Annotated in this window: 48 protein-coding genes, 1 pseudogene and 1 riboswitch (2 of these 50 only partly in view); of the genes and pseudogenes, 21 read left to right on the top strand and 28 right to left on the bottom strand. The window is 70.7% G+C overall.

The features are described from left to right. The 6 genes from K311_RS0108370 to K311_RS0108395 all read right to left on the bottom strand — a co-directional run. A protein-coding gene (locus K311_RS0108370; protein ID WP_154659496.1) for an EAL domain-containing protein crosses the window boundary here: on the bottom strand, window positions 1-621 show its 5' portion. The gene continues 531 nt to the left of window position 1, outside the view; only the first 621 of its 1,152 coding nucleotides appear in the window; it begins with the start codon at window positions 619-621; the stop codon falls past the left edge of the window. Between the two features lie 91 nt (window positions 622-712). Continuing rightward, entirely contained in the window at window positions 713-2,890 is a 2,178-nt protein-coding gene (locus K311_RS0108375; protein ID WP_081683361.1) for a type IV pilus secretin PilQ, read from the bottom strand. 15 nt (window positions 2,891-2,905) lie between these two features. Then, window positions 2,906-3,397: a pilus assembly protein PilP gene (locus K311_RS0108380; RefSeq protein ID WP_026816934.1), complete on the bottom strand. Its 492-nt coding sequence runs from the start codon at window positions 3,395-3,397 to the stop codon at window positions 2,906-2,908. A 26-nt stretch (window positions 3,398-3,423) separates the two neighbouring features. Beyond that, a complete protein-coding gene (locus K311_RS0108385) occupies window positions 3,424-4,047 on the bottom strand; it encodes a type IV pilus inner membrane component PilO (protein WP_051239772.1) in 624 nt (207 codons plus the stop codon). A gap of 14 nt (window positions 4,048-4,061) precedes the next feature. Then, window positions 4,062-4,670 carry a PilN domain-containing protein gene (locus K311_RS16110; RefSeq protein ID WP_051239774.1) on the bottom strand — a complete coding sequence of 203 codons (609 nt, stop codon included), beginning with the start codon at window positions 4,668-4,670 and terminating at the stop codon, window positions 4,062-4,064. Next, window positions 4,670-5,728, bottom strand: coding sequence for a pilus assembly protein PilM (locus K311_RS0108395; protein WP_026816936.1), 1,059 nt, complete (start codon window positions 5,726-5,728; stop codon window positions 4,670-4,672). Before K311_RS0108395 ends, K311_RS16110 begins: the two co-directional genes overlap by 1 nt. Window positions 5,729-5,969: 241 nt before the next feature. Between K311_RS0108395 and K311_RS0108400 the strand changes: the two genes are divergently transcribed. Beyond that, the gene (locus tag K311_RS0108400) at window positions 5,970-8,471 is read left to right on the top strand and encodes a penicillin-binding protein 1A (protein ID WP_026816937.1); all 2,502 of its coding nucleotides are present in this window, start codon (window positions 5,970-5,972) and stop codon (window positions 8,469-8,471) included. A gap of 12 nt (window positions 8,472-8,483) precedes the next feature. After that, on the top strand, window positions 8,484-9,095 hold the full coding sequence (locus K311_RS0108405; RefSeq protein ID WP_026816938.1) for a hypothetical protein: 612 nt from the start codon (window positions 8,484-8,486) through the stop codon (window positions 9,093-9,095). A gap of 85 nt (window positions 9,096-9,180) precedes the next feature. Here K311_RS0108405 and K311_RS0108410 read toward each other — a convergent pair whose 3' ends face one another. The 9 genes from K311_RS0108410 to K311_RS0108450 all read right to left on the bottom strand — a co-directional run bounded on the left by K311_RS0108410 (window position 9,181) and on the right by K311_RS0108450 (window position 18,844). Then, complete coding sequence (locus K311_RS0108410; RefSeq protein ID WP_026816939.1) at window positions 9,181-10,470, bottom strand: citrate synthase; 1,290 nt, start codon at window positions 10,468-10,470, stop codon at window positions 9,181-9,183. 254 nt (window positions 10,471-10,724) lie between these two features. After that, window positions 10,725-10,967, bottom strand: a complete 243-nt coding sequence (locus tag K311_RS0108415) for a type B 50S ribosomal protein L31 (protein ID WP_026816940.1) — start codon at window positions 10,965-10,967, stop codon at window positions 10,725-10,727. Between the two features lie 132 nt (window positions 10,968-11,099). Continuing rightward, window positions 11,100-12,032 carry a nucleoside hydrolase gene (locus tag K311_RS0108420; RefSeq protein ID WP_026816941.1) on the bottom strand — a complete coding sequence of 311 codons (933 nt, stop codon included), beginning with the start codon at window positions 12,030-12,032 and terminating at the stop codon, window positions 11,100-11,102. 36 nt (window positions 12,033-12,068) lie between these two features. Then, window positions 12,069-14,174, bottom strand: coding sequence for an ATP-dependent DNA helicase RecG (gene recG, locus K311_RS0108425; protein WP_026816942.1), 2,106 nt, complete (start codon window positions 14,172-14,174; stop codon window positions 12,069-12,071). 41 nt (window positions 14,175-14,215) lie between these two features. After that, window positions 14,216-14,599, bottom strand: a complete 384-nt coding sequence (locus K311_RS0108430) for a RidA family protein (protein WP_026816943.1) — start codon at window positions 14,597-14,599, stop codon at window positions 14,216-14,218. Window positions 14,600-14,638: 39 nt separating this feature from the next. Next, window positions 14,639-16,816: a RelA/SpoT family protein gene (locus tag K311_RS0108435; RefSeq protein ID WP_026816944.1), complete on the bottom strand. Its 2,178-nt coding sequence runs from the start codon at window positions 16,814-16,816 to the stop codon at window positions 14,639-14,641. A 130-nt stretch (window positions 16,817-16,946) separates the two neighbouring features. Next, on the bottom strand, window positions 16,947-17,249 hold the full coding sequence (rpoZ, locus tag K311_RS0108440; RefSeq protein WP_026816945.1) for a DNA-directed RNA polymerase subunit omega: 303 nt from the start codon (window positions 17,247-17,249) through the stop codon (window positions 16,947-16,949). A gap of 102 nt (window positions 17,250-17,351) precedes the next feature. Further along, a complete protein-coding gene (gmk, locus tag K311_RS0108445) occupies window positions 17,352-17,963 on the bottom strand; it encodes a guanylate kinase (RefSeq protein WP_026816946.1) in 612 nt (203 codons plus the stop codon). A gap of 17 nt (window positions 17,964-17,980) precedes the next feature. After that, entirely contained in the window at window positions 17,981-18,844 is an 864-nt protein-coding gene (locus K311_RS0108450) for a YicC/YloC family endoribonuclease (protein ID WP_026816947.1), read from the bottom strand. Between the two features lie 78 nt (window positions 18,845-18,922). Here K311_RS0108450 and rph point away from each other — a divergent pair, with 78 nt between their 5' ends. The 7 genes from rph to K311_RS16115 all read left to right on the top strand — a co-directional run bounded on the left by rph (window position 18,923) and on the right by K311_RS16115 (window position 27,639). Continuing rightward, complete coding sequence (rph, locus tag K311_RS0108455) at window positions 18,923-19,654, top strand: ribonuclease PH (protein ID WP_026816948.1); 732 nt, start codon at window positions 18,923-18,925, stop codon at window positions 19,652-19,654. Window positions 19,655-19,793: 139 nt separating this feature from the next. Beyond that, window positions 19,794-20,399: an RdgB/HAM1 family non-canonical purine NTP pyrophosphatase gene (rdgB, locus tag K311_RS0108460; RefSeq protein ID WP_026816949.1), complete on the top strand. Its 606-nt coding sequence runs from the start codon at window positions 19,794-19,796 to the stop codon at window positions 20,397-20,399. Next, window positions 20,392-21,582: a radical SAM family heme chaperone HemW gene (gene hemW, locus K311_RS0108465; RefSeq protein ID WP_051239776.1), complete on the top strand. Its 1,191-nt coding sequence runs from the start codon at window positions 20,392-20,394 to the stop codon at window positions 21,580-21,582. Before rdgB ends, hemW begins: the two co-directional genes overlap by 8 nt. Window positions 21,583-21,585: 3 nt before the next feature. After that, a riboswitch (cobalamin riboswitch) is annotated at window positions 21,586-21,763 on the top strand. 124 nt (window positions 21,764-21,887) lie between these two features. Then, window positions 21,888-23,729 carry a TonB-dependent receptor domain-containing protein gene (locus K311_RS0108470; RefSeq protein WP_026816951.1) on the top strand — a complete coding sequence of 614 codons (1,842 nt, stop codon included), beginning with the start codon at window positions 21,888-21,890 and terminating at the stop codon, window positions 23,727-23,729. Window positions 23,730-23,913: 184 nt separating this feature from the next. After that, entirely contained in the window at window positions 23,914-26,226 is a 2,313-nt protein-coding gene (locus tag K311_RS0108475; RefSeq protein ID WP_161627306.1) for a DUF1631 domain-containing protein, read from the top strand. Then, window positions 26,223-26,579: a PilZ domain-containing protein gene (locus K311_RS0108480; RefSeq protein ID WP_026816953.1), complete on the top strand. Its 357-nt coding sequence runs from the start codon at window positions 26,223-26,225 to the stop codon at window positions 26,577-26,579. Before K311_RS0108475 ends, K311_RS0108480 begins: the two co-directional genes overlap by 4 nt. Continuing rightward, on the top strand, window positions 26,554-27,639 hold the full coding sequence (locus tag K311_RS16115; protein ID WP_051239780.1) for an FAD:protein FMN transferase: 1,086 nt from the start codon (window positions 26,554-26,556) through the stop codon (window positions 27,637-27,639). The genes K311_RS0108480 and K311_RS16115 overlap by 26 nt, the downstream gene beginning before the upstream one ends. Before the next feature lie 838 nt (window positions 27,640-28,477). Here K311_RS16115 and K311_RS16120 read toward each other — a convergent pair. Then, window positions 28,478-31,126, bottom strand: coding sequence for a bifunctional diguanylate cyclase/phosphodiesterase (locus K311_RS16120; RefSeq protein ID WP_081683363.1), 2,649 nt, complete (start codon window positions 31,124-31,126; stop codon window positions 28,478-28,480). 55 nt (window positions 31,127-31,181) lie between these two features. Between K311_RS16120 and pepQ the strand changes: the two genes are divergently transcribed. After that, window positions 31,182-32,492, top strand: a complete 1,311-nt coding sequence (gene pepQ / locus K311_RS0108495) for a Xaa-Pro dipeptidase (RefSeq protein WP_026816954.1) — start codon at window positions 31,182-31,184, stop codon at window positions 32,490-32,492. A gap of 84 nt (window positions 32,493-32,576) precedes the next feature. Here pepQ and K311_RS16125 read toward each other — a convergent pair whose 3' ends face one another. Continuing rightward, on the bottom strand, window positions 32,577-33,506 hold the full coding sequence (locus K311_RS16125; RefSeq protein WP_043797422.1) for a YwqG family protein: 930 nt from the start codon (window positions 33,504-33,506) through the stop codon (window positions 32,577-32,579). Between the two features lie 145 nt (window positions 33,507-33,651). On the opposite strand from K311_RS16125, the gene K311_RS0108505 reads away from it, so the two are divergent. Next, window positions 33,652-36,504, top strand: coding sequence for a valine--tRNA ligase (locus K311_RS0108505; RefSeq protein WP_026816955.1), 2,853 nt, complete (start codon window positions 33,652-33,654; stop codon window positions 36,502-36,504). A gap of 147 nt (window positions 36,505-36,651) precedes the next feature. On the opposite strand, the gene rimI is transcribed toward K311_RS0108505, so the two are convergent. The 3 genes and pseudogenes from rimI to pssA all read right to left on the bottom strand — a co-directional run bounded on the left by rimI (window position 36,652) and on the right by pssA (window position 38,137). Further along, entirely contained in the window at window positions 36,652-37,077 is a 426-nt protein-coding gene (rimI, locus tag K311_RS0108510) for a ribosomal protein S18-alanine N-acetyltransferase (RefSeq protein WP_081683386.1), read from the bottom strand. A 41-nt stretch (window positions 37,078-37,118) separates the two neighbouring features. Then, window positions 37,119-37,262: pseudogene (locus K311_RS18975) on the bottom strand (alanine acetyltransferase); the annotation flags it as partial. Between the two features lie 113 nt (window positions 37,263-37,375). Further along, window positions 37,376-38,137 carry a CDP-diacylglycerol--serine O-phosphatidyltransferase gene (gene pssA, locus K311_RS0108520; RefSeq protein ID WP_043797423.1) on the bottom strand — a complete coding sequence of 254 codons (762 nt, stop codon included), beginning with the start codon at window positions 38,135-38,137 and terminating at the stop codon, window positions 37,376-37,378. 105 nt (window positions 38,138-38,242) lie between these two features. On the opposite strand from pssA, the gene K311_RS17680 reads away from it, so the two are divergent. The 4 genes from K311_RS17680 to K311_RS0108540 all read left to right on the top strand — a co-directional run bounded on the left by K311_RS17680 (window position 38,243) and on the right by K311_RS0108540 (window position 41,119). Further along, complete coding sequence (locus K311_RS17680; protein ID WP_051239781.1) at window positions 38,243-38,632, top strand: DUF4124 domain-containing protein; 390 nt, start codon at window positions 38,243-38,245, stop codon at window positions 38,630-38,632. Between the two features lie 65 nt (window positions 38,633-38,697). After that, window positions 38,698-40,395, top strand: a complete 1,698-nt coding sequence (locus tag K311_RS0108530; protein ID WP_026816959.1) for a proline--tRNA ligase — start codon at window positions 38,698-38,700, stop codon at window positions 40,393-40,395. A 69-nt stretch (window positions 40,396-40,464) separates the two neighbouring features. Next, entirely contained in the window at window positions 40,465-40,854 is a 390-nt protein-coding gene (locus K311_RS0108535) for an H-NS histone family protein (RefSeq protein ID WP_026816960.1), read from the top strand. A gap of 13 nt (window positions 40,855-40,867) precedes the next feature. Then, the gene (locus K311_RS0108540) at window positions 40,868-41,119 is read left to right on the top strand and encodes a hypothetical protein (protein ID WP_026816961.1); all 252 of its coding nucleotides are present in this window, start codon (window positions 40,868-40,870) and stop codon (window positions 41,117-41,119) included. Window positions 41,120-41,227: 108 nt separating this feature from the next. Here the strand turns inward: K311_RS0108540 and K311_RS0108545 are convergent, their stop codons facing one another. After that, on the bottom strand, window positions 41,228-42,487 hold the full coding sequence (locus K311_RS0108545; RefSeq protein ID WP_043797424.1) for a threonine/serine exporter family protein: 1,260 nt from the start codon (window positions 42,485-42,487) through the stop codon (window positions 41,228-41,230). A gap of 83 nt (window positions 42,488-42,570) precedes the next feature. On the opposite strand from K311_RS0108545, the gene K311_RS0108550 reads away from it, so the two are divergent. Genes K311_RS0108550 through K311_RS0108565 form a run of 4 tightly spaced genes read left to right on the top strand, consistent with a single transcriptional unit; the run spans window position 42,571 to window position 46,066 of the window. Continuing rightward, window positions 42,571-43,680: an MlaE family ABC transporter permease gene (locus tag K311_RS0108550; protein ID WP_026816963.1), complete on the top strand. Its 1,110-nt coding sequence runs from the start codon at window positions 42,571-42,573 to the stop codon at window positions 43,678-43,680. Further along, window positions 43,674-44,498 carry an ABC transporter ATP-binding protein gene (locus tag K311_RS0108555; protein WP_425476582.1) on the top strand — a complete coding sequence of 275 codons (825 nt, stop codon included), beginning with the start codon at window positions 43,674-43,676 and terminating at the stop codon, window positions 44,496-44,498. Before K311_RS0108550 ends, K311_RS0108555 begins: the two co-directional genes overlap by 7 nt. A 3-nt stretch (window positions 44,499-44,501) precedes the next feature. Further along, window positions 44,502-45,425: an MlaD family protein gene (locus K311_RS0108560; protein WP_026816965.1), complete on the top strand. Its 924-nt coding sequence runs from the start codon at window positions 44,502-44,504 to the stop codon at window positions 45,423-45,425. Then, window positions 45,422-46,066, top strand: coding sequence for an ABC-type transport auxiliary lipoprotein family protein (locus tag K311_RS0108565; protein WP_026816966.1), 645 nt, complete (start codon window positions 45,422-45,424; stop codon window positions 46,064-46,066). Before K311_RS0108560 ends, K311_RS0108565 begins: the two co-directional genes overlap by 4 nt. Window positions 46,067-46,315: 249 nt before the next feature. Here the strand turns inward: K311_RS0108565 and K311_RS0108570 are convergent, their stop codons facing one another. Beyond that, window positions 46,316-46,918, bottom strand: a complete 603-nt coding sequence (locus tag K311_RS0108570; RefSeq protein WP_026816967.1) for an alpha-ketoglutarate-dependent dioxygenase AlkB family protein — start codon at window positions 46,916-46,918, stop codon at window positions 46,316-46,318. A gap of 19 nt (window positions 46,919-46,937) precedes the next feature. Then, the gene (locus K311_RS0108575) at window positions 46,938-48,284 is read right to left on the bottom strand and encodes an amidase (protein WP_026816968.1); all 1,347 of its coding nucleotides are present in this window, start codon (window positions 48,282-48,284) and stop codon (window positions 46,938-46,940) included. Between the two features lie 91 nt (window positions 48,285-48,375). Here K311_RS0108575 and K311_RS0108580 point away from each other — a divergent pair, with 91 nt between their 5' ends. Then, window positions 48,376-50,016 carry an electron transfer flavoprotein-ubiquinone oxidoreductase gene (locus K311_RS0108580; RefSeq protein WP_425476579.1) on the top strand — a complete coding sequence of 547 codons (1,641 nt, stop codon included), beginning with the start codon at window positions 48,376-48,378 and terminating at the stop codon, window positions 50,014-50,016. A gap of 289 nt (window positions 50,017-50,305) precedes the next feature. Here the strand turns inward: K311_RS0108580 and K311_RS0108585 are convergent, their stop codons facing one another. The 5 genes from K311_RS0108585 to K311_RS0108605 all read right to left on the bottom strand — a co-directional run bounded on the left by K311_RS0108585 (window position 50,306) and on the right by K311_RS0108605 (window position 56,899). Then, a complete protein-coding gene (locus tag K311_RS0108585; RefSeq protein ID WP_211223640.1) occupies window positions 50,306-51,151 on the bottom strand; it encodes an ATP-grasp domain-containing protein in 846 nt (281 codons plus the stop codon). A 327-nt stretch (window positions 51,152-51,478) separates the two neighbouring features. Then, window positions 51,479-52,105: an esterase/lipase family protein gene (locus tag K311_RS18765; RefSeq protein ID WP_026816971.1), complete on the bottom strand. Its 627-nt coding sequence runs from the start codon at window positions 52,103-52,105 to the stop codon at window positions 51,479-51,481. A 122-nt stretch (window positions 52,106-52,227) separates the two neighbouring features. Beyond that, window positions 52,228-54,153: a sulfate adenylyltransferase subunit CysN gene (gene cysN / locus K311_RS16135; protein ID WP_043797427.1), complete on the bottom strand. Its 1,926-nt coding sequence runs from the start codon at window positions 54,151-54,153 to the stop codon at window positions 52,228-52,230. Beyond that, the gene (gene cysD, locus K311_RS0108600) at window positions 54,153-55,064 is read right to left on the bottom strand and encodes a sulfate adenylyltransferase subunit CysD (RefSeq protein WP_154659513.1); all 912 of its coding nucleotides are present in this window, start codon (window positions 55,062-55,064) and stop codon (window positions 54,153-54,155) included. The genes cysN and cysD overlap by 1 nt, the downstream gene beginning before the upstream one ends. Before the next feature lie 56 nt (window positions 55,065-55,120). Further along, window positions 55,121-56,899, bottom strand: coding sequence for an SLC13 family permease (locus K311_RS0108605; RefSeq protein WP_026816973.1), 1,779 nt, complete (start codon window positions 56,897-56,899; stop codon window positions 55,121-55,123). Between the two features lie 217 nt (window positions 56,900-57,116). Here K311_RS0108605 and K311_RS0108610 point away from each other — a divergent pair, with 217 nt between their 5' ends. Then, window positions 57,117-57,452: the start of an electron transfer flavoprotein subunit beta/FixA family protein gene (locus K311_RS0108610; RefSeq protein WP_026816974.1), read on the top strand. 411 nt of this gene lie beyond the right edge of the window; 336 of the gene's 747 nt are visible here — the first part of the coding sequence; it begins with the start codon at window positions 57,117-57,119; its stop codon lies beyond the right edge, outside the window.

The following is a 57,452-nucleotide window of genomic DNA, read 5'->3' on the forward strand; positions in this document are numbered from 1 at the left end:
GGCGACGTCGATCACGTACTCGCCGATCGGCACGATCAGCGAGGTCTCCTCGGCGAGCGCGACGAACTCGGCCGGTGAGACCGGGCCACGCTCCGGATGCTGCCAGCGCACCAGCGCCTCGTAGCCGGCGATGCGGTCGGCGGGGATGTCGAGGATCGGCTGGTAGCTCAGCTCGAGCGCATGGCCCGCGAGCGCCTCGCGCAGCTGGGTTTCCAGCCGGATCTTGTCGATGCCGAGCTGTTCGGACGGGGTGCTCGTGTCCGGCAGGCTCTGGCCCTGCAGCGCGGCGAGCGCGCCGCGATAGCGCTTGAGCTGGCCTTCGAGCAGGGCGCGAATGATCGGGTCGGCGGCGACGAGGCGCTCGCCGATCTGCCGGCGATCGACCCGGTAGAGCACGCAGTCGGTGATCGCCGTCGCGGTGGCGGTCCGGTACGAATCGTCGATCACCGCCATTTCGCCGACGAGGTCGCCCTCGCCGAGGATGCTGAGCACCACTTCGGTGTCGCCCTGGCGGACACGGACTTCGACCTCGCCGGACTCGATCAGGAATGCGCTATCGGGAATCTCGCCCTGGCGGAAGAGGATTTGCCCGGCTTCGATCCTGGTCCGCAATCCCGACATCGCTTCCTCCTGTTCCTCGCTGCTGCGGCCCGCCACAACGGAACAGGGCCGCTTGCGCGGCCCTGTCCCTGGTTCACTTCAACGTTGCCGCTCAGTTCGGACGATGCGCGACCGTCAGGATGCGCGGGGTCACGAAGATCAGCAGCTCGGCCTTGTTGACCGAACGGCCGCGGCTGCGGAACAGGTTGCCCAGCACCGGCACGTCGCCGAGGAACGGAACCTTGCGGATGTCCTCGCGGTTCTCGAACTCGTAGACGCCGCCGACCACGACCGTCTGGCCGTTGTCGATCAGCACGGCGGTGCTCACCTCGCGGCGGGCGATCTGCGGCACGAAGCCACCGGCCGGGTTGGCGATCAGGTCGCTGACCTCGTCCTTCTTCACCATCAGGTTCAGGTAGACGCGGCCGTCCTGGGTGATCGTCGGGGTGACCTTGAGCTCCAGCAGGACTTCCTTGAACTCGACCGTGGCCTGGGCGACACCGCCCGGGGTGGTCGCCGGCTGGATCGTCAGGTAGCCGACCTCGTCACCCTGGCGGATGACCGCTTCGCGCTGGTTGGCGGTGATGACGCGCGGGTTCGACACGACTTCACCGCGGCCTTCCTCTTCCAGGGCCTGCAGCTCGAGATCCATGCGCACGTCGCTACGCAGGATGCTCAGGTTGAACAGGCCGGCCGGCGAGGTGATCGGCAGCGCCACGTCGAAGCCGGAATCGGTCGTCGTGCCCGGGTCGCCCTGGTCGATGCCGTTGCGGTCGGAGACGCCGAAGCGGACGCCGAGCTCGCGGGCGAAGGTTTCCGTCGCGACCACGATGCGGGCCTCGATCAGGACCTGGTCGACCGGGCGGTCGAGGGTCGCCAGCAGCGCGCGGATCTCGTCGATCTTGCGCTGGGTGTCGATCAGCAGAAGCGTGTTGGTGCGGCTGTCGAAGCTGACGTTGCCGCGCGCCGACAGGAAGCCACGCAGGGCCACCGCGCCGCTGCCACCGGCCGCGGCCGAACCACCGCTGCCGCTGTTCTTGCTGTTTTCGGTCAGCAGCTTGGCGATGTCCTCGGCGTTGCCGTAGTTGATCGGAATGTACTCGGTGATCAGCGGCTCACGCTCCTCGAGCGCCATGCGGGCATCGGCGCGGGCCTTCTCGTAATCCGCGATCTCGGCCTGCGGCGCGACCCACACGACGTTGCCGTCACGGCGCTTGTCGAGCTGCTTGGCGCGCAGGACGATCTCGAGGGCCTGGTCCCAGGGCACGTTCACCAGACGCAGGGTGACGTTGCCGGAGACGGTGTCGGAAGCGACGACGTTGAGGTTCGACTCCTCGGCGATCAGCTGCAGGACCGTGCGCACCGGCACGTCCTGGAAGTTGAACGTCACCGGACGGCCCGTGTAGGTCTCCGGACGGTCGAGGTTGTCGATCGCACCAGCGGCGCGGGCATCACCGGCGGCGGCGATGACCGTGCCACGCTTCGGCGCGATCTCGACCACGTACTCGTTGCCGGTCTGGTAGGCCATCGACTCGTAGGCACCGCTGGTGTTGACCACCAGGCGGGTAGCGCCGGCATTGGCGCGCGGGTCGAGGCTGACCACGGGGGTGGCGAAGTCCGTCACGTCGAGCTGGCGGCGCAGGTTTTCCGGAATCGCCGCGTTGGCGACGTCGATGACGACCTGGTCGCCTTCGTTGCGCATGTCGGCGGCGGCGCCGTCGCCCGAGAAGCGCATGATGATGCGGCCCGCACCGTTTTCACCGCGGCGGAAGTCGATGTTGGCGACTTCCAGCGTGGCCGGAACGCGCTTTGTCGGATCGGAGGAATCGGCCAGCACATTGCTGCCGGCGGTCGGCGCCGCGGAAACCGCGCCGGCATCCACCGTCAGGATCAGCCGGTTGCCGTCGCTGCGCGCGGTGTAGCCGGCGGGCCGGAAGAGGTCGACGACGACACGCGTGCGGCCCGCGGCTTCGACCGCGGAGACCGCCGAGGTGGCGCCGCTGCCGATCACGACCCGACGCTGCTGCAGCGCGCTGGTGGTGTCCGGGATGTCCACCGCGATGCGCGGCGGAGTATCGGTGGTGAAGGCCTGGACCTCGCCCACGGGCTCGGCGAACTGCAAGGTGATGTCCACCTTGCCGCCCGGTGCGGACTCGTAGCGGACATCCTGGAGGACGTTGGCTGCCATGGCCGACAGCGACATCGCCATGCCGGCGGCGAACGTCCCTGCAGCCAGCCACCAGGTCCGCTTGCCGCCCTTCCCCTGGCCGATCGTCTTGTTAGCGGTCATCGTGCATTCCCCCAATCAATTGTCTTCAAGGGCGATCTTGGCTTGACGCTCAAGCCAGCCACCCGCCCCATCAGGTACGAGTTCCACCATTTCGATGCGGTCTTCGTAGACGCCGGTGACTCGACCGTCGCTGAGCCCCATGTAATTGCCCGGCCGGACCCGGTAGGTCACCCTGTCGGGGCCCATGACGAGACCGATCACATCCTGACCGGCACCGATGGTGCCGACCATGTCGAGACTGTCGAGCGGGAATGCCTCGAGCACTTCCTTGCGCCGGTCCGGGTCGGGCCGCAGTCCGCTGCCCTGTTCATCGGGGAGCGGCTGGGCGAACGGATCGCGCAGGGTCTGTGCGTTGTACTCGAACGTCTCGAAATTCCTCATCACCGGCAGCGGGTCCAGCGGCGGCGCGGGCTGCGCCTTCACTTCGGCGACCCACTCGCGCAGGTCACGGCTGTCACGCTTGCAGCCGGTGAGCGCCAGGGTGGCCGCGACCACCGCCACGGCCATCAGTGCCTTCTTCGGCGTGTTCGGGATCACTGCGCACCTCCGGTCGTCGCAGGGGCCGCGCCGGCCTGTTCATCCTCGTCGAGATAGCGGTAGGTCTTGACCGTACCCGCCAGGACGAGGGTGTTGTCGCCATTGCCACGCGGCGTCAGCGAGATGTCGTGCATCGTCATGATGACGACGCGGGGCAGCGAGGCCACACCGCTGACGAACGCGCCGAACTGGTGGTAGGTGCCCACCATGCGCAGCGAGATCGGCTTCTCGGCGTAGTACTGCAGACGGTTTTCCGGGCCGGGCTGGAACAGCTCGTTGTTGATGCCGCTGGCGAGAGCCGTCTGCGAGACGTCGACGATCAGGTCGGGCATCTCGTTCTTGCTCGGCAGCTGGCGCAGCATCTGCTGCAGCATCACTTCCATCTGCGCGAGCTGCTGCTTCAGGGGCTCGAGGTTCGCGGCGCGGCCCTGCTTCTCCTGGAAGTCGGCCCGCAGCGCCCGTTCCTCGGCTTCCTTCTGCTCGATGATCACGCGCTGGTCGGTCACCAGGAAATACCAGGTGGCGGCGATGATCACCGCCATCAGCGCGACGCAGGCGGCCATCTTGTACTGGATCGGCCAGTTGCCGGCGTTGTTGAAGTCGAGGTTGACGTCCTTCATGGACTTCTTGCTGCTCACTGGACACCTCCCGCGGCGGCAGGCGCGGCGGCAGCCGCTTCGACCGAATCGGCTTCGGGCGCGCTCGGATCACGCAGCTTGACGCTGAGCGTGAACACGTTCGGCAGACCGCGGTCGCTGCCCTTCGCCTCGATGATCGTCAGATCCGGATTCGTCATCCAGCCCGAGGCCTCGAGATTGCGCATGTAGGAGCTGACGCGGGCGTTGGACTGGGCGCTGCCCTCGAGGGTCAGCGTGTCGCCGTTCTGCTTGATCGAGCTCAGGCGCACGCCCTCGGGGATCGTGCGGACCAGTTCGTCGAACAGGTGCACCATCTGCGAGCGGCTGGCCTGCAGCTTCTCGATCACTTCCTTGCGGGCGATCAGGTCGGCGCGCTTCTTGTCCAGCAGCGCGATCTCGTCGATCTGCTTCTGGACCGCGGCGATCTCCTGCACCAGGTACTGGTTGCGCTCTTCCTGGCCGGTGATCTGGCCGTCGTGGTAGAGCCAGATCATCGCGCTGATCACGAGGCCGGCGAAGCCGGAAACGGCGAGCATGCTGACGAATTCCTGCTGGCGCTGCTTGCGCCGCTCGGCACGCCAGGGGAGTAGGTTGATTCTGGCCATCAGTCGAAGCTCCTCAGGGCCAGGCCGCAGGCGATCATCAGCGCCGGGGCGTCCTGCGCCAGGGCATGCGCCTGGACGCGGGGGCCGAGCGCCATGTTGGCGAGCGGGTTTGCGATGACGGTCGGGACACCGAGCTGCTCCTCGACCAGATTGCCGATGCCGGCGATCGAGGCGCAGCCGCCGGCCAGGACGACCTGGTCGACGCGGTTGTAGTCGCTGCCGGCGTAGAAGAACTGCAGCAGGCGCGACACCTGCTGGACCAGCGCTTCCTTGAACGGCTCGAGCACCTCGACCTCGTAGCTTTCCGGCAGGCCACCCTGACGCTTGGCCAGGCCGGCCTCGTCGTAGCTCAGGCCGTAGCGGCGCATCACCTCGTCGGTGAGCTGCTTGCCGCCGAAGACCTGCTCGCGGGTGTAGATGCTGCGCTGCCCGCGAAGGACGTTGAGGGTGGTCATGGTCGCGCCGATGTCGACCAGCGCGACGATCGCGTCCTTGGGCACCGACAGCTGGTCGGCGACCAGCTTGAAGGCGTTCTCCATCGCGAACGCCTCGACGTCGATCACCTTCGCGGTGAGGCTGCCGAGTTCCAGCGCCGACTGGCGCAGCTCGACGTTCTCGGTCCGCGACGCGGCCAGCAGCACCTGGTTCATCTCCGGGTTGTTCGGCACGGGGCCGAGCACCTCGAAGTCGATGCTGACTTCCTCGATCGGGAACGGGATGTAGTTCGAGGCCTCGAGCTGGACCTGGTCCTCCAGGGCGTCCTCGTCCAGGTCGCCCTGGATCGGGATCACCTTGGTGATCACCGACGACCCGGAGACCGCGGCCGCGGCGTGCCTGGCCTTGGTGCCCGATTTGGCCACCGCCCGCTTGATGGCCTCGCCCACCGCCTCGACCTCGACGATGTTCTTCTCGACCACGGCATTGGGCGGCAACGGCTCCACCGCGTAATGCTCGACGCGGTAGCGGCCGCCGGTTTCGGTGAGTTGCAGCAGCTTGACGGCGGTGGAACTGATGTCCACGCCGACCAGCGGTGTCTTGGCATTTCCGAAAAGACCCACGGTTTCTCCCCTTCCGACGGGCGCTTACACACGAATGGTGCGCCGTTACATTAAATAACGAAATTTTCCCGAATGGCAATGCCCCCCTGCCCCGGATGCTCGTGGACCCCTGCCCGCCGGCCCGGCGGGTTGCCTGTTAGACGAATTCGTTTCCCCGATCCGGCCGTCCCCGCGGCCAGAAGTCACGCCCCGTTCTATACTCCCTGCTCCATATCGATGTAAACCACGGGAGAGGCCCTGGATGGCCCGTTTGCTGCGCCTGCTCCGCCGGGCTCTGTACCTGTTCCTGGGCCTGGCGGTGCTGGGCATCCTGGCCATCGGGGTCCTCTACTGGCTGATCGCACCCCAGCTGCCGGACGTCCGCGAACTGCGCAACGTGCAGTTGCAGGTACCCCTGAGCATCTACACCCGCGACGGCAAGCTGATGGCGCTGATCGGCGAGACCCGGCGCTTCCCGGTCGAGATCGAGCAAGTGCCGGAGCACGTCAAGAACGCCTTCATCGCGATCGAGGACGCCAACTTCTACGAGCATCCCGGCATCGACTGGCGCGGCATCAGCCGCGCCGTGTGGCTGCTGGCGACCACCGACGACCAGCGCGTGCCCGGCGGCAGCACGATCACCCAGCAGGTCGCGCGCCAGTTCTTCCTGAGCCCGGAGTACTCGTACACGCGCAAGGTCCGCGAGATCTTCCTGGCGCTGAAGATGGAGAACGAGCTGACGAAGGACGAGATCCTCGAGCTCTACCTGAACAAGAGTTTCTTCGGCAACCGCGCCTACGGCATCGCCGCCGCCGCCGACTACTACTACGGCAAGACCCTCGACCAGCTGAGCCTCGACGAAGCCGCGACGCTGGCCTCGATTCCGAAGTTCCCGTCGACCGGCAACCCGATCATCAACCCTGGGCGCGCGCAGGTCCGCCGCGACTACACGATCGAGCGCATGCTCGAGCTCGGCATGATCTCCGAGGCCGAGGCGCGCGCCGCGACCGCGGCGCCGATGCATGCCAGCCCGCACGAGCCGCGCATCGAGGCGGAAGCGCCCTATGTCGCCGAGATGGTCCGCGCCGAGATGGAGCGCCGCTACGGCGCCGAAGCCACGACCAGCGGCCTGCGCGTCTACACCACCGTGGACAGCACCCACCAGGCCGCCGCCGCCGCCGCGGTGATGCAGGGCCTGCTCGATTACGACCGCCGGCACGGCTGGCGCGGCGCCGAGGCGCACCTGGAGCTGGCGGCGGATGCCGACGACGCCGCCCTGCGCGAGCAGCTGAGGGCCTACCCGGCCCTCGGCGGCCTGCCGGCCGGCGTCGTGTCCGGCTTCGAAGGCGAGGCCGCGCGCGTGGTGCTGGCGGCGGGGGAACCGGTACTGCTCGACGCCAAGGCGACGCGCTGGACCGGCAAGAACCCGCGCCAGCTGCTGACCCGCGGCGACGTCGTGCGGGTCGCGACGCTGCCGCCGGCAGCGCCGAAGCCGGGTGCCGCGCCGCCGGAAACGCCGCCGCCGCCGGAGTACGTGGTCGCACAGATTCCCGCCGCGCAGGCGACCCTGGTGTCGCTGCAGCCCGAGGACGGGGCGATCCGCGCCCTCGTCGGCGGCTTCAGCTTCGGCCTCAACAAGTTCAACCGCGCGACCCAGGCGCAGCGCCAGCCGGGCTCGAGCTTCAAGCCGTTCCTGTACGCGGCCGCGTTCGAGCGCGGTTTCTCGCCGGCCAGCATCGTGCTCGATGCGCCGGTGGTGTTCCGCGACCGCGCCGGCAACGTCTGGCGGCCGCAGAACGACGCCGGCAATTTCGCCGGGCCGATGCGCCTGCGCGAGGCGCTGGTGCAGTCGCGCAACCTGGTGTCGGTGCGCCTGCTCGACGCGATCGGCGTCGATTTCGCGGTGCGCTACATCACCAACTTCGGCTTCACCCAGGAGAGCCTGCCGCCGAACCTGTCGATGTCGCTGGGCACCGCGTCGCTGACGCCGCTGTCGATCGCCCGCGGTTATTCGGTGTTCGCCAACGGCGGCTACCTGGTCGAGCCGTGGTTCGTCGAGCGCGTGGTGGACCGCAACGGCGTCGAGCTGTCGCGGACGAATCCGGCCCGCGCCTGCGCCGCCTGCCCGGGCCGCCTCGCCGGCGAGCGGCGGGAGACCACGGTGGTCGACGGCTTCGACTTCGGCCCGGCGAGCACGCCGGCACCACCGGTCGCCGCCGGCAGCGAGGACAGCGAAGCCGCTCCCGCGCCGGTGGTCGACGGCCCGGTGAACCTCGCCCCGCGCGCGATCGACGAGCGCACCGCCTTCCTGATGCGCTCGCTGATGCGCGACGTCGTCCGCCGCGGCACCGCGACCGCCGCGCGCGTGCTCGAGCGCGAAGACCTCGGCGGCAAGACCGGTTCGACGAACGAACACCGCGATGCCTGGTTCTCAGGCTTCGGCGGCGACCTGGTGACGACCGTCTGGGTCGGCAAGGACGACTTCAAGACGCTCGGCAGCCGTGAGTACGGCGGCCGCGCCGCGCTGCCGATCTGGATCAGCTACATGCGCGAGGCGCTCGCCGGCGTCCCGGAAGCCGACCAGACGCCGCCGACCGGCGTGATCACCGCGACCATCAGCCCGGCCACCGGTCGGCTGGTTCCGGAAGGCACGCCCGGCGGCATGACCGAGTTCTTCAAGACCGAAGACTACGAGCGCGTCACGAGCAGTGGCTTCGAATTGGACCCGGCGTTGAGCGAAGAGGAAGCGTTCGACATCTTCTGACCGGGAGGGCGCATGGCCCGACGCGACGAGCCTGCGATCCGGCGCCAGCGCGCCAGGATCGCCGACGAGGTGGCCCGGCTGCTGGCCGAGGGCGCCGAGAGCGACCCGGCGCGGGCGCGCCGCAAGGTCGCCGAACGCCTCGGTGTCCGCGACGAGGCCGCCCTGCCCGGCGGCGACGAGATCCGCGCTGCGGTGCTCGCCTACCGGCAGCTGTTCGCTCCCGCCGATGGTGGCCGCCTGCGCGCGCAGCGCGAGGCCGCGCTGGCGGCGATGCAGCACTTCGCCCACCTGGATCCGCGTCTGGCCGGCCCCGTCCTCGACGGCAGCGCCGATGCGCGCACACCGGTCACCCTGCACCTGCACGCCGACGACCCGGACGCGGTGACGCATGCGCTGCTCGAGCGTGACGTGCCGGCGCGGCAGTCGCAGGCAGCGGTGCGCCTGGACCGCCGTCAGCGCATCGACGTGCCCGCCTGGCGGTTCAGTGCCGGCGGCGTCGATTTCGAGCTGCTGCAACTGCCGCTGTCGGCGGCGCGGCAGGCGCCCTGGGATCCGCTCGAAGACCGCCCGCTGGAACGCGCCGGCATCGCCGCCCTGCGGCGGCTGCTCGACGCGGCGGGTTGAGCGCCGCCAGGACGCGCATTCCACGACCCGGAAACGACGACGCCCCGCCGGAGCGGGGCGTCTGCAAAGCGCGGCGTGCCGTGACTCAGCGCTTGTCGGCCGGCACGTAGTCGCGCCGGTCGGCGCCGGTGTAGATCTGCCGCGGACGGCCGATCTTGGCTTCCGGATCGTTCTGCTGCTCCAGCCAGTGCGAGACCCAGCCGGCGGTGCGCGCGATCGCGAACATCACCGTGAACATCTCGGTCGGGATGCCGAGCGCCTTGTAGATGATGCCGCTGTAGAAGTCGACGTTCGGGTAGAGCTTGCGCTGGATGAAGTAGTCGTCCTTCAGCGCCGCCTCCTCGAGCCGCATCGCGACCTCGAGCATCGGATCGTCGACACCGAGTTCGGCCAGCACCTTGTGGCACATCTCGCGGATGATCGTCGCGCGCGGATCGAAGTTCTTGTAGACGCGGTGGCCGAAGCCCATCAGGCGGAAGCCCGAGTTCTTGTCCTTGGCGCGGTCGACGGCCTTGGCGACGTCTTCCGGGCGGCCGATTTCGGCGAGCATCTTCAGCACCGCCTCGTTGGCACCGCCGTGGGCCGGGCCCCAGAGCGCGGCGACGCCGGCGGCGACGCAGGCATACGGATTGGCGCCGGTGGAACCGACCAGACGCACCGTCGAGGTCGAGGCGTTCTGCTCATGGTCGGCGTGCAGGATGAACAGCAGGTCCAGCGCCCTGGCCGCGACCGGCTTGAGCTCGAGCGGGCCGCTCGGCACCTCGAACATCATGTGCAGGAAGCGCTCGACGTACTCGAGGTTGTTGCGCGGATAGCGCACCGGCCAGCCGATCGAGTAGCGGTAGCAGGCGGCGGCGATCGTCGGCACCTTGGCGATCAGGCGAATCGCGGCCAGGCGGCGCTGCTCCGGATCCTCGAGGTCGAGACCGTCGTGGTAGAAGGCCGCGAGCGAGCCGATCATGCCGCAGAGCATCGCCATCGGATGCGCGTCGTGGCGGAAGCCGCCGAGGAAGGCCTTGAAGGCCTCGTGCATCATCGTGTGGTGGGTGACTTCGTGCTCGAACTTCGCGAACTCGTCCTTGGTCGGCAGCTCGCCGTTCATCAGCAGGTAGCTGACCTCGAGGAAGCTCGACTGCTTGGCGAGCTGCTCGATCGGGTAGCCGCGGTACAGCAGCACGCCCTCGTCGCCGTCGATGTAGGTCACCGCGCTGCGGCAGCTGGCGGTGGCGACGAAGCCCGGGTCGTAGGTGAAGAGCCCGGTTTCCTTCGGCAGCTTGCCGATGTCGATGCACGGGGCGCCGAGCGTGCCGGTGTGCACGGGAAGCTCGACATTCTTGCCGCCAGCGGCGAGCGCGACGCTCTTGAGGTCGGTCACGGGAAGACTCCTGTCTCGAAGGCGAAGCCGCGCCGCGGAAACTCCCGGCGAAGGCGTTCGCGATGGTTCTTCGGCAACCACGCGGAAGCGCCGGCCACCATTCGGCGAAGTATCGCACAGCCCCGCGGCGCCGACACCGACCGGAACCCGGTTTCGCGAAACCGGTTACGGAACGCCGCGTCGCGGCCCGGAACGACGAAGGCCGCCCGGAGGCGGCCTTCGCGGCGAACCGGCCCCTCGCGGGGCGGCGCGGATTACTTGGCGTAGCGCTTGCGGAAGCGGTCGACGCGGCCGCCGGTGTCGAGCACCTTCTGCTTGCCGGTGTAGAACGGGTGTGAGGCGGACGTGATGTCGACCTTGATCAGCGGGTATTCGTTGCCGTCCTCCCACTTGACCGTCTCCTTGCTGGAGAGGGTCGAACGGGTCAGGAACGCGAAGTCGGAGGACAGGTCCTGGAAGACGACTTCTTTGTAATTCGGATGGATGTCGGCCTTCATGGCTTGGAACTCCGCCGGGTGCTGGAATGAAAGAAGCGGGATTATAGGGGGCCGGCGGACCCCGCCGCAAGCTGCGACCCCGTCTGCCGCGCCGGCCGCGCGGCCTTCACGGCCTGCGCGGGAGGCCGCGGTTCAGGCGCCGAGGGCCTCGCGCACCTGCGCCGCGAACAGCGCCGGGTCGTAGTCCAGCACGATCCGGGCGTTCTCCGGCCGGCCGCTCCGGCGCTGCCAGTCGACCACGGTGGCGCCGCGTGACAGCCGGCCCTCGAGTTCGACCGCCAAGTGGCGGGTTTCGGCCCGGCGAACGCCTTCGGGCTGCAGCGCCACCGCCATCGCCAGCGCATCGGCGCTGTGGAAACCGTGCGGGTCCCGGGCCATCGACCATTGCCGCGTGTGCCGGGAAATCCCCTCGTAGAAACGGGCGCGGGCATCGTCGGCCTGCAGCCAGGCCTCGAGGCTCCCGCGTGGCAGGGGATGCCGCACGACGGCCTCCCAGTCCGCCAGCTCGAACTGCGGGAAGGCGCGGAAGACGACCTCGGCGGCCTCGGGATCGAAGCCGATGTTGAATTCGGCCGGGATCGAGGTATTGCCCTGCCCGGTCACCGCCCCGCCCATCACCACCAGGCGGGCGATCCGCTGCGGCAGTTCCGGGTCCAGGCGCAGGGCCAGCGCGACATTGGTCAGCGGTCCGAGGGTCACCAGCACCAGCCGGCCCGCGTGCTCGCGGGCGTGGCGGACGATCGCCAGCGCCGCGTGCTCGTCGGCGGCGGCGCGCGCGGCCGGCGCGTAGCCGGTATCGCCGAAGCCGTCGCGGCCATGCACGTAGGCAGCGTCGGCGGCCGGGTGCACCAGCGGCACCGGGCAGCCGGGATGGACGGGCACGTCGACGCCGGCGACCTCGCAGAGCTTCAGCGCGTTCGCGACCGTGTGGTCGAGGCCGACGTTGCCGGCGGCGATGGTCAGGCCGAGCAGGCGGTGCCGGCGGTCTGCGAAGGCCATCAGCAGGGCCAGGGCGTCGTCGACGCCGGGGTCGGTGTCGATCAGCAGCGGGATGGGGTCGTTCATCGCCGGATTATCGCGGGTTCGCCCGGCGGCGTCGCCTCAGGCCCCGGCGAAGCGGGCGGCGGCGCCGACCCAGCGCGCGACGAGGCGGTCGGCGACCTGCGGATCCTGCGCCAGCAGCGCGTCGGCGATCTCCTGCACGTGCGGCAGCAGCGCGGCGTCGCGGCCGAGGTCGGCGATGCGAAAGGCCGCGAGTCCGGTCTGGCGGGTGCCGAGCAGTTCGCCGGGCCCGCGCAGTTCGAGGTCCTTCTCGGCGATCAGGAAACCGTCGGTGCTCGCCCGCATCACCTCCAGGCGTTCGCGCGCCATCGCCGACAGCGGCCCCTTGTACATCAGCACGCAGCTCGAGGCGGCGGCGCCGCGACCGACGCGGCCGCGCAGCTGGTGCAGCTGCGCCAGGCCGAGGCGCTCGGCGTTCTCGATGATCATCAGGCTGGCATTGGGCACGTCGACACCGACCTCGATGACCGTCGTCGCCACCAGCAGCTGCAGCTCGCCGGCCTTGAAGCGGGCCATCACCGCCTGTTTCTCCGCCGGCTTCATGCGCCCGTGCAGCAGGCCCAGGCGCAGGCCCGGCAGGGCCGTGCCCAGCAGTTCGAAGGTCGACTGCGCGGCCTGCGCCTCGACCTCCTCGCTGTCCTCGATCAGGGTGCAGACCCAGTAGGCCTGGCGGCCCTCGGCACAGGCCGCCTGGATGCGCGCGACGACCTCGCCGCGCCGGTCGGCGTTGACCGCGACCGTCGTCACCGGGGTACGTCCCGGCGGCATCTCGTCGATCACCGACACGTCGAGGTCGGCGTAGGCCGACATCGCCAGCGTGCGCGGGATCGGCGTCGCGGTCATCACCAGCTGGTGCGGCACGCGGTCGCCGGCCAGGCCCTTGTCGCGCAGCGCCAGCCGCTGGTGCACGCCGAAACGGTGCTGCTCGTCGACGATCGCCAGCGCCAGCCCGGCGAACGCGACCTGCTGCTGCATCAGCGCGTGCGTGCCGACGACGATCTGGGCGCGGCCATCGGCGATCCGCGCCAGCGTGGCCGTGCGGGCGCGGCCGGTGACCTTGCCTGCCAGCCACGCGACCTCGACGCCGAGCGCGTCGAACCAGGCGCGGAAGTTCGCCAGATGCTGCTCGGCCAGCAACTCGGTCGGCGCCATCAGCGCGACCTGGTGACCGGCGGCGACGACATCGGCGGCGGCGAGCGCCGCCACCACCGTCTTGCCGCTGCCGACGTCGCCCTGCACCAGCCGCAGCATCGGCTCGGGCCGGGCGATGTCGCCGGCGATCTCCTGCAGCACGCGCTGCTGCGCGCCGGTCAGCGCGAACTTCAGCCGACCGCGCAGGTCCTTGGCCAGGCGGCTGCCGGGACGCACCGCGGCGGCCCCATGCCGACGCAGCGCGACCCGCTGCCGGCGCAGGCTCAGGGTGTGCGCCAGCAGCTCCTCCAGCGCCAGCCGGCGCAGCGCCGGATGGCTGCCGTCGGCGAAACCGGCGAGCTCGTCGCCCGGCGGCGGCCGGTGCGCGAGCAGCAGCGCCTCGCGCAGGCCCGGCAGGCCGAGCCGGGCGCAGGCGTCGGCGGGCAGCAGTTCGAGCGTGGCGGCGTCCGGCAGCCGCTGCAGTGCCGCGTCGACGAGGCGCGCGAAGCTCGCCGGGCCGATGCCATCCACCGTCGGATACACCGGGTCGAGGCGGTCACCCGGCACCACCACCGCGTCCTCGGCGAGCAGGCGATAGCTCGGGTGCACCATCTCCAGCCCATGCAGACCCGGACGCGCCTCGCCGAAACACAGGATCCGCCGGCCGGGCGCGAACTGCGCCAGCTGCGCGCGATTGAAGTGGAAGAAGCGCAGGGCCAGGCCGCCGCGCGAGTCGTCCGCGACCACGATGCGCAGCGTGGGTCGGCCGCGGAATCCGCGCTCGACCGCGACCACCCGCCCCAGCACCTGCGCCGTCATGCCGGGCCGCAGCGCCGCGACCGGCGTCAGTCGGGTGCGGTCCTCGTAACGCAGCGGCAGCTGGAACCAGAAGTCCTGGACATGCAGCAGGCCGCGCGCCGCCAGCTTCTCCGCGACCGCCGGTCCCACGCCCGGGAGGGTCGACGCCGGCTGCAGCTGCGGATCGACCGCGGGCGATTCCTTGCGCTTGCGCATCCGCGAAGGATGCCGGCAACGCGCCGGCACCGGAAGCCGGTTCAGCCGAGCTGCATCACCGCGTCGACCTCGACGCGCGCGCCGCGCGGCAGGCCGGCGACCTGGATCGTCGAACGCGCCGGATACGGGGCGTCGAAGTATTCGGCCATCACCGCGTTCACCTGCGCGAAGTCGCCCAGGTCCATCACGTAGATGCCGACGCGCACGACGTCGGCGAGCGAGCCACCGGCGGCCGCGCAGACCGCGGTGAGGTTGTCGAACACGCGGCGGGTCTGGGTCGCGATGTCGCCGTCGACCAGTTCGCCGGTCGCCGGGTCGAGCGGGATCTGGCCGGACAGCCACACGGTGCCGCCGGCGCGAACCGCCTGCGAATACGGGCCGATCGCGGCCGGCGCGCGGTCGCTGCTGACGGGTTCACGGGCCATGGCGGATCTCTCGGAAAGGGAGCGGCGATTGTAGGCCGGCTACATCCGCTGCACACCGTGCACGACGCCGAGCCGGCGGATCCGCCGGATCACGTCGGCCAGATGCTTGCGGTTGCGCACCTCGATCGAGAACTCCATCACCGAGATCGCGACGTCGCGTTCGCGGTACTCCACCGAGTCGATGTTCGAGTTGCTCTCGGCGACCGCGGCGGCGACCTGGGCGAGCACGCCCGGCTTGTTCTCGACCTCGATGCGCAGGCCGACGCGGTAGTCGCCCCGGACGTCGCGGTCCCAGGCCATCGGTACGCAGCGCTCCGGGAACTTGCGGTATTCGCCGACGTTCGGGCAGTCGAGCCGGTGCACCACCACGCCCTTGCCGGCGCTGAGGAAACCCATGATCTCGTCGCCGGGGATCGGGTGGCAGCACTGCGCGAAGCTCAGCACGCCGCGCTCGCCGCCGGAGATCGTGATCCGTTCGGTGGACGGCGCCGCGGACGATGCCGGCCCCTCCTCCTGCCCGTGCACCATCAGCCGTGCGACCTGCGCCGGCATGCGGTTGCCGAGCGCGATGTCGGCCAGCAGGTCCTCGAGACGGCGATAGCGCATGTCGGCGAGCAGTGCCTCCATGCGTTCCGCCGGGATGCGGTCGAAGGAGCTGTCCTGGTTCTCGAGCGCGCGGTCGAGCATGCGGTGGCCGAGATCGACGGCGTCCTCGTGCTCGAGCCGCTTCAGGTAGTGGCGGATCGCGGTGCGCGCCTTGCTCGACACGACGAACTCCAGCCACTGCGGGCCCGGCGCCGCCGACGGCGCGGTGATCACCTCGACGCTCTGCCCGCTCGCCAGCTTCGCGCGCAGCGGCACCAGCTTGCGATCGACGCGGGCGGCGACCGCGTGGTTGCCGACGTCGGTGTGCACCGCGTACGCGAAGTCGAGGGCGGTGGCGTTGCGCGGCAGCGCCAGGATGTCGCCCTTCGGGGTGAACAGGTAGACCTCGTCGGGGAACAGGTCGACCTTCACGTTCTCGAGGAATTCCAGCGACGAACCGGCGGCCTGCTGGCTGTCCATCAGGTTGCGCACCCAGTCCTGCGCGCGCGCCTGCGCGGCGCTGCCGCCGCTGCCGGCGGACTTGTAGACCCAGTGCGCGGCGATGCCGCGTTCGGCGACCAGGTCCATGTCCTCGGTGCGGATCTGCACCTCGACCGGCGCGCCGTAGGGACCGAACAGCACGGTGTGCAGGCTCTGGTAACCGTTCGCCTTCGGGATCGCTATGAAGTCGCGGAAACGCGCGTCCAGCGGCTTGTACAGCGAATGCACGGCGCCGAGCGCGTGGTAGCACTGCATCACCGTCGGCACGACGATGCGGAAGCCGAAGACGTCGAGCACCTGCTCGAGCGATTTGTTCTCCTGGCGCATCTTCGTATAGATGCTCCACGGCGACTTCACCCGGCTCACCAGCGTGTGGCGCAGGCCTTCCTGCGCGAGCCGCTGCGCCAGCTGCGCCTCGATCGTCGCCAGCGCCTCGCGGCGCATCACCGGCTGCGCGGCGATGCGCCGGCGGATCACCTCATGCCGGAACGGATACAGGGCGCGGAAGCCGAGATCCTGCAGTTCGGCCTTGATCTTGTTCATGCCCAGGCGCTGGGCGATCGGCGCGTAGATCTCCAGCGTCTCGCGGGCGATGCGCCGGCGCGACTCGGTCGCCATCGCGTCGAGGGTGCGCATGTTGTGCAGGCGGTCCGCGAGCTTGATCAGGATGACGCGCAGGTCGCGCGCCATCGCCAGCATCATCTTGCGGAAGCTCTCGGCGGCGGCCTCCTGGCGGTCGCGGAACTGCAGCTTGTCGAGCTTGGTGACGCCGTCGACCAGCTCGGCGACGGTCGGGCTGAACTCGCGCTCGATCTCGGTGCGCGGCAGCGCGGTGTCCTCGAGCGCGTCGTGCAGGATCGCCGCGCACAGCGTCTCGGCGTCCAGGCGCAGCTCGGCGAGGATCGTCGCGACGGCGACCGGATGGGTGATGTAGGGCTCGCCGCTCTTGCGGGTCTGGCCGTCGTGGGCGCGGGCGCCGACCTCGTAGGCGCGGCGGACCCGGCGCACCTGGTCGGACGGCAGGTAGTCGCGCAGGCGCTTTTCGAGGGCGTCGACGGCGTCCGGACAGGGGTCCGGGCAGGCGTCCGCCGTGGCCGCGGCACGGGTCTGCGGGGGGGAAAAATGCGACATGCCGGCAGGTTACGCGGCGCGCCGGGGAGCGGCAACGGCGCCGCCGAGCGCCATTCACGTGACGAAAAAAAACGCGCCGGCGAACCGGCGCGTCTTCATCCCGGCCTCGGGCTGATCGGCCCGGGGCGACTCAGAGGTCGTCGCCGCCCTTGCCCAGGTCGTCGTCGACGACTTCGGCGGCGGCCCACTCCAGCGCCTCGCGCTCGGCGCGCTCGCGCTCGGCCTTCTCGACCTCGTCGATCAGCTTCTGGTCGATCCGGCGACCGGCGATCTCGCGCAGGGCCAGCACGGTCGGCTTGTCCTGCTGCTCGCTGTTGTCGATGGTCGGCTCGACGCCCTTCGCCAGCTGGCGGGCGCGCTTGGAGGCCATCAGGACCAGTTCGAAGCGGTTGTCGACGACCGCCAGGCAGTCTTCCACGGTGATGCGGGCCATTGAGGGTCTCGGGGGGTTGCGAGGACCGGCGATTGTACGGAATCCCCGCCCGCGGGGCAAATCCCAGGGGGTGGGGCGAGTTCGTCCCCCTAGGCTCAGGCTTCAGGCGAGTAGGTCGCGGATCAGGGCCGCGTGGCGCCTGGCCTGCGCTTCCCGGCGCAGGCGGTGGGCGACGAAGATCGAACGCAGTTCGGCGGCGGCGGCGTCGAAGTGCTCGTTGACGATCACGTAGTCGAACTCGTCGTAGTGCGACATCTCCTCGCGCGCGGCGGCGAGCCGGCGGGCGATCGTCTCCTCGCTGTCCTGGCCGCGGTTGCGCATGCGCTGCTGCAGCGCCTCCTTCGACGGCGGCAGGATGAACACGCTGACGCTGTCGGGCACCTTCTCGCGCACCTGGCGGGCGCCCTGCCAGTCGATCTCCAGCAGCACGTCCTTGCCGGCCAGCAGCTGCGGCATCACCGACTGCTTCGCGGTGCCCTTGTAGTCGCCGTGCACCAGCGCGTGCTCGAAGAAGTCGCCGGCGGCGATCATCGCCTCGAACTCCGCCTTCGTGACGAAGTGGTAGTGCTGGGCGTGCCGCTCGCCCGGGCGCGGCGCCCGCGAGGTGAACGAGATCGACAGCGCGATGCCCGGCTCCTTGGCCAGGGTGGTGTTGACGAGGCTGGACTTGCCGGCGCCGGACGGCGCGGCGACGACGAACAGGGTGCCGGGCAGCGGCGCGTCGGGGGTGTTCATTCGAGGTTCTGCACCTGCTCGCGCAGCTGTTCGATCAGCACCTTCAGTTCGACCGCGGCCTGCGTGGTGCGCGCGTCGACGGACTTGGAGCCGAGGGTGTTGGCCTCGCGGTTGAATTCCTGCATCAGGAAATCGAGCCGGCGGCCGACCGCCTCCGGCAGGCCGAGCACACGTCTGGCCTCGGCGACGTGGCTGTCGAGGCGGTCGAGTTCCTCGTCGACGTCCATCTTCTGCAGGTTCAGCACGATCTCCTGCTCCAGCCGGCCCGGATCGAGCGGCTGTTTCAGGTCGGCCAGGCGGGCGTCGAGGCGGGCGCGCAACGCGGCGCGGATGTCCGGCAGCCAGGCGCGCACCTGGGTGGTGATGCGTTCGATGCCGTCGAGGCGCTCGCGCATCACCGCGGCGAGCTTGCCGCCCTCGCGCTCGCGCGCGGCGACGAACTCGCCCAGCGTGCGGTCGAGCAGGGCCATCGCCTCGGCCTGCAGGCCGGCGTGGTCGAGCGGATCCTCGTGCACGACGCCGGGCCAGGCCAGCAGCTCGGTGAAGCTGGTGCGCAGGCCAGGGAAGCGCTGCTGGGTGTCCTGTGCCAGCGCCGCGAGTTGCCCGAGCAGGCCGTTGTCGACCTTCAGTTCGCCGCGCGGGCCGGCGGCCGCGCGAAAGCGCAGGGTCAGGTCGATCTTGCCGCGCGACACCTTCGACGCGACGCGCCCGCGCATCGCCGGCTCGATCGCACGCAGTTCCTCGGGGGCGCGCACGCTGAGTTCGTGGAAGCGATGGTTGACCGCGCGCAGTTCGCAGGCGAGCGTGCCGCCGGTGGCGGGCGCCTCGCAGGCGGCGAAGGCGGTCATGCTGCGGATCATCGTCCGTTCCGGGTGGCAGGGAGGGCGAATGGTAGTCTAGCCGGCCTGCGCCCGCCCGCTCCGCCCCGGAATTCCGTGATGACCGTCTCCCTTCGCCCCAGTGGCCGCACCCCGGCGCAGCTGCGCGACATCCGCATCGAACGCGGCTACACCCGCCACGCCGAAGGCTCGGTGCTGATCTCCTTCGGCGACACCCGCGTGCTGTGCACCGCCAGCGTCGACAACAAGGTGCCGGGCTTCCTGCGCGGCAAGGGCGAAGGCTGGATCACCGCCGAGTACGGCATGCTCCCGCGCGCCACCAACACCCGCAACGACCGCGAGGCGTCCCGCGGCAAGCAGGGCGGCCGCACGCTCGAGATCCAGCGCCTGATCGGCCGCGCGCTGCGCGCCTGCGTCGACCGCCGCGCGCTCGGCGAACGCACGATCACCCTCGACTGCGACGTGCTGCAGGCCGACGGCGGCACCCGCTGCGCGGCGATCACCGGCGCCTACGTGGCGCTGTGCGATGCCACGGCGTGGCTGAAGAAGCGCGGCGACATCGGCCGCGATCCGGTGGTCGGCGCGGTCGCCGCGGTCTCGGTCGGGCTGTGGCAGGGCGTGCCGGTGCTCGACCTCGATTACCGCGAGGACAGCGCCTGCGACACCGACATGAACGTGGTGATGAACGACGGCGGCGGTTTCATCGAGATCCAGGGCACCGCCGAGGGCCACGCCTTCCGCCGCGACGAACTCGACCGGCTGCTCGAACTCGCTGGCCAGGGCTGCAACGAACTCATCGCCCTGCAGCGCGCCGCGCTCGCGCAGCCTTGAACGAACGAACAACGGCTTCGCCCGGATCGAAGCCGATCAGGTTCGAACCGGGGCCCAGGTTCCGTCCCAGTGCCATGGTGTCCGGCGAAAACCGCAACGAACTGCGAAACCAATCCGAGAGAATCCGGGCGAATCCGTTGTGAACAAGTCCCCCCGCCGTGTGGTCCTGGCGACATCCAACGCCGGCAAGCTGGCCGAGCTGCGGCCGCTGCTGGCCGATGCCGGTTTCGCGCTGGTGGCACAGTCGGAACTGGGCATCGACGACGCCATCGAGGATGGCCGCAGTTTCGTCGAGAACGCGCTGATCAAGGCGCGACACGCTGCCGCCGCCAGCGGCCTGCCGGCGATCGCCGACGATTCCGGGCTGGTGGTGCCGGCGCTCGGCGGCGCGCCGGGGCTTTACAGCGCCCGCTACGCCGGCGCCCACGGCGACGCGGCGGCGAACATCCGCAGGCTGCTCGGCGAACTCGCCGGCCGACCCGGGGGCGACCGCCGCGCCTACTTCCACTGCGCGCTGGTGCTGCTGCGCCACGCCGACGATCCGCAGCCGCTGATCGCCGAAGGCAGCTGGCACGGCCGCGTGCTCGACGCCCCGCGCGGCGACGGTGGCTTCGGCTACGACCCGGTCTTCCTGGACGAAGAACACGGCCTCACCGCCGCCGAACTCCCCGCGACGACCAAGAACGCGATCAGCCACCGCGGCCGCGCGATCGCCGCCCTGCGCGCCCGACTCGGCGATGTCTGAGCCGGACAGCCGCGGGGACGCGACGACGCCGGCGCTGATCCCGCCGCCGCTGTCGCTGTACATCCACATCCCGTGGTGCGTGCGCAAATGCCCGTACTGCGACTTCAACTCGCACGGCCAGCGCGGCGAGCTGCCGATCGGTGAATACGTCGCCGCGCTGGTGCGCGACCTCGAGCAGGACCTGCCGCTGGTCTGGGGCCGGCCGGTGCACAGCGTGTTCTTCGGCGGCGGCACGCCGAGCCTGTTCCCGCCGGCGGCGATCGGCGACATCCTCGCCGCCTGCGCCGCGCGCCTGAAGTTCCACCCGGGCGCCGAGATCACGCTGGAATGCAATCCCGGCACCGCCGAGCACGGCCGTTTCGAGGGCTACCGCGCCGCCGGCGTCAACCGCGTCAGCTTCGGCATCCAGAGCTTCGACGACGGCTGCCTGCAGCGGCTCGGGCGCATCCACGACAGCCGCGAGGCGGAAGCGGCGGTGAAGCTGGCCCAGGACGCCGGCCTCGACAACCTCAACCTCGACCTGATGTACGCCCTGCCCGGCCAGGACCTGGCGATGGCGCTGCACGACATCGAGCGCGCGATCGCCCTGCAGCCGGCGCACGTGTCGCACTACCAGCTGACGCTCGAGCCGAACACGCAGTTCGCCGCGCGGCCGCCGGAAGGGCTGCCGGAGGAGGACGCCGCCTGGGACATCCAGGAAGCCTGCATCGCCCGCCTCGCCGACGCCGGTTACGCCCAGTACGAGGTCTCGGCCTATGCCCGCACCGGCCGGCAGTGCGCGCACAACCTCAACTACTGGCGCTTCGGCGATTACCTGGGCATCGGCGCCGGCGCCCACGGCAAGATCAGCGACGGCGCCAGCGGCACGATCCGCCGGCGCTGGAAGCCGAAGAACCCGCGCGACTACCTCGCCCACGCCGGCACCGCGGCCGGCATCGGCGGCGACGATCCGATCGCGCCGGCGAACCGGCCGTTCGACTACATGCTCAACGCCCTGCGCCTGGTCGAGGGCTTCGCGCTGCGCGATTTCGAGGCCCGCACCGGCCTGACGCGCCGCGCCATCGCCGGCGAACTGGCGACCGCGCGCGAACGCGGCTGGCTCGAGGGCGACGGCGAGTACCTGCGCCCGACCGAGCTGGGCCGCCGATTCACCAACGACGTCATCGCCCTCTTCCTGCGCTGAGCGCTAGAATGCGCGGCCCCTGGTGACGGGAAGCCGGTCGAACTCCGGCGCTGCCCCCGCAACGGTAGGTCAGGACATCCTTCCAGCAAGCCACTGTGCCGCCGGCATGGGAAGGCGGAAGGACCGGCACGGCGACGTGCCACTGGCGAGCCCGGAGACCGGCCAGGAGCGGCCGCCGCCTGTCGGCGGCCACCACGGCACGTCGCGGAGGGCGACGGGGCGGCGTCGGCCCCCGTCGGGCTTCCGTTTCCCCGTTTTCTCCGCCGCGTGTCTTCCCGCGGGTGTGCGATTCCAGGAGAAGACCGATGTTCCGCCATGTTCCCCCCCACCGCCGGCGCGCCGCCGCGCGGCCGTCCCTCGCCGTCCTGCCCGCCGCGCTGCTGCTGGCGACCGCGGCCCAGGCCACCTCGCCGACGAAGCTCGACACCGTGCAGGTCACGGCCAGCCGCGTCGAGCGTCCGCTCGACGAGTCGCTGGCTTCGGTCACCGTGCTCGAGCGCACCGACATCGAGGCCAGCCAGGCCCCGGACCTGATCGACCTGCTCGGCCGCCAGGCCGGCATCGACGTCGCCCGCACCGGCGGGCACGGCAGCGGCAGCGCCCTGTTCATGCGCGGCGGCAACTCGACCCACACCCTGGTGCTGGTCGACGGCATCCGGGTGAACTCGACCGGCCAGGGCGTGTTCGACTTCGCCCACCTGCCGCTGGAGCAGATCGAGCGCATCGAGATCGTGCGTGGGCCGCGCGCCTCGGTCTGGGGGTCGGATGCGCTGGCCGGCGTCATCCAGATCTTCACCCGCGACCCGTCCGCGGCCTCGGCCCGCGCCTGGGCCGGCAGTTACGGCCGGGTCGGCGCCAGCGCCGGTGCCGGCTTCGCCGGCGAGCGCGGCGGCTTCGGCGTCACCGCTGGCTACGACCATGCCGACGGCTTCTCGGCCACCAACCCGCTCGCCTGGGGCCACGACCCCGACGACGACGGTTACCGCAACGCCAACCTGAGCCTGCGCGGCCGCACCACCGTCGGCGGCCACACGCTGGCGGCGACCGCGATCGCCACCCGCGGCACCGTGCAGATCGACCAGGGCGTGACCCGCGCCCGCAATTCCTCGGGCGGGGTCACCCTCGCCGGCCGGCTCGGCGGCGACTGGCGGCATGAGCTGGTGCTCGGCCACGCCCGCGAGGACCTCGACACCCTGGCCGCCTTCAGCCACGCATTCCGCAGCCGGCGCACCAGCGTCGACTGGCTGCACGACGTCGCCACCGGCACCGGCACCTCGCTGCGCTTCGGCCTGAACTGGCAGCGCGAGGACGGTGTTTCGAGCAATGCCTTCGACGGCGTGATCTTCGACGGCGACCGCGACAGCACCGGCGTCTTCGTCGCCTGGGGCGGGCGGGTCGGCGCGCATGTATTCGACCTCGGCGCCCGCCGCGACCACAGCAGCCAGTACGGCGACGCCGACACCGGCCACGCCGGCTGGGGCTGGGACCTCAGCGACACCCTGCAGTGGCGGCTGAGCTGGGGCGAGGGCTTCCGGGCGCCGAACTTCAACGAGCTCTACTACCCCGACACCGGCTACGGCTACGGCGGCGACCCGGACCTGCGCCCGGAGCGCTCGCGCACCTGGGAAGCCGGGCTCGACTGGCGGCCGGCGCCGGCGCACCGGCTCGGCCTGTCGGCCTACCGCTCGCGGGTGCATGACCTGATCGCCTTCGCCGCTCCCGGCACCAACAACGCGATCAACATCGATCGCGCCGAACTCGACGGCGTCGAACTCGAATACCGCTGGTCGGACGGCGGCTGGAGCGCGGGTGGCAACCTCGCCTGGCTGTCGGCCGAGGACGCCGCGACCGGCCAACGCCTGCTGCGCCGCGCCGACCGCAAGGCGCATGCCGATATCGGCCATGTCTGGGACAGCGGCCTGTCGCTGGGTGTCGACGTCGACCATGTCTCCGACCGCCCGGACTACGGCGCCCACCTCGACGCCTTCACCCTGGTGCACCTGCGCCTGGGCTGGGAGCTTGCGCCGCGGTGGCGGCTCGAGGCCCGGGTCGAGAACCTCGGCGACCGCGACTACGCCTGGGTCCACGGCTACAACACGCCTGGCCGCAGCGTGCTGCTCTCGCTGTCCTGGGACGCTGCCCGCTGAGCGCACGATCGCCGTCGCCGGCTTTCACGGCGACGGCGTCGACCCCGCGCCCGGGCTGGCCGTCGTCGCGGCGGTGTGCCTAGAATCGTGCAGGGGAATCTGAATGGAGCGGCGAATGTCGGCATCGGCGCCAGGGCCGCACGCGGCCGCACCCACGCTTGCCTCGCGCCCGCTGCCCGAACGGGTGCGGACGCTGCTGGGCAACGTGCTGGAGCGCACGTCCGAGGAAATGGAGCGGACCCTCGTCGCGGTCCTCGACGAGTTCGAACAGCAGCTGTTCCGGCACGCCGAGCAGGCCCGCAGCAATTCCGTGCAGGTGCGCTGGCTGGAAGCGCAGCGGCTGGTCAAGCGCACCCGCCCGGATCTGGTGCCGCGCTTCCTGGTCGCGCTCGAGGCCGAGCTCGCCTGCATCCGCGACACGCCCGGCAGCCGCACCAGCACCGGCGGCTTCCGCCTGAGCCATACCGAACTTGCCCTGGTCGAGAACCTCGACCTCGACGAAGCGACGGTGATGACCGAGATCGCCGGCCGCACCGAGGTCCGCAACAGCCTGCCGCTCTACCTGCTCGGGCAGCGCTTCGGCGTGCTCGCCGGCCGCCCGGCTTTCGATGCCGAGAACCTGCCGGTCGGCCCGCAGGCGCTGTGCCGCATGCTGCGCCAGGCGTCCGACTGCCTGCAGCTGCAGACCGAACACCGGCTGCTGATGTTCCGCATCTTCGACCGCCACCTGGTGCCGCTGTACGGCCCCTACGTGGAGGCCGTGAACAGCATGCTGTCGCGCAACGGCGTGCTGCCGAACCTGCACTACGTGCCGGTGCGCGCGCGGCCGACCGGCCAGGGCGCCGCGCTGCCGCGCTCGGCGCGCGGTGACGACGGGCGCCCGGCCCGCCGCGGCAACGAGTCCGCCGACGCCGGCGGCGCCGCCGGCAACGACGGCGGCTCGCCGCGGCAGGCAGGCGGCGGTGGCGACGCGCCGGCCGGGGCCGAGGCCGCCGGGGCCGCCGCGCGCGCGGCGATCGGCGCCGCGAACGCGCTGCGCGACGCCGCCAACGACGCCTTCCAGCAGATGCGCCACCTGCTCGCCGGCCGCCGGCAGCTGCTCGGCAAGCTCGGCGGTGGCGGGGCGCGCCCGGACCCCGGCAATTCGGTCACCGTCAGCACCGCCGAGGTGCAGTACGTGCTCGGCAACCTGCAGCACAGCCTGAAGCCGACGGTGATGGCCAACGGCAAGCCGGTGGCGCGCACGGTCAACCACCTCAAGCAGGACCTGCTGGCGCAGCTGCGCACCGCCCTGCCCGGCGACAAGGCACCGGCGCTCGCCGAAGAGGACGGCGACGCGATCGACCTCGTCGGCATGCTGTTCGACCACATCATGAAGGACGTGCGGCCGAGCAGTCCGGCCTCGAGCCTGCTCGCGAAGCTGCAGGTGCCGCTGCTGCGCGTGGCGCTGCAGGACAAGGCCTTCTTCACCCGGCCGCAGCACCCGGCCCGGCAGATGCTCAATGCGATCGCCGAGACCGGCGCCTACTGGCTCGGCGAGGACGATGCCGACCAGCAGCTGGTCGGCAAGATGAACGCCGTCGTCGACCGCACCGTGCGCGACTTCGACGGCGACCTGTCGCTGTTCTCGAACCTGCTCGAGGACCTGAGCTCGCACCTGCAGACGATCTCGCGCAAGGCCGAGGTCGCCGAGAAGCGGCACGTCGAGGCGGCCCGCGGCAAGGAGAAGCTGGCGCTCGCCCGCGACCGCGCGTCCGAGGTCGTCGAGGGCATGCTCGGCCGCCAGGAACTGCCGCGCTTCACCCACACCCTGCTCAGCCAGGCCTGGACCGACGTGATGGCGCTGACCGCGCTGCGCCAGGGCGAGGATTCCGCCGCCTGGGCGCACCAGCTCGCGGTCGCCGAGCGGCTGATCCAGGTCGCGCAGTCGCCGCCCGGGATCACCCTGACGACCGAACAGGCCCAGGCGCTGCGGCAGGAAGTGCTCGCCTCGCTGTCGCAGGTCGGTTACCACGAGGAGGAAGCCGCGGCGATCGCCCAGCGCCTCGTCGAACCGCAGACGCTCGCCGACGACGATTCGGCCGCCAGCCGCACCGAGATGACGCTGCGCATGAAATCGCGCGCCCGCCTCGGCGAGGAGATGGAACCCGGCCAGCGCGCGAAGATCCCGCTGTCGACGGAGGAACAGGCGCGGCTCGAGCAGATCAAGCACCTGCCGTTCGGCACCTGGTTCGAGTTCACGCTGAACCAGCAGGGCGACAAGGTGCGCCGGCGGCTGTCGTGGTTCTCCACCGTCACCGGCCACATGCTGTTCGTGAACCATCGCGGCCAGAAGGTCGGCGAGTACACGCTCGAGAGCCTGGCGCGGCTGATGGCGCAGAACCAGGCGAAGCTCGTCGAGGAGGAGAAGGGCACGATGATCGACCGCGCATGGTCGACGGTGATGAATGCGCTGCGCACCTTCGCCGGACAGTCCCCGGCCGGGAATCCGCAATGAGCACGCCGCCGAACGAACTCCGCCGCGCGAAGCGGCGCAAGGTCGACGCGATCGACGTCACCGACACGATGACCGGCCAGGTCGTCGGTCACCTGAGCAACCTCTCCGAGACCGGCATGCTGCTGATCCTCGGCGAGAAGCTGGTCAGCGACGCGCTCTACCAGATGCGCTTCGCGCTGCCGCGCCCCGACGGCCAGCTGCGCGAGGTCGAGGTCGGCGCGCACGAACTGTGGAACGACGAGGCGTCGGCGCCGGGCCAGGTCTGGACCGGCTTCCGCTTCATCGACGTGTCCCCGGAGGACGTCGCCTTCATCCGCGAGTGGGTGGATGCGCCCGGCAGCCAGTACGTCTAGGCGCCTGATCGCGGCGGCGGCGCTGCTGGCGGCACTGGCCGGGTGCCGGTCGGGGACGCCGGCACTGGCCGAGGAGTTCGAGGCCTTCGACGGCCACATCCGCGTCGAGATCCACGGCGACCCGGCGACCGCCCGCGCCGCCTTCGACGAGCTCGCCGCTGCGCTGCGCCACGACAGCGCCGAATGGCATGCCTGGCAGCCCTCGCCGGTCACCGCGATCAACGCCGCCCTCGCCGCCGGCGAAACCGCGCAGGCGACGCCGTCGGTCGCTGCGCTGCTGCAGCGGGCGAAGCCGCTCGTCGAAGCCAGCGAGGGCCTGTTCGACCCGGGCGTCGGCGGCCTGATCGCCGCCTGGGGCTTCCACACGACCACGTTCCCGGTGGTGTCGCCACCGCCGACCCGGCGCTGGATCGACCGCTGGCTGGCGCAGCGGCCGTCGCTGGCGCAGCTGCAGGTCGAGGGCTTCGCGCTGCGCAGCGACAACCCGCAGCTGCAGCTCGACTTCGGCGCGATGGCCGAGGGCATGGCGGCCGAACGCGCAGTGGCGATCCTGCGCCGGCACGGCGTCGCCGAAGCGCGGGTCGCCTTCGGCAGCGGCGACGGCATCGTGCTCGGCCACGGCCCCGGCCGGCCCTGGACGGTGGCGCTGCGCGACCCGTTCGGCGGCACCCTCGGCGAGGCGATGCTGGAGGACGGCGAGGCGATCTTCAGCACCGGGAATTTCAGCAAGTTCCGCCCCTCCGCGAGCGGCACCCGCTGGCCGCACATTCTCGACCCGCGCACCGGCCACCCGGCGCGCGGCGCGGCGGCGGTCGTCGTGATCGACAACGACCCGGTGCGCGCCGATGCCGCCGCCACCGCGCTCTACGTCGCCGGGCCCTCGGGCTTCGAGGCCACGGCACGGGCGATGCGGGTCGGTTGTGCGCTGCTGCTCACCGACGAGAACGAAATCCTCGTCACCGCCGCGCTGGTCCCGCGCCTTCGCCTCCAGCGCGATCCCGTCCCCCTCGGGCCCCCGATCGACCTCGGACCTTCATGCTCCGCTGTGGCCTCGCGCTGATTCTTCCTCGCTGGCGGACGGCACCGCGCTGAAGGGGTGCCCCGCGCCTCACACAAGGCCTTTACGTTCGGCGCGGGGCACCCCTTCAGCACGCCGCCGCCGCGACGGGGTCATCGCGGTTCCGCAGACGGTTCTTCGGCGCGCGGGCCACGCCGGCGGGTGCGTTTCCGCCGCGTTCGCGGACAGGCGCCATTCGCGGCGACCGGCGACAACGCGTCGCACCGATCTACCGATCCGGGCGCGCACCTGAAGTGCGCAGGTTCTGCCTGCGTGGTGGCCGCGGGAAATCGGCTGCGGAATTCGGCGGCGCCGGACGAGGCGGGGTGGACGCGAAGATAAGAGCGAAAGCGGGCCGATGCTTCTGCGCGTCGCGTATGAGTAGCGAAGCCATACGCGCGCGGACAGCCTGCGCTCGAGCGGCAAACGAAACGCCGTCGCAGAACCGCGATTTCGCGGTCCACGGCATGCGCTTTCGATGAGGTCGCGGTCACGGCGGCGTTATGGCCGCAGCGCCACCACTCGCATCCGGTTTCCCACGGCCACCACGCAGGCAGAACCTGCGCACTTCAGGTGCGCGCCCGGAACGGCCGCTCGGATCGCGCACACGTGTCCGGTCGCCACGCACGGGGCGTGTCCGCAGACGCGCAGGCAACGCACCCGCCGCCGTCGCGCGCGCGCCGAGGGCGCGGACTGCGGAACCGCGACGAATCCGTCGCGGCGGCGCCGCGCTGAAGGCAGGCCCCGCGCCGAACTTGAAAGCTGTGTGTGAGGCGCGGGGCCTGCCTTCAGCGCGGTGCCGACCGCCGACCACCGAACGCCGACCGCCGACCCGGAACAGTCACGGCCCGAAGCACGCCGCCCGTTCCGGTTTGTGGATGGCGAAGCCCTGGGCGTAGTCGACGGAGAGCCCGCGGAGCAGGTCGCGGGCCTTGTCGTCGGCGACCCACTCGGCGATGACCTGCAGCCCCAGCTGGTGACCGATGTCGGTGACCGCGCGCACGATCGAATAGCTGACCGGATCGTTCTCGAGGTTGCGGATGAAGCTGCCGTCGATCTTCAGGTAGTCGACCGGCAGGTTCTTCAGATAGCCGAAGGAGGCCATGCCCGAGCCGAAGTCGTCGAGCGAGAACCGGCAGCCGGCGCCGCGCAGGCGCTGCATGAAGGCGATCGCGCGGGTCATGTTGCTGACCGCCGCGGTCTCGGTGATCTCGAAGCAGATGCGGCTCGGCGGCACGTCGTATTCCTCGAGCCGCTGCAGCACGAAGTCGGCGAAGCTGTCGTCCTCGAAGGTCGGGCCCGACAGGTTGATCGCGCACAGCCGCGGCGGCTTGCCGGAAGCATGCAGGCGGCCGAAGTTCGCGAGCGTGGTGTCGACGACCCAGCGGTCGAGCAGCGGCATCAGGCCGAAGCGTTCGGCGGCCGGGATGAACGCGCCCGGCGGCACCATCGCGCCGGCCTCGTCGCGCATGCGGATCAGCATCTCCATGTGCACGCCGTCGGCGCCCTCGCGATGCCACAGCGGCGCGAGTTCCTGGTAATGCAGTTCGAAGCGGCCCTCTGACAGCGCCTCGCGCACCTTGCCGGCCCACTCCATCTCGCTGCGCCGGCGCGCGGTCTCGGAATCGGTATCGGAGAACACGTGCACGCGGTTGCGGCCGCGCTCCTTCGCCATGTAGCAGGCGGTGTCGGCCTGGGCGAGCACCTTGCGCAGGCTCAGGCCGGGGCCGTCGAGCAGCACGACGCCGACGCTGGCGGTGGTCGTGTAGTTGCGTTCCTCCCAGCCGAACACGAAGCCGTCGATCTCGACGCGGATGCGTTCGGCCAGCGCGGTCGCGCCCTCGGCGTCGATCGCCGGCACCAGCACCGCGAATTCGTCGCCACCGAGACGGGCGAGCGTCGCCGACTCCGGCAGCACGCCGGTGATGATCGAGCCCAGCTGCGCCAGCAGCTGGTCGCCGGCGTAGTGGCCGGAGGTGTCGTTGACGAGCTTGAACTGGTCGAGGTCGAGGTAGATCAGTGCCCCCGGCGCGGCGCCGGCGTCGAGCGCGACGATCGCGCGGTGCAACCGGCGCTCGAACTCGCGCCGGTTCTCGAGCCCGGTCAGCACGTCGTGGCTCGACTGCCAACTGAGTTCCTCGCTGAGCACGCGCAGCTCGGTGGTGTCGTTGGCGACCGCGAGCAGGTGCGGGCGGCCGTCGAACTCGATGCGGGTCACCGACAGCGTCGCCCAGAACGGATCGGCGCCACCGCTGCCGCGCAGCGCGGCACTCTCGTTGACGAGGTCGCCGTCACCGCTGCCGAGCGCGCGCAGGCGTTCGCGCAGGTCGGCGTCCTCGACGATGTCGGCGAGCACGAGCTCGTCGCCGGTGTCGATCGCGAACCGGTCGCGGCAGGCCTGGTTCGCATACACCACGCGGCCGCTGGCGCTGTCGGCCAGCAGCACCAGCGCCGGCAGCAGGTCGTTGAGCGCGCGGAAACGCTCCTCGCTCTCGCGGAAGCGCGCCGACATGCCCTCGGCCAGGGCGAGCGCGCGCTGGCGGGTGCCGGCCATCGACCACACCAGCGCCGCGAGCAGGCCACTGCCGAGCAGGCCGAGCGCGAAGGTCAGCAGCGGCGACCAGCGGGTGTCGCCGCTGGCCAGGCGCGGCCAGGCCTCGATCCGCCAGTTGCGGGTGCCGTAGGCGATCTCGCGCACGAAAACCGTGCCGTCGTGATCGTGGTCGCCGACGTCCTCGCCGAACAGCACTTTCGGCGCCGCCTCGGTGACGTCGGTCACCCGCAGGTCGAAGGTCTCGCGGCTCTCGTCCGGCAGCGCGCCGGCGATCAGCGTGCTGACCCGGAACGACACGGCCAGCGAACCGATCTCGCGCGCCCGGCGCTCGCCGACGTCGCGCGGCAGCAGGCCGGCCGAGAACACCGGCAGCCGGATCGTGATGCCGTCGCGCGGGCCGGGCGCGTCGGCCCGCTGCACGAGGGCGAACGGCGCCGACATCACCGGGCGGTCGGCGTCGCGCGCGAACAGTGCCGCGGCCAGGTTCGCCGGCTGCCGGGCGACGTCGAAGCCGCGCAGCGATTCGTTTCCGGAGCGCGGTTCGAGCAACACCGTCGGGTAATGCGGTTCGCCGTCTTCGCCGACTTGGCGGACCGCGTAGGCGACCGCCTGCAGGCTCGGGAACAGGTCGCGCGGGCGCAGGTTGGCGTACATCGCGCCGAACTCGTCCTCGGTGACGTCGTCGGAGGACAGGAACAGCGCCTGCAGCGAGCGCACCAGCAGACCGCAGGTTTCCAGCTGCGCGGCGAGCGCGTCGAAGGTGCGCTCGGCGACACGTTCCAGGCGCGCGTGCTCCTCGCGTTCGAGCGAGCGCGCGTGCAGGCCCGTGAGCACCGTGCTGAGCACCAGGCCCAGGGCGAACGCGACCGCGGCCCAGACCCACGCGGGCCAGCCGAGGAATCCGCGTTGTAGGCGCTGGTCGTGCTGCGGGGACATGCGTTCTCTGCGCGGGGGGAGGGGTTTGCGGCAGAATCCGGACTTTCCGCGGAAGCTGCCGATGAACGCCGAAACCAGTCTATATCGCGCCCACCTCGACACGATCAAGGCGCGCGCCGACGCGGCGCTGCAAAAAGGGGGATTCGATCACCTTCTGATCGCCTCCGGCGTGGAGAAATTCGAGTTTCTCGACGACCGGCCCTATCCCTTCCGCCCGAATCCGCAGTTCAAGGCCTGGCTGCCGCTGACGCGGCATCCGCAGTGCTGGATCGCCTACACGCCGGGACGCAAGCCGGTACTGGTGTATTTCCAGCCGGATGACTATTGGCACGTGCCGCCGAGCCCGCCTTCGGGTGTGTGGGTCGACGAATTCGACATCCGCGTCGTCAGCGATCCTGCGCAGGTCGCTCAGCACTTGCCCGCGAACGGACGCGCGGCGATCATCGGTGAAGCCGATGCCGCGGTGCCGGGTTTCGCGCCGAACGATCCGAGAACCGTCATCGACTACCTGCACTACCAGCGCGCGTACAAGACGGCCTGGGAGCTCGAGCGCATGCGTGCCGCGCAGCGCCGCGCGGTGCCCGGCCACCTCGCCGCACGCGAAGCCTTCCTCGCCGGCGCCTCCGAGATGGCCATCCACGCGGAGTACCTGCGCGCGACCGGCCATACCGATCTCGACCTGCCTTACACCAACATCGTCTGCCTCAATGAACACGCGGCGGTGCTGCACTACCAGTACAAGGACGCCGCGGCGCCGACGCGCTCGCGCACGCTGCTGATCGACGCCGGCGCCGAGGTCGACGGCTACAACGCCGACATCACCCGCACCTGGGGCGACGGCGACGAACGCTTCGAGCGCCTTGTCGCCGCGGTCGACGCCGAGCAGCAGGCGCTCTGCGGCCTGGTCCGCGCCGGCACCGACTACCGCGAGCTGCATCTGCAGGCGCATCTGCGCCTCGGCAATGTGCTGCGCACGCTGGGCGTCGTCGACATGGATCCGGGCGACATGCTCGCGACCGGCGTCACGTCGGTGTTCTTCCCGCACGGCCTCGGCCACCCGATCGGTCTGCAGGTGCACGACGTCGCCGGTTTCCAGGACGAGGACGGCCAGCTGATCCCGCGCCCCGAGGGCCACCCCTACCTGCGCATGACCCGCACGCTGGCACCCGGCATGGTGGTGACGATCGAGCCCGGCCTGTACTTCATCCCGATGCTGCTCGCGCAGCTGCGCGAAACGCCGCAGGCGAAACACGTCGACTGGGACCTCGTCGAGCACTTCCTGCCTTTCGGCGGCGTGCGCATCGAGGACGAGGTGCATTGCACCGACGGCGAACCCGAAAACCTCACCCGCGACGCCTTCGCCTGACTCTCCGACCCCCACCCCCTCGCTCTGTAGGAGCGCCTTCAGGCGCGATCCCAAGCGATCACACGCAACCTGCCCAACCACCCCTCAACAACAATCCCACCAGAACACCACCCGCGAAAAATCGCGCCGCCGCAGCGCCCCGCGCGGAATCAGGAAGTTGGCCTTCCCGCAATTCCCCCACATCAGCACGTCGTCGGAGCTGAGGCCGAACAGCACGACGTCGAGCCCGTCGCCCTCGGCCTTCCTGCGGAAGTCCGCTTGCGTGTAGGCCGGATGCCCGCCGGTCTTGTGGCCGCGCACCTGCCCGTCGCGCCAGGCCTCGAGCATCCGGTCGATACCGGCCCGATGCAGCTTGCCCTGCAGTCGCTGCTGCATGCGCCAGTCGCTGTCCGGCAACGGATCGAGTTCCAGTTCGCCGGGCACCAGCGCGACACCGCGCCGGCGCAGCGCGTGATCGATGAAGGGCGAGTACTCCACGCCGGTGTCCGCGTTGCCGGCCTCCTCGACCAGCGGCGGCGGCTCGACGAGCCGGCCGCCGTCGATCCGGTCGCGCCAGAACAGCCGCGCCCGTCCCAGCCCGGGTGCGGCGAAGTCGGCGCCGTAGAGATCGTCGCCACCGATGAAGAACTGCAGCAGGCCCTGGCGCGGGAAATCCGCCAGTTCCGGCAGTCCGGCGAAATCGAGCTGGCCGAGGAACTCCAGCGGCCACCCTTCGTCGTCGCGCGGCCAGTTCTCGCCGTCCGGCAGCCAGGCCGGGCCGCCGAGGCGGCAGCCATCGGTGCTGACGGGTCGTTCCGGCGCGGGCCGCAGCGGCACCGCCGGCAAGGCGTTCGCCAGCCGGAACGTCTCCAGTTCCGCGATCTCGTCGGCAGCGAGCGCCGCCCCGGGCTTGCGCCGGGACCGGGGCACCTCCGGCTCCGGCGCCCCCGCCAGCGGGCGGCGCGAGGGAATGGCGAATACGATCACCACGACGACGACGACGGTGATGACGGCGGCGAGCGGATCGATCGGCATCGGTGAAGACTAGCGGAAGCCGGCCCGCGAAAACGTCGGCGAAGCCGCCGGGCACCCGCGGCAAGCGCCTGATTTGCTAGGATTTGCGCCCTTCCCCGCCCACTTCGCCCCGGCCCCGCGGCCGGGCGCCGCCTTTCGGAACACCATGGACAAGAGCTTCGAACCCGCCGCCTTCGAGACGAAGTGGTACGCGCACTGGGAGTCGACCGGCTGCTTCAGGCCCAGCGGCCGCGGCCCGGCCTACACGATCATGCTGCCGCCGCCGAACGTCACCGGCACCCTGCACATGGGCCACGCCTTCCAGCACACGCTGATGGACGCGCTGATCCGCTGGCACCGCATGCGCGGCTTCGACACCCTGTGGCAGGTCGGCACCGACCACGCCGGCATCGCCACCGAGATGGTGGTCAGCCGCAATCTCGCGCTCGAGGGCAAGGGCGAAACCCGCGATTCCCTCGGTCGCGACAAGTTCATCGAGAAGGTGTGGGAGTGGAAGCAGCACTCCGGCGACACCATCACCCGGCAGATGCGCCGCCTCGGCGCGTCCGGCGACTGGAGCCGCGAGACCTTCACGATGGATCCCGGCCCGAGCGCCGCGGTCGTCGAGACCTTCGTGCGCCTTTACGAGCAGGACCTGATCTACCGCGGCCAGCGCCTGGTGAACTGGGATCCGGTGCTGAAGACCGCGATCTCCGACCTCGAGGTCGTCAGCGAGGAGGAGAACGGCTTCCTGTGGTCGATCCGCTATCCGCTGGCCGACGGCGCCAGCTACGAGCACGTCGAACTCGACGCCGACGGCAACGAGATCCTGCGCGAAACCCGTGACTACCTGATCGTCGCGACCACCCGCCCGGAGACCATGCTCGGCGACACCGCGGTGATGGTGCATCCGGAAGACCCGCGCTACGCCGCGCTGATCGGCAAGGCCGTGCGCCTGCCGCTGAGCGGCCGCGAGATCCCGGTGATCGCCGACGCCTACGTCGACCGCGACTTCGGCACCGGCGTGGTCAAGGTGACGCCGGCGCACGACTTCAACGACTACGCGGTCGGCCAGCGCCACGGCCTGCCGCTGATCAACCTGTTCACCCCGGACGCGAGCGTGAATGCGAATGCGCCGGAGAAGTACCGCGGCCTCGACCGCTTCGCCGCCCGCAAGGCCGTGCTCGCCGACCTCGGGGCCGAAGGCCTGCTGGTCGAGGAGAAGCCGCACAGGCTGATGGTGCCGCGCGGCGACCGCACCGGGCAGATCATCGAGCCCTACCTCACCGACCAGTGGTTCGTGCGCATGGAGAAGTTCGCGCAGCGCGGCCTCGAGCTGGTCGAGGGCGTCGACGGCGCCCCGGGCAAGGTGCGCTTCGTGCCCGAGAACTGGATCAACACCTACCGGCACTGGCTCGGCAACATCCAGGACTGGTGCATCAGCCGCCAGCTCTGGTGGGGCCACCGCATTCCCGCGTGGTACGACGGCGCCGGCAAGGTCTACGTCGGCCGCGACGAGGCGGAGATCCGCCGGCGCTTCGAACTCGCCGACGACGTCGTGCTGAGCCGCGACGCCGACGTGCTCGAGACCTGGTTCAGCAGCGCGCTGTGGTCGCACAGCACGCTCGGCTGGCCGGACCCGCAGGCGATGGCCGAGCGCGGCTTCGACAAGCGCCTGCCGACCTCGGTGCTGGTTACCGGCTTCGACATCATCTTCTTCTGGGTCGCCCGGATGATCATGATGACCGAGCACTTCACCGGCGAAGTGCCGTTCGAGGATGTCTACATCACCGGCCTGGTGCGCGACGCGCAGGGCCAGAAGATGTCGAAGTCCAAGGGCAACGTGCTCGATCCGATCGACCTGATCGACGGCATCAGCGCCGACGACCTCGTCGCCAAGCGCACCACCGGCCTGATGAAGCCGACCGATGCACCGAAGATCGAGAAGGCCACCCGCAGGGAGTTCCCGAACGGCATCCCGGCCTTCGGCGCCGACGCCCTGCGCTTCACCTTCGCCTCGCTGGCCACGCACGGCCGCGACATCAAGTTCGACCTGCAGCGCTGCGAGGGCTACAAGAACTTCTGCAACAAGCTCTGGAACGCCGCCCGCTTCACCCTGATGAACATCGGCGCTCCTGTAGGAGCGCCTTCAGGCGCGATGCCGTTCACCGGAACCCCAACCCCCCGCACCGACCCCGAACGCTGGATCCTCGACCGCCTGCAGCACACCCTGCACGCCGTCGACCAGCACTTCCGCGACTACCGCTTCGACCTCGTCTCGCAGGCGCTCTACGAGTTCGCCTGGAACGAGTACTGCGACTGGTTCCTCGAGCTCGCCAAGCCGGCGCTCAGCGGCGACGACGCCGAGGCCGCGGCCAGCACCCGCCACACGCTGGTGTTCGTGCTCGAGGAACTGCTGCGCGCCCTGCACCCGCTGATCCCCTTCGTCACCGAGGAGATCTGGCATGCGGTGAAGCCCCACCTGGGCATCGACGGCGACAGCATCAGCACCCAGCCATGGCCGGAATACCGCGAGTCGCTGCTGGCGCCCGACGCCGCCGCCGACGTCGAATGGCTGAAGGCCGTGGTCAGCGCGCTGCGCTCGATCCGCAGCCAGCTCGGCATCGCCCCGGCGAAGGCCGTGCCGCTGCTCGTGCACGGCGGCGACGACGACGACCGCGAGCGCCTGCGCCGGCACGAAGCCGCGCTGCGCTTCCTCGCGAAGCTGGACTCGATCGAGCGCAGCGAAGGCGAGCCGCCGGCGGCCTCGGCGGCGCTGGTCGGTGGGCTGACGCTGCTGATCCCGCTCGCCGGCCTGGTCGACCTCGACGCCGAGCGCGCGCGCCTGGACAAGGAGCTCAAGCGCATCGCCGCCGAGATCGGCAAGTGCGAGAACAAGCTCGCCAGCGACACCTTCGTGCGCAATGCCCCGGCCGCGGTGGTCGAGCAGGAACGCGCGCGCCTGGCCGACTGGAGCGCCCAGCACGCGGCGCTGGCGGCGCAGCGCGCGCGTCTCTGACCCGCGCCGGGGGTGTTGCAGGAGCGGCTTCAGCCGCGATGCTCTTTTCCGCCAGATCGCGCAGGAGAAGCATCGCGGCTGAAGCCGCTCCTACGGCGGCCCAACGCATCGCGGCTGAAGCCGCTCCTACGGTTTTTGTCGCCGCTCCTACAGCAACTCGCGGGCCATGACGATCGCGTCTTCCCGCCCCTTCTCCGCCGGGTAATAGTTCGGCCGCTGGCCGATCTCGTTGAAGCCTTCGTCCTGGTACAGGGCGTAGGCGCGCGGGTTCGAGGGGCGCACTTCCAGGAAGATGCGCTGGGCGCCGTGCCAGCGCGCCAGGTCGACCATCCGCCGCAGCAGGCGGCGGCCGTGGCCGCGGCCCTGGTACTCGGGGGCGATGCAGATGTTGAGCAGGTGGGCCTCGCCGGCGCCGGTGCTCAGTACCGCGTAGCCCATCAGGCGGTCGCCGGCGTCGAGTACCCAGCACTGGTGGCCGGCGCGCAGGCAGTCACGGAAGATCCCGGGCGTCCACGGGAACGGGTAGGCGCGCTTTTCGATGTCGGCGACGGCATCGACGTCCTGCTGGCGCATCGGCCGCACCTGGCTGGCGATGTCCGGGCGCGCCGCCACGTTCAGCTCCGCCGCAGCGCCCGCAGGCGCGGCCACAGTGCGCGCTTGGCCGCCGGATCGGTGCGCAGCTGCGCCAGCGGCGGCAGCCCGAGCGGGCGCGGATCGCGGCCGCAGGCGGCGCGGCGCAGGGCCTGCCACAGGCGGTCGTGTTCCGGCGGGTCCACGAATCCGGCCGCGGCGTCGGCGGTGGCGCCACCAGTCCGGCGATAGAGCACATAGCCCATCGCCGCCAGCAGGCGCTGCTGTTCCCCGCTCCAGGTCATGTCGCCGGACGCGGACGCAGCTTCGTCCAGAGCCAGTACGCCGGTCCGGACAGGGTGTAGACCAGGGCGATCACGAACAGGCCCTTGGCCTGGGTCACGAACAGCGCGGCGATCACCAGCACGATCAGCAGCGGCACGATGAAGGGCACCTTGTCGCTGCGCGGCAGGCCCTTGAAGCTCCAGTAGCGGAAGCGGCTGACCATCAGCAGGCCGGCGGCGACCACCAGCAGCATCGCGCTCCAGCGATGGCCCTGGCCGCTGAAACCGAAGCTGTTCATCGCCCAGACGAACGACACCACGAGCGCCGCGGCCGCCGGACTGGCCAGGCCGATGAACCAGCGCTTGTCGGTCGACCCGACCTGGGTGTTGAAGCGCGCCAGCCGCAGCGCCGCGCAGGCGGCATAGAGGAAGGCCGCGGCCCAGCCGACCTTGGCCAGCAGCGGACCGTCGGCGCGGAAGCCGACCAGGGCCCAGTGGTACATCACCAGCGAAGGCGCCATGCCGAAACTGACCAGGTCGGCCAGCGAGTCGTACTGCACGCCGAACTCGCTGGTGGTGCCGGTCATGCGCGCGACCCGGCCGTCGACGCCGTCGAACAGCGCCGCCACCAGCACCGCGATGCAGGCCGCCTCGAAGTTGCCGCTGGCCGCCGCGAGGATCGCGTAGAAGCCGGAGAACAGCCCGCCGGTCGTCAGCAGGTTGGGCAGCAGGTAGATGCCCCGGGCGCGGACGGGGACCTGTTCGTCTTGGGATTCCATGCGCGCCAGTGTAGCCGCTGGGCGCGGCGCTCCCCAGTGCGCGCCCGTCCTTGCGGCACTTCCGGCACGGTGGTAACAAGGGCGCACCGCTCGAGGAGCCCTGCCATGTCCCGCAAGATCCTGCCGCTCGCCCTCGCCGCCGCGCTGTTGCCGGGCCTGGCCGCGGCCGACGACGTCACCATCTACCGCGTCAAGAACGCCGACGGCACCTATTCCTATACCCAGGTCCCGACCCAGGGCGCCGAGGTGCGCAACCTCGACAGCCGCGACCCCGACCTGCCGCCGCCGGCCGAGACGCCGAAGACGCCCGAGCAGCAGACCTGCGACCAGGCCCGCGCGAACCTGCAGATGCTCGATTCCGAAGAACCGGTCGGTGTCGACAAGGACGGCGACGGCATCGCCGAGGCGCCGATGAGCGCCGAGGAACGCGCCGCCCAGCGCGCCCTCGCCAAGAGCCAGGTCGACGTCTACTGCCAGCCGGCCTCCGGGGGCTGATCCGGCGGCGCCGGATGCGCGCGGCCGGCTACAATGGCCGGCCCTGCCAAGCACCGGCCCGATCGATGCGCCTCTCCCGGTTCCACCTCAACACCAGCAAGGAAACCCCCGCCGACGCCGAGATCGTCAGCCACCAGCTGATGCTGCGCGCCGGCATGATCCGCAAGCTCGCCGCCGGGCTCTACACCTGGAGCCCGCTGGGCCTGCGCGTGCTGCGCAAGGTGGAGGCGGTCGTGCGCGAGGAAATGAACCGCGCCGGCGCGATCGAGATGCTGATGCCGTCGATCCAGCCGCGCGAGCTGTGGGAAGAGACCGGCCGCTGGCAGAAGTTCGGTGGCCAGCTGCTGAAGATCCGCGACCGCAAGGACGCCGAGTTCTGCTACGGCCCGACCCACGAGGAAGTCATCACCGACTTCGCGCGCAACGAGCTGCGGTCCTACAGACAGCTGCCGCTGAACTTCTACCAGATCCAGACCAAGTTCCGTGACGAGATCCGCCCGCGTTTCGGCGTGATGCGCGCGCGCGAGTTCCTGATGAAGGACGCCTACTCCTTCCATCTCGACGCCGAGAGCCTGGCGCAGACCTACCAGGCGATGTACGACGCCTACAGCCGCATCTTCAGCCGCCTGGGCCTGAAGTTCCGCGCCGTCGCCGCCGACACCGGCGCGATCGGCGGCAGCGCCTCGCACGAGTTCCACGTGCTGGCCGATTCAGGCGAGGACGCGATCGTGTTCTCCGACGGCAGCGACTACGCCGCCAATGTCGAGATGGCCGAGGCGGTGGCGCCCGGCCCGCGCCCGGCCGCGGCCGAGGAACTGCGCGAGGTCGCGACGCCGACCCAGAAGACCTGCGAGGACGTCGCCGCCCTGCTCGGCCTGCCGCTGCAGCGCACGCTCAAATCGGTCGCGGTGGTCGGCGAACAGGGCTTCGTGCTGGCGCTGGTGCGCGGCGACCACGCGGTCAACGAGATCAAACTGGCGAAGCTGACGGGTCTCGTCGAGTTCCGCATGGCCACCGAGGCCGAGATCGTCGAGCACCTGGGCTGCGAACCGGGCTTCATCGGCCCGCGCCAGCCGGCGAAATCGATCACCGTGATCGCCGACCGCAGCGCCGCCGCCCTGGCCGACTTCGTGATCGGCGCCAACCGCGCCGGCTTCCACCTCGCCGGGGTGAACTGGGGCCGCGACCTGCCGGAACCCGACCTGGTCGCCGACATCCGCAACGCGGTCGAGGGCGATCCCTCGCCGGACGGCAAGGGCACGCTGCGCATGGCCCGCGGCATCGAGGTCGGGCACGTGTTCCAGCTCGGCAGCAAGTACGCCGAGGCGCTGGGCGCCACCGTGCTCGACGCCGAAGGCAAGGCGCGGGTGATGCAGATGGGCTGCTACGGCATCGGCGTGTCGCGCATCGTCGCCGCCGCGATCGAGCAGAACTTCGACGCCAACGGCATCGTCTGGCCGGCGCCGATGGCGCCCTGGCAGGTCGCCGTCTGCATCATCAATCCGAAGGACGATCCGGCCGTGGTCGCCGCCGCCGCGCAGCTCCACGAGGAACTCGTCGCCGCCGGGCACGAGGCCGTGCTCGACGACCGCGGCCTGCGCCCGGGCGTGATGTTCGGCGACATCGAGCTGATCGGCATCCCGCACCGCGTCGTGGTGTCGCCGCGCGGCCTCGAGGCCGGTACCTTCGAATACCGCGGTCGCCGCGACAGCGAGAGCCGCAACCTCACCCGCGCCGAGGTCGACGCCGCGCTGGCCTGCTGACGCCCGCCGTCCGGGCGGCTACCATCGCGGCATCGGCGCACCGCGCCCCTGCATCCACGAGGATTCGCCATGCCCATCGACGTCACCGGCCTGTCGGCCAAGGAACTGCAGACCCTGATCGCCAAGGCCACCGCCCGCCGCAAGGCGCTGGCCAAGCGCAAGCCGGTCGCCGAAGTGCGGCGCAAGCTGGTGTCGCTGGCGAAGGCCGAGGGCTACAGCGTCGACGAACTGTTCGGCACCTCGCGCATGGTCCGCGAGAAGGCCGGCGTGCCGGCGCGCAAGGTGCCGGCGAAGGCCGCGGCGCCCAAGGGCCCGAAGAAGGGCGCGAAGGTCGAGCCGAAGTACCGCAATCCCGCCAATCCCGAGCAGACCTGGGCCGGCCGCGGCATGCCGCCGAAGTGGCTGCAGGCCGAACTGGCGCAGGGCCGCAAGCTCGAGGACTTCCTGATCAACAAGTGAGCCGGAGACGCCGATGTTCCGCATTTCGCTCAAGGGTAGCCGCACCACGCTCGGCGACATCGGCGAGGCCGACCTGAAGATCCTGGTCGACCAGTTCGAGGAAGAGCACTCGAACGACCGCGACTACTTCGTCAACGCCGACTCCCTGCAACTGCTGGTCGAGGCCGGCATCAGCCCGGACTTCGCCGACATGCTGCGCATCGCGCTGGCCAATGCCGGCGCCGGCGACGGCGACGGCATCGACATCGTCTGGCAGCGCGTCTGACCCACGCCTGCAGGATCGCCATCTGTAGGAGCGGCTTCAGCCGCGATGCTGCTGTCTTCGCGCGGCAGCGCGAAAATCATCGCGGCTGAAGCCGCTCCTACAGGGTGTTCAGAGGTTGCGGCGCGAGGGGACGAGCAGGTTGCCGAACAGCAGCCCCGCGACGATCGCGATCAGCGCCGAGACCAGCAGGAAGGCGGTGTCGAGGCCGAGGAAGACATCGCGTTCCATCACGAAGCTCAGGCTGCGGAAGCCGACCGAGCCGGGCACCAGCAGGATGATGCCGGGCACGCGGATCAGGGCACCGGGGCGGTTCGCCCAGCGGCCGTAGGCATTGCTGACCACCGCGATGCCCATCGCCGCGAAGAAGGCGCCGCCGGCGAAGCTGGTGCTGGCCAGGCCGAGCCATTCGCCGCCGACGCGGGTCAGCGCGTAGCCGAGCAGCACCGCCGCCATCACCAGCAGGAAATCGCGGCGCGCGGCCTTGAACAGCACCGCGAACGCGAACGCCGCCACCAGCGACGCGATGATCTCCGCCACCGGCCCCAGCGGCTGCGGCGGCGCTTCCTGCACCTGCCAGCCGAACAGCCGCACCAGCTGCATGCCGGCGACGGTGCCGAAGGTGAGCTTGAGCAGGATCATCAATGCGCCGGCGAAGCGCGCCGTGCCCGAAACCAGTTGCTGGCTCGACAGCTCGCTGACCGCATTGGTCAGCATCAGGCCGGGCATCAGCACGATCAGTGCGGCGACGATCGCCGTCTTCAGCGACAGCGGCACCAGGAAGGTCGCGATCGCCGCCGCCGCGATCGTCGCGACCAGCGCGGCGATCGCCTCCAGCGCCTCCATCAGCTGCGGCCGGCCGGCGCCGAGCACCGCCAGCGCGCCGGTGACCAGACCGGCGACGCAGGCGGTCATGAGGGTCGGCAGGCCGCCGCCGAGCAGCACCGCCACCGCCGCCGCGGACAGGCCGAAGCAGGCGATGTCGAGCAGGCGCGAGCGCTTCGCCGGCACGCCGTCGAGCGCACGCAGCGCCGCATGGCCGTCGACCGGGGCCATCCGCCCGGCCAGCACGTCCTCGGCGATCGCGTCGGCGGCGGCGAGCAGGCCCAGGTCCTGTTCGCCCGGCTGCAGGCGGATGACCCGGGTGATGCCGTTCTGCTGGCCACGCACCGGATCGGCGAAGCTGAGGATCAGGCCGGTCGGGTTCGACCACACCTCGCATTCCAGGCCCAGGCGCGAGGCGACACCGGCCACCGCGCCTTCCAGTCGCTGCGCGGTGGTGCCGTAGGTGTGCAGGCGGGCCGCCAGTTCGGCGACGAACGCGGCACGCGCTTCGTAGGTCGCCTGGCTGATGAGGACGGGAGCGGTCATGGCCGGCAAGCATCGCAGAAAAACGCGGCCGGCTTCACCGCACGACGATGCACGCGGGCCCCGGTCGCGGCTATCCTCGGCGCATGAGCGAACGCCCGAGCATGGAACCCAGCGACAGCCATCCCGGCATCCTGGTCGCCGGCGGCGAATGGACGCTGGTGCACTCGCAGCAGATGCTCGAACTGCTCGAGCACGCGCCCGACGCGGCACTGGACATCGACGGCCGCGACATCACCCGGCTCGACTCGGCCGGGGCGATGATGCTGTCGCGCTACGCGGTGCGGGTGGGCCTCGGCCTGGCCACGGTCGAGGTGCAGCCGAAGTTCCAGCCGCTGACCGGCACCGTGCAGGCGATCTGCGAGAACCCGCGCAAGCCGAAGGTCCGCAACTTCGGCCTGAAGGACATGCTGGCGCGCATGGGCTACGCGGTCGACGACTACACGCGCGAAGTCCTGGCCCTGATCGGCTTCCTCGGCCTGACCCTGACCACCGCCGCCGGCGCCCTGTTCAACCCGCGCCGCCTGCGCGTCACCCCGACCGTGCACCACATGGAACAGGTCGGCCTCGACGCGGTGCCGCTGGTGATGCTGCTGAGCTTCATGGTCGGCTGCGTCATCGCCTTCCTCGGCGCGACGGTGTTGCGCGACTTCGGCGCCGAGATCTTCGTCGTCGAGCTGGTCGCGATCGCCTTCCTGCGCGAATTCGCCGTGCTGCTGACCGCGATCCTGCTGGCCGGCCGCACCGCCAGCGCGTTCACCGCGCAGATCGGCGCGATGCAGACCGGCGAGGAGATCGACGCGATCCGCACCCTCGGCCTCGACCCGATCGAACTGCTCGTGCTGCCGCGCCTGTTCGCGCTGCTGGTGATGCTGCCGCTGCTGACCTTCCTGGCGATGATGGCCGGCATCGTCGGCGGCATGGCGGTGTCGATGGCCAGCCTCGACATCACCTACGAGATGTACCTGTCGCGCCTGCACGAGATGGTCGACATCCGCCATTTCTGGGTCGGCCTGTCGAAGGCGCCGATCTTCGCCTCGGTGATCGCCCTGATCGGCTGCCTCGAGGGCTTCCAGACCCAGGGCACCGCGCAGTCGGTCGGCGAGCGCACGACTTCGAGCGTGGTGCAGACGATCTCGCTGGTGATCCTGCTCGACGCCTTCGCGGCGATGTTCTTCCTGGAGATGGACTGGTGAGCGCCACCGCCCAGGCCGTGTCCGCCGAGGGCATCGACCACGGCGCCCCGGCGATCCGGGTGCGCGGCCTGCGCAACGTCTTCGGCAGCCAGGTGGTGCACGACGGCGTCGACCTCGACGTTCAGCGCGGCGAGATCATCGGCGTGGTCGGCGGCTCCGGCACCGGCAAGTCGGTGCTGATGCGGGCGATCCTCGGGCTGCGGCCGCCGCAGGGCGGCACCATCGAGGTGCTCGGCGTCGACGCGCTGTCCGAGCGCGCCCGCGAGGAGGGCGTCATCGAGCGCAACACCGGCGTGCTGTACCAGAACGGCGCCCTGTTCTCCTCGCTGACCGTGCAGGAGAACGTGGCGGTGCCGCTGAAGGAGCACTACCCGGACCTGCCGGCCGACATGATCGACGACCTGGCGATGCTGAAGATCCGCATGGCCGGCCTCGACGAGAACGCGGCGCCGAAACTGCCCTCGCAGCTCTCCGGCGGCATGCGCAAGCGCGCCGGCATCGCCCGCGCGCTGGCGCTGGACCCGGCCCTGCTGTTCCTCGACGAACCCACCGCCGGCCTGGATCCGATCGGCGCCGCCGCCTTCGACGAGCTGATCCGCACGCTGCAGCGGGCGCTGGGGCTCACGGTGTTCCTGATCACCCACGACCTGGACACGCTGTACACGATCTGCGACCGCGTCGCGGTGCTCGCCGACCGCCGGATGGTGATCGCGGCGCCGCTGCCCGAGGTCGAGAAGTTCGACCACCCCTGGGTGCAGGAATATTTCCACGGCCCGCGCGGACGTGCCGCGCAGGACGCGAAGGACAGAGGACGCTGACGCATGGAAACACGGGCCAACCACGTACTGATCGGCGCGTTCACGCTGCTGGTCTGCGTCGCCGCGGTGCTGTTCGCACTGTGGGCCGCGAAGTACACCAGCGAACGCACGTACGAGGAGTACGACGTCGTGTTCACCGAGGCCGTCACCGGCCTGAGCGTCGGCAGCCAGGTGCTCTACAGCGGCATCAGCGTCGGCGCGGTGCGCGAGCTGTCGCTGATGAAGGACGACCCGCGCAAGGTCGTCGCGCGCATCCGCCTCGCCGCCGACACGCCGGTGCGCACCGACACCAAGGCGAAGCTGTCGGTGACCGGCCTGACCGGCACCACGGTGATCCAGCTGACCGGCGGCAGCCCCGGCGCGCCGATCCTCGACGGCGGCCGCGGCCGCGAGGTGCCGGTGATCGCCAGCGAGCCCTCGGCGCTGCAGAACATCGCCCAGACCGCCAACGAGATCGTCGACCGGGTGAACCAGCTGCTCAGCGAGGACAACATCGCCCGCGTCACCCGCACCCTCGACCAGCTCGACCAGATCACCGGCACCATCGCCGCGGAGAAGGACGAGATCGCCCAGCTGCTGCGCAACGCGCGCGAAGCCACCGACCGCCTGAACACCACCCTGGCCAGCGCCGACCGCACGATCAACGGCGTCGACGCCAACCTCGTGCAGCAGCTGCCGGCGCTGATGGAGAAACTGGACCGCACGCTGGCGTCGCTGGAATCGGCGAGCGGCAACCTCGACGGCATCCTGAGCGACAACCGCGAGGCGATCGGCGACTTCGCCCAGGACGGCCTCGGCCAGGTCGGCCCGACCATGCGCCAGCTGCGCTCGCTGATCCGCGAGCTCGACGACCTCGTCGAGCGCATCGACAGCAACCCCGCCGGCGTGATCCTCGGCCGCGAACAACCGGAAGAGTTCGAACCATGACCCTGCGCAAAACGCTCCTCGCCCTCGCCGCCGCGACGGCGCTGACCGCCTGCGGTTCGATCGGCGGCCCGAAGATCGCGATCAAGGTCTACGACCCGGAGACGCAGGTGCGCGTCGACCCGTCGTGGCCGCAGGTCGACTGGTCGCTGACCGTCGGCACCACCGCCGGCATCGAGGCGCTGGACTCGGTGCGCATCGCCGTACGGCCGACACCGCACGAACTGCAGGCCTACAAGGGCGCCGCCTGGGCCGACACCGCGCCGGACCTGCTGCGCGCGGCGCTGGTCGAAGCCTTCGAGGACTCGGGAAAGATCGCCGCGGTCGGCCGCTGGGGCGGCGGCACGGGTGGCGAACGCAGCGACTTCTCGCTGGTGCTGGAGGTGCGCGCCTTCGAGACCGACTACGGGCGCGGGGCTCCGGAAGCGGTGATCGAGGTGCAGGCGCGCCTGAACCACCGCCGCGGCGAAGGCTTCGCGACCCGCCGCTTCCGTCAGGCCGTCGCCGGAACCAGCCCGCAGATTCCCGACATGGTCGCCGCATTCGGCGAGGCGCTGTCGGCCCTGTCCACGGACGTCGTCGGCTGGACCCTGACCGAAGGCGAGAAGCTGAGGAACGAGGAACGAGGAACGCGGAACCCGTAGGAGCGGCTTCAGCCGCGATCCCTACCCACTCGCGCGGAGCGTTCCATCCCGCTCGAAAGAAACGGCAAGTAATGGATAGCAAATAGGAAATAGCGGGCGGGGCAGCCGCGTCCTGGCGAAACGTCCCGACCCGCCGCGACGCTCGCTATTTCCTGCTTCTTATCCACTACTTGCCTTCAAGGTTCCGTCCTTCAGGTTCCGCCCTTCGGGGCCCGCGCCGAAGGCGCGGGATCGCGGCTGAAGCCGCTCCTACGGGGTCACGGAGCGGAAGGTCAGATTCACCCGCTCCCCCACCGGACGCGCCGTCTTCGGCAGCGCGTGCTGCCAGTAGCGCTGCGTGTCGCCCGCCATCAGCAGCAGGCTGCCGGGCGGGAGTTCGAGTTCGAACTTTTCCGTCGATGCGCGTTCTCCGCGCCGCGGCCGGCGCCGGAACACGAAACGGCGCGGCGCGCCGAGGCTCAGCGAGGCGATCACCGGCCGCGGCCCGAGTTCGGGTTCGTCGTCGGCATGCCAGCCCATGCCGTCGCGGCCGTCGCGATAGCGGTTGGCCAGCACACTGTTCATGCGGGTGCCGACGGCGGCATCGATGCGCGGCCGCAGCGCCGCCAGCGCCGGCGGCCAGGGATGCGGCTCGAAGCGGGTTCCCGAATACACGTAGCCGGTGCCGGGATCGCCGATCCAGCAACTCAGCCGCGGCGAGTCGACGTCGCGGCCGAACAGGCGGATGCGGTGCACGTGCCAGGGCACCTCGCGCCGCAACGCCGTCAGCAGCGCGTCGGCCGCGTCGACCGCCAGCCAGTGCGGGGCGAAGCGGACGTCGGCGTCGGCGAGCGGCAGCGGGACGAACGCCATCGACCCGGCGCCGCCGGACTCACTCGCCGGTATCGGCGACCGACGCGATGATGCCGCCGAGCTCGAGCAGGCGCAGATCGCTGCCGGGTTCGCCGACGAGCTGCAGGCCGAGACCGCCGGGCAGCGGCAGCTGCAGCGCCGGGCAACCGGCCAGGGAGGCGAGCGCGGTCAGGTCGGCGAGGTTGCGCGGCTCGGCGACGTCGGCCGCCGGCGGCGCGCTGGCGACGGTCGGCAGCAGCAGCACGTCGAAGCGCTCGAACAGTTCACGCACCCGCACGATGTGCTCGTCGAGGCGGTGGTTCGCGGCGGCGTAGTCGACCGCGGACCGGCGGGCTGCGAAAGCGAGCAGGCCGCGCAGCGGCGCCGAGGCCTGGTCGAGGCGTTCGCCGTAGGTGGCGAGCAGCTCGGCTTCCATCAGCAGCAGCGCCGCCCGCCGGGTCGCGGCGACGTCGAGCGGGGCGACGTCCATCGCCACCGGCAGGGCACTGCCGAACACCGGCGCGACCCGCGCCATCACCGCCTCGAAGCCGGCGATGACATCGGGATCGACGCCGAGCACGTCGAGATCGGCGACCACGCCGGCCTTCAGCTGGCCCGGGGTCCAGTCCGGCGGTGCCAGCGGCACCCGCCGCTTGCGCGAGCGCGGATCGGCGGCGTCGTAGCCCTGCAGCACCGGCAGCAGCAGGCCGGCGTCCTGTACCGCGCGCACGATCAGGCCGGGGGTGTCGAGCCGGCGCAGGCCGGCGGCGAGGCCGCGGCAGCTGAGTTCGGCGAAGGAAGGTTTCAGCGCCACCAGACCGCAGAAGGCGGCCGGAATGCGCGCACCGCCGAGGGTGTCGCCGGCGAGCGCCGCGGCGGCATGCCCAGCCGCCAGCGCGGCGGCGGCGCCACCGGAGGAGCCGCCCGCCAGCCGCCCCGGATGGGCCGGATTGGCGATGTCGCCGGCATGCGGATTGCGGCCGCTGGCCCCGAAACCGGCTTCATCGACTGCCGTTTTGCCGAGGATCACCGCGCCGGCGCCCCGCAGGCGGGCGACGACATGCGCGTCTTCGCTCGCCACTGGGGCCGCGCCCGGCAGGCCGACGGCGGTCGGCATGCCGGCCACGTCGAACAGGTCGGACACCGCCACCGGCACGCCGTCGAGACGGCCGAGCGGCTGGCCCTGGGCGCGGCGGGCGTCGCTGGCCCGCGCCGCCGCGAGCGCAGCGTCGGCATCGACGTGGCTCCAGGCATTCAGGCCGGCATCGGCGGCGATCGCGTCCAGGCAGGCGGCGGTCAGCGCCTCGCTGCCGACCTCGCCGCGTGCCAGCGCATGCAGCACGCGGTACAGCGGACTCTGGCGCAGGGCGTCGGGGCTGGCGCTCATTCGGATTCGAGGGTTTGCGGGGGTTTCACGCAGTGTCCTTGATTGCCCGTGCGGCGGCAAACCGCGACAATTCCGCACCCGAGCGTATGGAGTGCAGCACGTGAGCGAACCGCGGGATGTCATGGAGTACGACGTCGTCACCGTCGGTGCCGGCCCGGCCGGACTCGCGTTCGCGATCCGCCTGAAGCAGCTGCGCCCCGACCTGTCGGTCTGCGTGATCGAGAAGGCCTCGACGGTCGGCGCCCACATTCTGTCAGGCGCGGTGATCGAGCCGCAGCCGCTCGACGCCCTGCTGCCCGGCTGGCGCGACAACCCGCCGCCGGTCTGCGTACCGGCCGGCGAGGACGAGTTCTGGTTCCTGACGAAGACCGGCGGCACGAAGTTCCCGTTCGTGCCGCCGCAGATGCGCAACCACGGCAACTTCATCGTCAGCCTCGGCGCGCTCTGCGCGTGGCTGGCGCCGCAGGCGGAGGCGCTCGGCGTCGAGATCTATCCCGGCTTCGCCGCCGCCGAGACCCTGCACGACGCCGGCGGCCGGGTCACCGGCGTGCGCATCGGCGACATGGGCGTCGCGAAAGACGGTTCGCACAAGCCCGGTTATACCCAGGGCATCGACATCCAGGCGAAGCTGACGGTGCTCGCCGAGGGCGCCCGCGGCCATCTGACCAAGCGCCTGATCCGCAAGTTCGAACTCGACCGCGACAGCGATCCGCAGAACTGGTCGATCGGCATCAAGGAACTCTGGCAGCTGCCGCCGGGCCGCGTGCAGCCCGGCAAGATCGTGCACAGCATGGGCTGGCCGGCAGACAGCCACACCTACGGCGGCAGCTTCCTCTACCACCTGGACGGCGACCGCGTCGCGATCGGCTACGTGAGCGGCCTCGACTACCGCGACCCGAACTACCAGCCCTACGAAGCCTTCCAGCAGTGGAAGCACCACCCGCATGTGAAGCCGCTGCTCGAGGGCGGCACCATCCTCAGCGCCGGCGCGCGCGCGATCGTCACCGGCGGCTGGCAGTCGCTGCCGAAGGTCGAAATGCCCGGCGCCCTGCTGATCGGCGACACCGCCGGCCTGCTCAACGTGCCGAAGGTGAAGGGCACCCACCAGGCGATGCGCAGCGGCATGCTCGCCGCCGAGCACGTCGCCGCGCAGAAGGCGGACGACGGCGCGCTGGACAGCACCGGCTTCGACGCCGCGCTGCGCGCCTCGCCGGCGATGGCCGAGCTGCGCAAGGTTCGCAACATCAAGCCGGGCTTCAAGAAGGGCTTGTGGTTCGGCCTGGTCAACTCGGCCTGGGAAACCGCCACCGCCGGCCTGTCGCCGTGGACCTGGAAGTGCAAGGCCGACTGGAGCGCGCTGGAAAAGCTCGGCGAGGCCGAGCAGCCGAAGCGCGACTACGTCGAGCGCACGCTCGCCCCGCGCGACCGCCTCGCCGGCGTCTACTTCGCGGCGACCGAGCACGACGAGGACCAGCCGGTGCACCTGATCGTCCGCGACACGAACGTCTGCGTGACCCGCTGCGCCGAGGAATACGGCAATCCCTGCACGCGCTTCTGCCCGGCGAACGTCTACGAGATCGTGCCGGAGCCGGCGGCGCCGACCGGCAAGCGGCTGCAGATCAATGCGGCGAATTGCGTGCACTGCAAGACCTGCGACATCAAGGACCCCTACCAGATCATCGACTGGGTGACGCCCGAGGGCGGCTCCGGGCCGAACTACCAGAACCTCTAGTTCGCGGGTTCGCGGCCTCGTTTCCGACGGACGGCACCGCCGTGGTTTCGGGTCGGGTGCGGACGAGCGCCTTGCGTGGCGATCGGGTCGTTCGTCTGGTTCCGGTTCACCGATCCTTGGCGCGCGCTCGCCTGAGCGCGTCGGCCGGATTCGCGGCGATCTGGTCGCAATACCGCGCCTGCGGCGCGGGCCTCGAGGCACGTGTGGCGACTTCCGCCACCTCCAGCAAGTACTACGCGGGCCTGCGCCGCGGGCGGCGGACCCTGTTCCGAGTACGGTTCTCGGGCGTCTACACGCTTTCGAGCCGCCTCCGGAGCGAGAGCGCGAAGCGGGCAGCAGCCCCGGGGGCCCAGGGCAGGAAGACGGAGGGCTCGGTGAGCTCGAGTTCGAGGAGCTGCGGCCCGTCTTCGGAAGGGAGGAGATCCACCCGCGCGTACGCCAGCGGCCCACCCGGAATCGCCGCGAGCACGCGCTCGCCGACCGCCAGCTCTTCGGCCGAGGGCGTGCGGGCCTGGATGCGTTCCCCGCCGGCCGGCGCGCCGGGGGCGCCGCCGCGCTGCAGCAGCGGTTCCTTGCGGATCGCGTGGCTGAATTCGCCGTCGAAGTAGACCAGCGCCGTCTCGCCGAGGCGGTCGACGCCGTCCAGGTAGGGCTGCACCAGCACATGCCGCTCCTCCGCCAGCAGCGCCGCGGCATGGGCGGTCGCCGCATCACGCTCGGCGCGGACGAAGCGGCGGGCGTCGCGCGAACCGGCGCCGACCGTCGGCTTCACCACGAACTCGTCGTGGTCGGGCATCGTCGCCGGATCCTCGCCCGGGGCGAGATAGAAGCGGCCGATCACCGGCAGGCCCTGCGCGGCGAGCTCGCCGAGATAGCGCTTGTCGGTGTTCCAGCGCACGACCGCAGGCGGATTCCACAGCCGCGTCTTCGTGGCCACGGTCTCGCACCAGGCGAGGAATTCCGGCAGCCGGTCGATGTAGTCCCAGGTCGAGCGCAGCACGGCGGCGTCGTAGCGCGCCCAGCTCACGGTCGGGTCGTCCCAGGCGCGCACTTCGGCAGTGATGCCGGCTTCGGTGCACGCGGGCACCAGGTGGGCCAGGTCGTCATCCCGGCCGTACGACGCAATCGCAGTCACCAGCGCAATCTTCATTCCCCAAGTGTCGGCCACCCCGCGCGCTGCCGCCACCCCGGTCCGCCGGCTCGAGCGCTCGAGGACGGACGGATCCGCGCCGCAGGGTGCCCTCTGCCTCCGCGGAGCCTTGATGTCGGCAGAAGTGCCCCACTATGGCGCGTCACCGCCGTGGAACGGTGTCGAGGCTCCGGAACGCGGGACGACGGCGGACGGGATGGTTTGGCCGTGGGGGCCTGCGCCAGCGGCGCAGGGTATTTCCACCCGGGTCGCGCCGCGGCTGGCCGACGCGCTCAGGCGCCAGAACGCGATCTCCCGACCGCGGCCATCGGTTCACCGGTCCCGCGCCACGTAACGGCCGGCGGCGGGATCGAAGTGCAGGGTCGTGGCGACGTCGCGGGTAGCGGTGGTCACTTCGCCGCAGCTGCGCGCCTCGCGCAGCAGGACGTCGTCGCGGCGCAGGGTCAGCGCGACCACCGGCACGAAACCGGCGCCGGCGGCGTCGCCATCGTCGACGAAGGGCGGGCGCGGGGCGCCGTCGTCGGTGTCGGTCGCGTCGTCGGGAACGCGGCGCGGCACCCGCTGCGCGGGCGTGTACGCGGCGCCGCCCAGCAACGTGCGCCAGCTCGCCTCGCCGTCGCCGGCGGCGACCTCGCCGGGAATCGCGGGCGGCTCGGGTTCGACCGGCGGATGTTCGAATCCGCCCTCGCGCAGGTAGCGCAGCGTCTGCGCGATCACCGCCTCGTCGCGCATCAGGAACGGGTGGCTGACCGGCACCACGAGGAAGTCGCGCATGCCCTCGAGGCGGGCGCTGGCGACCGACACCTTGCCGTCGTCGTCGGGGATCGCCTGCGTGGTCGACGGATAGCCGATGTTGCAGACGCGCCAGCCGGCCGATTCCAGCGCCTTCGCCATCGGCCGCATCGACGCCGGCGAGCGCGCGAGGCCGTGCAGCAGCACGACGACTGGCGGAACTGCGGGTCCTCGCCGTCGGCCCAGTCGACGGTTTCGCTGAAGACGGTGAGGTAGCGCTGGTGGCAGGCGTCGCAGCCGCGATCGGTTGCCGTCGCGGCCACGCGGCCTCACCCCAGCAGATGCCGGACGATGCGCTCGGCCATCTGCTCGGCGCTTTCCTCGCCGGCGCGCAGGTGGATCTCCGGCTGCTCCGGCGCCTCGTAGGGCGAGTCGATGCCGGTGAAGTTGCGGATCTGGCCGGCCCGCGCCTTCGCGTACAGGCCCTTGACGTCGCGCTGCTCGGCGACCTCGATCGGGGTGTCGACGAAGACCTCGAGGAATTCGTCTTCCGCGAACAGTTCCCGCGCCATCTCGCGCTCGGCGCGGAACGGCGAAATGAAGCTCACGAGCACGATCAGGCCGGCGTCGCACATCAGCTTGGCGACCTCGGCGACGCGGCGGATGTTCTCGACGCGGTCCTCGTCGGTGAAGCCGAGGTCCTTGTTGAGGCCGTGGCGGACGTTGTCGCCGTCGAGGATGTAGGTGTGGTGACCCATCGCATGCAGGCGCTTGTCGACGAGGTTGGCGATCGTCGACTTGCCGGCGCCGGACAGGCCGGTGAACCACAGGCAGCGCGGCTGCTGGCCCTTGAGCCTGGCGCGCGCGGTCTTGTCGACCTCGAGGTGCTGCCAGTGGATGTTGGCGGCGCGGCGCAGCGCGAAGTCGAGCGTGCCGGCGGCGACGGTGGCATTGGTCTGCCGGTCGATCAGCACGAAGGCGCCCATCTGCCGGTTCTTCGCGTACGGCTCGAAGGCGATCGGCTGGTCGAGGCCGAGATTGCAGTAGGCGACCTCGTTGAGGTCCAGGTGCTTCGCCGCGAGCTCGGCCTGGGTGTTCACGTCGATCTTGTGCTTGATCTCGGTGACCTGGGCGGTGACGGTGCGGGTGCCGATCTTCAGCCAGTACGGGCGGCCCGGCAGCAGCGGCGCGTCGCTCATCCACAGCAGGTGGGCGGCGAACTGGTCGGCCACTTCGGCCGGATCCGCGGCGGCGGCGATCACGTCGCCGCGGCTGACGTCGATCTCGTCCTCGAAGGTCAGCACCACCGGGCGGCCGCGATGGGCGCGCGCGAGGTCGCCGTCGGCGGTGACGATGCGGGCGATCTTCGAACGCCGGCCCGAGGGCAACACGACGACCTCGTCGCCGGGCGCGACCTGGCCGGCGACGATGGTGCCGGCGAAGCCGCGGAAGTTCTGGTTCGGGCGGCAGACCCACTGCACCGGCAGGCGCAGGCCGAGGCCGTCGTCGTCGCGGGCGGTGTCGACCGACTCCAGGTGGTGCAGCAGCGTCGGGCCCTCGTACCACGGCATCGCGGTGGAGCGCTCGAGCATGTTGTCGCCCTTCAGCGCCGACAGCGGGATCGCCTGCACCTGCGGGATGCCGAGCTGGGCGGCCAGCGCGCGGTAGCCCTCGGCGATCCCGTCGAACACCGCCTGGTCGTAGCCGACCAGGTCCATCTTGTTCACCGCCAGCAGCACGTGGCGGATGCCGAGCAGCGAGACGATGTAGCTGTGCCGGCGCGTCTGCGTCAGCAGGCCCTTGCGCGCGTCGACCAGCACCACGGCGAGGTCGGCGGTGGACGCGCCGGTGGCCATGTTGCGGGTGTACTGCTCGTGGCCTGGGCAGTCGGCGACGATGAACTTGCGCTTCTCGGTGCTGAAGTAGCGGTAGGCGACGTCGATCGTGATGCCCTGCTCGCGTTCGGCGGCGAGGCCGTCGACCAGCAGCGCGAAGTCGATCTCGCCGTTCTGGGTGCCGTGGCGCTGGCTGTCCTTCTCCAGCGCGGCCAGCTGGTCGTCGAACAGCAGCTTGGTGTCGTGCAGCAGGCGGCCGATCAGCGTGCTCTTGCCGTCGTCGACGCTGCCGCAGGTGATGAAGCGCAGCAGGCCCTTGGTCTCGTGCTGCTGCAGGTAGGCGGCGATGGTGGCGGCGTGGTCCGCGGCCCCGGTATCCGTCGACGTGTGCTCGGCGGCGGTCGTCGTTTCGGTGTTCATCAGAAGTAGCCCTCCTGCTTCTTCTTCTCCATCGACGCGGTCGGATCGTGGTCGATCACGCGCCCCTGGCGTTCGGAGGTGGTGGCGACCAGCATCTCGGCGATGATCGCCTCGAGGGTGTCGGCATCGGATTCGATCGCGCCGGTCAGCGGGTAGCAGCCGAGCGTGCGGAAGCGCACCTGGCGCATCCGCGCCGTCTCGCCCTCGCGCAGCGGTAGGCGCTCGTCGTCGACCATGATCAGGGCGCCGTCGCGCTCGACCACCGGACGCTCGCGCGCGAAGTACAGCGAAGGCACCGGGATCTTCTCGCGAAAGATGTAGAGCCACACGTCCAGTTCGGTCCAGTTCGAGATCGGGAAGACGCGCACGCTCTCGCCCTTGTGGATGCGCGTGTTGTACAGGTCCCACAGCTCCGGACGCTGGTTCTTCGGATCCCAGCGGTGCTGTGCGCTGCGGAACGAGAACACGCGCTCCTTGGCGCGCGACTTCTCCTCGTCGCGGCGGGCGCCGCCGATCGCGGCGTCGAAGCCCCACTTGTCCAGCGCCTGCTTCAGGCCCTGGGTCTTCATCACGTCGGTGTGCACGGTGGCGCCGTGGGTGATCGGGCCGATGCCCTGCGCCAGGCCTTCGGGGTTGGTCCAGGTACGCAGTTCCACCCCGGTCTCGCGCGCGCGCTGGTCGCGGAACGCGATCATCTCGCGGAACTTCCAGCCGGTGTCGACGTGCAGCAGCGGGATCGGCGGCTTCGCCGGATGGAAGGCCTTCACCAGCAGGTGGAGCAGGACCGAGCTGTCCTTGCCGACCGAGTACAGCATGACCGGATTGATGAACTCGGCGGCGACCTCGCGGAGGATGTGGATGCTCTCGGCCTCGAGCCGGTCGAGATGGGATTGCCGTTGCGGGTCGATCATCATGTCCAGTCGGGTTTCGAGGTTCATGTGAGCCTGATTGTACGGGGAGTGGGGGGTCAAAACGGCCAGGCGCGGGGAATCGCCCAGAGGACGGTGATCCCCACCACGAGCGACATCGGGGTGCCGACGCGGATGTAGTCCAGGAAGCGGTAACCACCGGGACCATAGACCATCAGGTTGGTCTGGTACCCGATCGGCGTGATGAAACCGCAGGAGGCCCCGACCATCACGGCCATGATGAAGGGCATCGGATCGACGCCGAGCTGCTGCGCCGCCGCCATGCCGATCGGGAACATCAGCACCGCGGCGGCGTTGTTCGTCAGCAGCTCCGTGAAGGCCACCGCCATCACGTAGATCGCCACCAGCGTCCAGAAGGGGTCGGAGGCCGTGAAGCCGCGCAGCTGTGTGGCCACCGCGTCGGCGACGCCGGTGTGGTCCACCGCGGCCCCGAGTGCGAACGAGCAGGCGATCACCGCGAGCAGGCGCAGGTCGATGCTGCGCCGCAGCTCACCGAGGCTGACGCAGCGGCCGACCAGCACCAGCACCGCGGCGACCGTCACCGACGTGAGGATGTCGGCACCGAACACCGAATTGGCGACGATCATTCCGACCAGGATCGCCAGCGTCGCGGTGGCGCGCGGGCGGTCGATCGCCGGCTCGCCGTCGATCAGGCTGGCGACGAGGAAATCCGGGGAATTGCCCCAGCGGCCCATGAACTCGGGACCGGCCTCGACCAGCACGGTGTCGCCGGCCTGCAGCACGACGTCGCCCGGCTTGGCCTGCACGCGCCGGCCCTGGCGCGACACCGCGATGACGACGGCCTCGTAGTGATTGCGGAATGCGGACTCGCGCAGGTTCCGGCCGACCGCCGGCGAGAACGGGCTCAGCACCAGCTCGACCAGATGGCGGCTGCCGGCCACGCTGCCGAGCTTGAACACCTGGTCGGTGGCCGGGCGGAGGCCGTCGATCCGGCGCAGTTCGCGGATCGCGTCGGTGATCCCGACGAAGACCAGCCGGTCACCGGCGTTCAGCACCGTGTCCGGGGCGACCGCCGCCAGCAGCTCGCCCTCGCGCGCCAGCTCGACCAGGAACGAGCCCTCCAGGTGACGCAGGCCGGCGTCGTCGACGGTGCGGCCGACCAGCCGGCCACCGGGTTCGACCAGCATCTCGACCGCGAACTCGCAGGTCTCGGCCCGCGCCGCTTCCAGCGCAGAGCGCCGGGTCGGCAGCAGCCAGCGGCCGAGTGTCGACAGGTACAGCACGCCGACCAGCACCGCCGGCAGGCCGACCCAGAACGGGTCGAAAAGCTTCAGCGGCGGCAGGCCCTGGGCGACCACCAGGCCGGCGACGATCAGGTTCGTGCTGGTTCCGATCAGGGTCATCGTGCCGGCGACGATCGTCGCGTAATTCATCGGCAGCAGCAGCCGGGACGCAGGAATGCCGGTGCGCCGGCTCCACTGCTCGATCGCCGAGATCATCGTGGCGACCAGCGGGGTGTTGTTGATGAAGCCGCTGAGGGCCGAGGTGATCGCCGTCATCCGCAGGCTCACCCGTACCTCGCTGCTCGGCGGCCCCAGCACCAGCGCGCCGATCCAGCGGATCGCGCCGGTGGTCTTCAGCGCCGCGACCAGCACGAACAGCACCGCGACCGTCAGCACGCCGGGATTCCAGAAACCCGCCAGCGCCTGCACCGGCGTCAGCACGCCACTCGCCATCAGCACGACCACGGCGCCGGCGAGCACCACGTCGGGTTTGAAGCGTTCCCACAGCAGCAGCGCGAGCGTCGCCGCGACGACACCGACCGTCAGCCATCCCTGCCAGGCGAGCTCCGTCACGTTCGCATCCGCTTCCGGCCCTCCCGCGCGCCAGCGTCTCCGGGGCAGCCCCCGGTCGATCGAGCGGGCGATTCTAGCCGAGGCGGCGTCGGCCCCCGCCACCCCCGGGACCGGGCCCGGGGGCGCGGGATGGGCCGGAACCGCCAAGCGGGCTAAAATGTCGGACTTTCTCCCGCGGGCGCCCTGCGCCGTCCCGCAGCCCAGCAGAGGACACCCCATGAAGATTCTGGTCGGTTACAAGCGGGTCGTGGACTACAACGTCCGCATCCAGGTGAAGCCCGACGGCTCCGGCGTGGTCACCGACGGCGTGAAGCTGTCGCCGAACCCGTTCGACGACATCGCCCTCGAGGAAGCCCTGCGCCTGCGCGACAAGGGCATCGCCACCGAGGTCGTGGTCGCGACGATCGCCCCCGCCGACGCCCAGCCGCACCTGCGCAACGGCCTGGCGATGGGCGCCAACCGCGCCATCCACGTCGTCGCCGATGGCCCGGTGCAGCCGCTGACCGCGGCGCGCGCGCTGTTGAAGCTGGTCGAGAAGGAGCAGCCGCAGCTG

The organism is Arenimonas composti TR7-09 = DSM 18010, assembly GCF_000426365.1.
Taxonomy (GTDB): Bacteria; Pseudomonadota; Gammaproteobacteria; order Xanthomonadales; family Xanthomonadaceae; genus Arenimonas; species Arenimonas composti.

Bases quoted from the DNA above. Each gene is read 5' to 3' on its own strand.
- K311_RS0108375 (WP_081683361.1), bottom strand. From the start codon at position 2,890: ATGACCGCTAACAAGACGATCGGCCAGGGGAAGGGCGGCAAGCGGACC.
- K311_RS0108470 (WP_026816951.1), top strand. From the start codon at position 21,888: ATGTTCCGCCATGTTCCCCCCCACCGCCGGCGCGCCGCCGCGCGGCCG.
- K311_RS0108550 (WP_026816963.1), top strand. From the start codon at position 42,571: ATGAGCGAACGCCCGAGCATGGAACCCAGCGACAGCCATCCCGGCATC.
- K311_RS0108380 (WP_026816934.1), bottom strand. From the start codon at position 3,397: ATGGCCGTGGCGGTGGTCGCGGCCACCCTGGCGCTCACCGGCTGCAAG.
- K311_RS0108405 (WP_026816938.1), top strand. From the start codon at position 8,484: ATGGCCCGACGCGACGAGCCTGCGATCCGGCGCCAGCGCGCCAGGATC.
- recG (WP_026816942.1), bottom strand. From the start codon at position 14,174: ATGCGCAAGCGCAAGGAATCGCCCGCGGTCGATCCGCAGCTGCAGCCG.
- K311_RS0108535 (WP_026816960.1), top strand. From the start codon at position 40,465: ATGCCCATCGACGTCACCGGCCTGTCGGCCAAGGAACTGCAGACCCTG.
- cysD (WP_154659513.1), bottom strand. From the start codon at position 55,064: ATGATCGACCCGCAACGGCAATCCCATCTCGACCGGCTCGAGGCCGAG.
- K311_RS0108505 (WP_026816955.1), top strand. From the start codon at position 33,652: ATGGACAAGAGCTTCGAACCCGCCGCCTTCGAGACGAAGTGGTACGCG.
- K311_RS0108575 (WP_026816968.1), bottom strand. From the start codon at position 48,284: ATGAGCGCCAGCCCCGACGCCCTGCGCCAGAGTCCGCTGTACCGCGTG.
- K311_RS0108415 (WP_026816940.1), bottom strand. From the start codon at position 10,967: ATGAAGGCCGACATCCATCCGAATTACAAAGAAGTCGTCTTCCAGGAC.
- K311_RS17680 (WP_051239781.1), top strand. From the start codon at position 38,243: ATGTCCCGCAAGATCCTGCCGCTCGCCCTCGCCGCCGCGCTGTTGCCG.
- K311_RS0108450 (WP_026816947.1), bottom strand. From the start codon at position 18,844: ATGATCCGCAGCATGACCGCCTTCGCCGCCTGCGAGGCGCCCGCCACC.
- cysN (WP_043797427.1), bottom strand. From the start codon at position 54,153: ATGAACACCGAAACGACGACCGCCGCCGAGCACACGTCGACGGATACC.
- K311_RS16115 (WP_051239780.1), top strand. From the start codon at position 26,554: ATGCGCCCGGCAGCCAGTACGTCTAGGCGCCTGATCGCGGCGGCGGCG.
- K311_RS0108400 (WP_026816937.1), top strand. From the start codon at position 5,970: ATGGCCCGTTTGCTGCGCCTGCTCCGCCGGGCTCTGTACCTGTTCCTG.
- K311_RS0108560 (WP_026816965.1), top strand. From the start codon at position 44,502: ATGGAAACACGGGCCAACCACGTACTGATCGGCGCGTTCACGCTGCTG.
- K311_RS16120 (WP_081683363.1), bottom strand. From the start codon at position 31,126: ATGTCCCCGCAGCACGACCAGCGCCTACAACGCGGATTCCTCGGCTGG.
- K311_RS0108435 (WP_026816944.1), bottom strand. From the start codon at position 16,816: ATGTCGCATTTTTCCCCCCCGCAGACCCGTGCCGCGGCCACGGCGGAC.
- K311_RS0108385 (WP_051239772.1), bottom strand. From the start codon at position 4,047: ATGAAGGACGTCAACCTCGACTTCAACAACGCCGGCAACTGGCCGATC.
- K311_RS16125 (WP_043797422.1), bottom strand. From the start codon at position 33,506: ATGCCGATCGATCCGCTCGCCGCCGTCATCACCGTCGTCGTCGTCGTG.
- rpoZ (WP_026816945.1), bottom strand. From the start codon at position 17,249: ATGGCCCGCATCACCGTGGAAGACTGCCTGGCGGTCGTCGACAACCGC.
- K311_RS0108420 (WP_026816941.1), bottom strand. From the start codon at position 12,032: ATGAACGACCCCATCCCGCTGCTGATCGACACCGACCCCGGCGTCGAC.
- K311_RS16110 (WP_051239774.1), bottom strand. From the start codon at position 4,670: ATGGCCAGAATCAACCTACTCCCCTGGCGTGCCGAGCGGCGCAAGCAG.
- K311_RS0108480 (WP_026816953.1), top strand. From the start codon at position 26,223: ATGAGCACGCCGCCGAACGAACTCCGCCGCGCGAAGCGGCGCAAGGTC.
- K311_RS0108570 (WP_026816967.1), bottom strand. From the start codon at position 46,918: ATGGCGTTCGTCCCGCTGCCGCTCGCCGACGCCGACGTCCGCTTCGCC.
- rimI (WP_081683386.1), bottom strand. From the start codon at position 37,077: ATGCGCCAGCAGGACGTCGATGCCGTCGCCGACATCGAAAAGCGCGCC.
- pssA (WP_043797423.1), bottom strand. From the start codon at position 38,137: ATGGAATCCCAAGACGAACAGGTCCCCGTCCGCGCCCGGGGCATCTAC.
- K311_RS0108430 (WP_026816943.1), bottom strand. From the start codon at position 14,599: ATGGCCCGTGAACCCGTCAGCAGCGACCGCGCGCCGGCCGCGATCGGC.
- K311_RS0108565 (WP_026816966.1), top strand. From the start codon at position 45,422: ATGACCCTGCGCAAAACGCTCCTCGCCCTCGCCGCCGCGACGGCGCTG.
- K311_RS0108545 (WP_043797424.1), bottom strand. From the start codon at position 42,487: ATGACCGCTCCCGTCCTCATCAGCCAGGCGACCTACGAAGCGCGTGCC.
- hemW (WP_051239776.1), top strand. From the start codon at position 20,392: ATGTCTGAGCCGGACAGCCGCGGGGACGCGACGACGCCGGCGCTGATC.
- K311_RS0108530 (WP_026816959.1), top strand. From the start codon at position 38,698: ATGCGCCTCTCCCGGTTCCACCTCAACACCAGCAAGGAAACCCCCGCC.
- K311_RS0108540 (WP_026816961.1), top strand. From the start codon at position 40,868: ATGTTCCGCATTTCGCTCAAGGGTAGCCGCACCACGCTCGGCGACATC.
- rph (WP_026816948.1), top strand. From the start codon at position 18,923: ATGACCGTCTCCCTTCGCCCCAGTGGCCGCACCCCGGCGCAGCTGCGC.